55 protein-coding genes and 1 pseudogene (2 of these 56 cut by a window edge) are annotated in these 57671 nt (G+C 35.6%); 32 read left to right on the top strand and 24 right to left on the bottom strand.

Annotated elements, in window-relative coordinates; all coding sequences use genetic code 11:
- The 15 genes from rpmD to ctlX form a co-directional block, all read left to right on the top strand.
- A protein-coding gene (gene rpmD / locus G551_RS0109385; protein ID WP_027885340.1) for a 50S ribosomal protein L30 crosses the window boundary here: on the top strand, positions 1–150 show its 3' portion. The gene continues 33 nt to the left of window position 1, outside the view; the window shows 150 of its 183 coding nt (coding positions 34–183); its start codon lies off the left edge, out of view; its stop codon occupies positions 148–150.
- A gap of 9 nt (positions 151–159) precedes the next feature.
- Complete coding sequence (gene rplO / locus G551_RS0109390; RefSeq protein WP_027885341.1) at positions 160–612, top strand: 50S ribosomal protein L15; 453 nt, start codon at positions 160–162, stop codon at positions 610–612.
- 9 nt (positions 613–621) lie between these two features.
- Positions 622–1965 (top strand): preprotein translocase subunit SecY, encoded by a 1344-nt coding sequence (gene secY, locus G551_RS0109395; RefSeq protein ID WP_027885342.1) that lies wholly within the window; start codon positions 622–624, stop codon positions 1963–1965.
- 2 nt (positions 1966–1967) lie between these two features.
- Positions 1968–2183 (top strand): translation initiation factor IF-1, encoded by a 216-nt coding sequence (infA, locus tag G551_RS0109400; RefSeq protein ID WP_014031991.1) that lies wholly within the window; start codon positions 1968–1970, stop codon positions 2181–2183.
- 113 nt (positions 2184–2296) lie between these two features.
- Positions 2297–2413 carry a type B 50S ribosomal protein L36 gene (gene ykgO, locus G551_RS16415; protein ID WP_010519235.1) on the top strand — a complete coding sequence of 39 codons (117 nt, stop codon included), beginning with the start codon at positions 2297–2299 and terminating at the stop codon, positions 2411–2413.
- 2 nt (positions 2414–2415) lie between these two features.
- Positions 2416–2790, top strand: a complete 375-nt coding sequence (gene rpsM, locus G551_RS0109405) for a 30S ribosomal protein S13 (RefSeq protein WP_027885343.1) — start codon at positions 2416–2418, stop codon at positions 2788–2790.
- 9 nt (positions 2791–2799) lie between these two features.
- Positions 2800–3183, top strand: a complete 384-nt coding sequence (gene rpsK, locus G551_RS0109410; protein WP_027885344.1) for a 30S ribosomal protein S11 — start codon at positions 2800–2802, stop codon at positions 3181–3183.
- A 93-nt stretch (positions 3184–3276) separates the two neighbouring features.
- Positions 3277–3882 (top strand): 30S ribosomal protein S4, encoded by a 606-nt coding sequence (gene rpsD / locus G551_RS0109415; RefSeq protein WP_027885345.1) that lies wholly within the window; start codon positions 3277–3279, stop codon positions 3880–3882.
- A 24-nt stretch (positions 3883–3906) separates the two neighbouring features.
- Positions 3907–4899, top strand: a complete 993-nt coding sequence (locus tag G551_RS0109420; protein WP_027885346.1) for a DNA-directed RNA polymerase subunit alpha — start codon at positions 3907–3909, stop codon at positions 4897–4899.
- A gap of 64 nt (positions 4900–4963) precedes the next feature.
- Positions 4964–5464 (top strand): 50S ribosomal protein L17, encoded by a 501-nt coding sequence (gene rplQ, locus G551_RS0109425; RefSeq protein ID WP_027885347.1) that lies wholly within the window; start codon positions 4964–4966, stop codon positions 5462–5464.
- A 91-nt stretch (positions 5465–5555) separates the two neighbouring features.
- Positions 5556–6668, top strand: coding sequence for a glutamine-hydrolyzing carbamoyl-phosphate synthase small subunit (gene carA, locus G551_RS0109430; protein ID WP_027885348.1), 1113 nt, complete (start codon positions 5556–5558; stop codon positions 6666–6668).
- A gap of 159 nt (positions 6669–6827) precedes the next feature.
- On the top strand, positions 6828–8114 hold the full coding sequence (gene eno, locus G551_RS0109440; protein ID WP_027885349.1) for a phosphopyruvate hydratase: 1287 nt from the start codon (positions 6828–6830) through the stop codon (positions 8112–8114).
- Positions 8115–8328: 214 nt separating this feature from the next.
- Positions 8329–9615: a citrate synthase gene (locus tag G551_RS0109445; RefSeq protein WP_027885350.1), complete on the top strand. Its 1287-nt coding sequence runs from the start codon at positions 8329–8331 to the stop codon at positions 9613–9615.
- Between the two features lie 73 nt (positions 9616–9688).
- Positions 9689–10603, top strand: a complete 915-nt coding sequence (locus G551_RS0109450) for a dimethylarginine dimethylaminohydrolase family protein (RefSeq protein WP_027885351.1) — start codon at positions 9689–9691, stop codon at positions 10601–10603.
- A gap of 168 nt (positions 10604–10771) precedes the next feature.
- Positions 10772–11710 carry a citrulline utilization hydrolase CtlX gene (gene ctlX / locus G551_RS0109460; RefSeq protein WP_027885352.1) on the top strand — a complete coding sequence of 313 codons (939 nt, stop codon included), beginning with the start codon at positions 10772–10774 and terminating at the stop codon, positions 11708–11710.
- 154 nt (positions 11711–11864) lie between these two features.
- Here ctlX and G551_RS0109465 read toward each other — a convergent pair whose 3' ends face one another.
- The 3 genes from G551_RS0109465 to G551_RS0109475 are packed head-to-tail and all read right to left on the bottom strand — an operon-like array spanning position 11865 to position 15890.
- Positions 11865–13346: a BCCT family transporter gene (locus G551_RS0109465; protein ID WP_027885353.1), complete on the bottom strand. Its 1482-nt coding sequence runs from the start codon at positions 13344–13346 to the stop codon at positions 11865–11867.
- 12 nt (positions 13347–13358) lie between these two features.
- Positions 13359–14447, bottom strand: coding sequence for a serine hydrolase domain-containing protein (locus tag G551_RS0109470; RefSeq protein WP_027885354.1), 1089 nt, complete (start codon positions 14445–14447; stop codon positions 13359–13361).
- Between the two features lie 9 nt (positions 14448–14456).
- Positions 14457–15890 carry an SDR family oxidoreductase gene (locus G551_RS0109475; RefSeq protein WP_027885355.1) on the bottom strand — a complete coding sequence of 478 codons (1434 nt, stop codon included), beginning with the start codon at positions 15888–15890 and terminating at the stop codon, positions 14457–14459.
- A 69-nt stretch (positions 15891–15959) separates the two neighbouring features.
- Here G551_RS0109475 and G551_RS0109480 point away from each other — a divergent pair, with 69 nt between their 5' ends.
- Positions 15960–16163 carry a DUF3185 family protein gene (locus G551_RS0109480; protein WP_027885356.1) on the top strand — a complete coding sequence of 68 codons (204 nt, stop codon included), beginning with the start codon at positions 15960–15962 and terminating at the stop codon, positions 16161–16163.
- A gap of 1 nt (position 16164) precedes the next feature.
- Here the strand turns inward: G551_RS0109480 and G551_RS0109485 are convergent, their stop codons facing one another.
- From G551_RS0109485 to G551_RS15635, 3 genes are all read right to left on the bottom strand, one after another.
- The gene (locus tag G551_RS0109485; protein ID WP_027885357.1) at positions 16165–16797 is read right to left on the bottom strand and encodes a MarC family protein; all 633 of its coding nucleotides are present in this window, start codon (positions 16795–16797) and stop codon (positions 16165–16167) included.
- Between the two features lie 197 nt (positions 16798–16994).
- Positions 16995–17417, bottom strand: a complete 423-nt coding sequence (locus tag G551_RS0109490) for a hypothetical protein (RefSeq protein WP_027885358.1) — start codon at positions 17415–17417, stop codon at positions 16995–16997.
- Positions 17418–17425: 8 nt separating this feature from the next.
- On the bottom strand, positions 17426–17875 hold the full coding sequence (locus G551_RS15635; protein WP_051191350.1) for a thioredoxin family protein: 450 nt from the start codon (positions 17873–17875) through the stop codon (positions 17426–17428).
- 143 nt (positions 17876–18018) lie between these two features.
- Between G551_RS15635 and argS the strand changes: the two genes are divergently transcribed.
- Complete coding sequence (argS, locus tag G551_RS0109500; RefSeq protein WP_027885359.1) at positions 18019–19794, top strand: arginine--tRNA ligase; 1776 nt, start codon at positions 18019–18021, stop codon at positions 19792–19794.
- A gap of 7 nt (positions 19795–19801) precedes the next feature.
- Here argS and G551_RS0109505 read toward each other — a convergent pair whose 3' ends face one another.
- From G551_RS0109505 to G551_RS0109515, 3 genes are read right to left on the bottom strand one after another with little or no spacing between them, the layout of a single operon-like run.
- Positions 19802–22108 (bottom strand): TonB-dependent receptor plug domain-containing protein, encoded by a 2307-nt coding sequence (locus G551_RS0109505; protein ID WP_027885360.1) that lies wholly within the window; start codon positions 22106–22108, stop codon positions 19802–19804.
- On the bottom strand, positions 22101–23000 hold the full coding sequence (locus G551_RS0109510) for a FecR family protein (RefSeq protein ID WP_027885361.1): 900 nt from the start codon (positions 22998–23000) through the stop codon (positions 22101–22103). Before G551_RS0109510 ends, G551_RS0109505 begins: the two co-directional genes overlap by 8 nt.
- A 54-nt stretch (positions 23001–23054) precedes the next feature.
- The gene (locus G551_RS0109515) at positions 23055–23570 is read right to left on the bottom strand and encodes an RNA polymerase sigma factor (RefSeq protein WP_027885362.1); all 516 of its coding nucleotides are present in this window, start codon (positions 23568–23570) and stop codon (positions 23055–23057) included.
- A gap of 224 nt (positions 23571–23794) precedes the next feature.
- Here G551_RS0109515 and G551_RS0109520 point away from each other — a divergent pair, with 224 nt between their 5' ends.
- From G551_RS0109520 to G551_RS0109535, 4 genes are all read left to right on the top strand, one after another.
- Positions 23795–25846: a DUF7619 domain-containing protein gene (locus G551_RS0109520; RefSeq protein WP_027885363.1), complete on the top strand. Its 2052-nt coding sequence runs from the start codon at positions 23795–23797 to the stop codon at positions 25844–25846.
- Between the two features lie 126 nt (positions 25847–25972).
- Positions 25973–27961, top strand: a complete 1989-nt coding sequence (locus G551_RS0109525; protein ID WP_084626394.1) for a DUF7619 domain-containing protein — start codon at positions 25973–25975, stop codon at positions 27959–27961.
- Positions 27962–28067: 106 nt separating this feature from the next.
- Complete coding sequence (gene ffh, locus G551_RS0109530) at positions 28068–29396, top strand: signal recognition particle protein (protein ID WP_027885365.1); 1329 nt, start codon at positions 28068–28070, stop codon at positions 29394–29396.
- Positions 29397–29482: 86 nt separating this feature from the next.
- Entirely contained in the window at positions 29483–30373 is an 891-nt protein-coding gene (locus G551_RS0109535; RefSeq protein ID WP_027885366.1) for a bifunctional 5,10-methylenetetrahydrofolate dehydrogenase/5,10-methenyltetrahydrofolate cyclohydrolase, read from the top strand.
- Between the two features lie 55 nt (positions 30374–30428).
- Here G551_RS0109535 and G551_RS0109540 read toward each other — a convergent pair whose 3' ends face one another.
- The 9 genes from G551_RS0109540 to G551_RS0109580 form a co-directional block, all read right to left on the bottom strand.
- Positions 30429–30827, bottom strand: coding sequence for a YkvA family protein (locus tag G551_RS0109540; RefSeq protein ID WP_036243620.1), 399 nt, complete (start codon positions 30825–30827; stop codon positions 30429–30431).
- A gap of 1 nt (position 30828) precedes the next feature.
- Positions 30829–31923 carry an AI-2E family transporter gene (locus tag G551_RS0109545; RefSeq protein WP_027885368.1) on the bottom strand — a complete coding sequence of 365 codons (1095 nt, stop codon included), beginning with the start codon at positions 31921–31923 and terminating at the stop codon, positions 30829–30831.
- Positions 31924–31926: 3 nt separating this feature from the next.
- Positions 31927–32352, bottom strand: coding sequence for a VOC family protein (locus G551_RS0109550; protein WP_027885369.1), 426 nt, complete (start codon positions 32350–32352; stop codon positions 31927–31929).
- 2 nt (positions 32353–32354) lie between these two features.
- A complete protein-coding gene (locus G551_RS0109555) occupies positions 32355–32591 on the bottom strand; it encodes a DUF7218 family protein (RefSeq protein ID WP_027885370.1) in 237 nt (78 codons plus the stop codon).
- A 50-nt stretch (positions 32592–32641) separates the two neighbouring features.
- The gene (gene rluF, locus G551_RS0109560; RefSeq protein WP_027885371.1) at positions 32642–33448 is read right to left on the bottom strand and encodes a 23S rRNA pseudouridine(2604) synthase RluF; all 807 of its coding nucleotides are present in this window, start codon (positions 33446–33448) and stop codon (positions 32642–32644) included.
- A gap of 12 nt (positions 33449–33460) precedes the next feature.
- Positions 33461–34300, bottom strand: coding sequence for an alpha/beta hydrolase (locus tag G551_RS0109565; protein WP_027885372.1), 840 nt, complete (start codon positions 34298–34300; stop codon positions 33461–33463).
- A 24-nt stretch (positions 34301–34324) separates the two neighbouring features.
- Positions 34325–34507: a hypothetical protein gene (locus G551_RS0109570; RefSeq protein ID WP_027885373.1), complete on the bottom strand. Its 183-nt coding sequence runs from the start codon at positions 34505–34507 to the stop codon at positions 34325–34327.
- A gap of 83 nt (positions 34508–34590) precedes the next feature.
- On the bottom strand, positions 34591–35244 hold the full coding sequence (locus tag G551_RS0109575; protein ID WP_051191351.1) for an inorganic diphosphatase: 654 nt from the start codon (positions 35242–35244) through the stop codon (positions 34591–34593).
- Positions 35207–35758, bottom strand: coding sequence for a hypothetical protein (locus G551_RS0109580; protein WP_027885375.1), 552 nt, complete (start codon positions 35756–35758; stop codon positions 35207–35209). Before G551_RS0109580 ends, G551_RS0109575 begins: the two co-directional genes overlap by 38 nt.
- A gap of 140 nt (positions 35759–35898) precedes the next feature.
- Here G551_RS0109580 and G551_RS0109585 point away from each other — a divergent pair, with 140 nt between their 5' ends.
- From G551_RS0109585 to G551_RS0109605, 5 genes are all read left to right on the top strand, one after another.
- The gene (locus tag G551_RS0109585; protein WP_027885376.1) at positions 35899–36531 is read left to right on the top strand and encodes a 7-carboxy-7-deazaguanine synthase QueE; all 633 of its coding nucleotides are present in this window, start codon (positions 35899–35901) and stop codon (positions 36529–36531) included.
- A gap of 218 nt (positions 36532–36749) precedes the next feature.
- Positions 36750–37085 (top strand): ArsR/SmtB family transcription factor, encoded by a 336-nt coding sequence (locus G551_RS0109590; protein WP_027885377.1) that lies wholly within the window; start codon positions 36750–36752, stop codon positions 37083–37085.
- Positions 37086–37128: 43 nt separating this feature from the next.
- A complete protein-coding gene (locus G551_RS0109595) occupies positions 37129–37650 on the top strand; it encodes a DUF6428 family protein (RefSeq protein WP_027885378.1) in 522 nt (173 codons plus the stop codon).
- 11 nt (positions 37651–37661) lie between these two features.
- The gene (gene arsB, locus G551_RS0109600; RefSeq protein ID WP_027885379.1) at positions 37662–38702 is read left to right on the top strand and encodes an ACR3 family arsenite efflux transporter; all 1041 of its coding nucleotides are present in this window, start codon (positions 37662–37664) and stop codon (positions 38700–38702) included.
- Positions 38703–38704: 2 nt separating this feature from the next.
- A complete protein-coding gene (locus G551_RS0109605; RefSeq protein ID WP_027885380.1) occupies positions 38705–39322 on the top strand; it encodes a low molecular weight phosphatase family protein in 618 nt (205 codons plus the stop codon).
- 60 nt (positions 39323–39382) lie between these two features.
- Here the strand turns inward: G551_RS0109605 and G551_RS0109610 are convergent, their stop codons facing one another.
- Positions 39383–39925, bottom strand: coding sequence for a DUF2911 domain-containing protein (locus G551_RS0109610; protein WP_027885381.1), 543 nt, complete (start codon positions 39923–39925; stop codon positions 39383–39385).
- Between the two features lie 228 nt (positions 39926–40153).
- Between G551_RS0109610 and gyrB the strand changes: the two genes are divergently transcribed.
- The 5 genes and pseudogenes from gyrB (at position 40154) to secDF (ending at position 48379) form a co-directional block, all read left to right on the top strand.
- Entirely contained in the window at positions 40154–42091 is a 1938-nt protein-coding gene (gyrB, locus tag G551_RS0109615; protein WP_027885382.1) for a DNA topoisomerase (ATP-hydrolyzing) subunit B, read from the top strand.
- 73 nt (positions 42092–42164) lie between these two features.
- Positions 42165–43169, top strand: coding sequence for a DUF6588 family protein (locus G551_RS0109620; RefSeq protein WP_156876776.1), 1005 nt, complete (start codon positions 42165–42167; stop codon positions 43167–43169).
- Positions 43170–43206: 37 nt separating this feature from the next.
- Positions 43207–44198: pseudogene (locus G551_RS15640) on the top strand (DUF6588 family protein).
- Between the two features lie 101 nt (positions 44199–44299).
- Positions 44300–45226 (top strand): malate dehydrogenase, encoded by a 927-nt coding sequence (mdh, locus tag G551_RS0109630; protein WP_027885384.1) that lies wholly within the window; start codon positions 44300–44302, stop codon positions 45224–45226.
- Between the two features lie 153 nt (positions 45227–45379).
- Positions 45380–48379, top strand: a complete 3000-nt coding sequence (secDF, locus tag G551_RS0109635; protein ID WP_027885385.1) for a protein translocase subunit SecDF — start codon at positions 45380–45382, stop codon at positions 48377–48379.
- A 302-nt stretch (positions 48380–48681) separates the two neighbouring features.
- Here the strand turns inward: secDF and G551_RS0109640 are convergent, their stop codons facing one another.
- The 5 genes from G551_RS0109640 to folE all read right to left on the bottom strand — a co-directional run bounded on the left by G551_RS0109640 (position 48682) and on the right by folE (position 52518).
- Positions 48682–49179 (bottom strand): DUF192 domain-containing protein, encoded by a 498-nt coding sequence (locus G551_RS0109640; protein WP_051191354.1) that lies wholly within the window; start codon positions 49177–49179, stop codon positions 48682–48684.
- A complete protein-coding gene (gene lgt, locus G551_RS0109645; RefSeq protein ID WP_027885387.1) occupies positions 49169–49996 on the bottom strand; it encodes a prolipoprotein diacylglyceryl transferase in 828 nt (275 codons plus the stop codon). The genes G551_RS0109640 and lgt overlap by 11 nt, the downstream gene beginning before the upstream one ends.
- A gap of 73 nt (positions 49997–50069) precedes the next feature.
- A complete protein-coding gene (gene yidD, locus G551_RS16420) occupies positions 50070–50306 on the bottom strand; it encodes a membrane protein insertion efficiency factor YidD (RefSeq protein ID WP_084626395.1) in 237 nt (78 codons plus the stop codon).
- A gap of 4 nt (positions 50307–50310) precedes the next feature.
- On the bottom strand, positions 50311–51795 hold the full coding sequence (cysS, locus tag G551_RS0109650; protein ID WP_027885388.1) for a cysteine--tRNA ligase: 1485 nt from the start codon (positions 51793–51795) through the stop codon (positions 50311–50313).
- Positions 51796–51840: 45 nt separating this feature from the next.
- The gene (folE, locus tag G551_RS0109655) at positions 51841–52518 is read right to left on the bottom strand and encodes a GTP cyclohydrolase I FolE (RefSeq protein WP_027885389.1); all 678 of its coding nucleotides are present in this window, start codon (positions 52516–52518) and stop codon (positions 51841–51843) included.
- Positions 52519–52812: 294 nt separating this feature from the next.
- Here folE and G551_RS0109660 point away from each other — a divergent pair.
- Positions 52813–57671 carry part of the coding region annotated (locus G551_RS0109660) for a choice-of-anchor L domain-containing protein (protein ID WP_156876778.1) on the top strand (this coding region is incomplete at its 3' end). The annotated region continues 3612 nt past the right edge of the window, so 4859 of the 8471 annotated nt are shown.

The raw sequence follows: 57671 nt of genomic DNA on the forward strand, positions 1-57671 counted from the left end.
GCTATCAATCGCACCAAGAACCAAAAGCTTACCTTAGAAGCTTTAGGTTTAAGAAAGATGGGGCAAACTGTCGAACACGAAGATTCGCCTAATATCCTTGGAATGATAAATAAAGTACAACATTTAGTTTCTGTTGAAGAAACAAAATAAACTTATACGATGGAATTAAATAACTTAAGACCTGCAAAGGGTTCAGTTCGAGCAAATAGTAAGCGTATAGGTAGAGGTGAAGGATCTGGTAAAGGTGGAACTTCTACACGCGGACACAAAGGAGCTAAATCTCGTTCAGGATATTCTAAGAAAATCGGATTTGAAGGTGGGCAAATGCCACTTCAAAGACGAGTTCCTAAATTTGGTTTCAATAACAGAAATCGTAAAGAATATCAAGGGGTTAATTTAGATACACTTCAAAAGTTAGTAGATAACGGTAAAATTAATGATACTGTAGATTTACAAACTTTATTAGATAATAGATTAGCAACAAAAACAGATTTAGTAAAAATCTTAGGAAGAGGAGAGCTTAAAGCTAAACTTAAAGTTTCTGCTCACAAATTCACCGCATCTGCTAAAGAAGCAATCGAAGCTGCCGGTGGTGAAGCTGTAACTTTATAAAAGTAAAGAATGAAATTTATTGAAACAATAAAGAACGTTTGGAAAATAGAAGAGCTAAAGAATCGTATTTTGATTACTTTAGGTCTTCTATTGGTTTATCGTTTTGGTACTCAAGTAGTACTTCCGGGTATAGATGCATCGCAATTGTCTAATTTAGCAAGCCAAACCGACGACGGTTTATTAGGTTTGCTTAACGCATTTACAGGTGGTGCTTTTTCTAATGCATCGATTTTTGCATTAGGGATTATGCCTTACATTTCTGCATCGATTGTGGTGCAGTTAATGGGTATTGCAGTTCCTTATCTTCAAAAACTTCAAAAAGAAGGTGAAAGTGGTAGAAAGAAAATTAACCAAATTACACGTTGGTTAACCATCGCTATTACTTTGGTACAAGGTCCTGGTTATATCTATAACTTATACGGAACTTTACCTCAAAGTGCTTTCTTGTTAGGAGATTCAATAAGTTTTGTTGTTTCTTCAGTAATTATCCTTACTACAGGCTGTATTTTTGCAATGTGGTTAGGTGAAAGAATTACAGATAAAGGTATAGGAAACGGTATTTCTTTATTAATTATGGTAGGTATCATCGCTAGACTTCCGCAGTCATTCATACAAGAATGGGTTTCTAGAGTTTCTGGAGCCGATGCAAATGGAGGTTTAATTATGATCCTTATTGAGTTGTTTATTTGGTTTGCAATCATTTTCGCATCTGTGATGTTGGTGATGGCTGTAAGGCAGATACCGGTTCAATATGCTAGGCGAAATGCGACTGGAGGTTATGAAAAAAATATCTTTGGAGGAGCAAGACAGTTTATTCCTTTAAAGTTAAATGCTTCAGGAGTAATGCCTATTATTTTTGCACAAGCAATTATGTTTATTCCTTCTGCTGTTGCAGGAATGTCAGATTCTGAAATGGCTCAAGGAATTACCGCAGAATTTAATAATATCTTCGGTTTATGGTATAACGTAGTGTTTGCATTACTAATTATCATATTCACTTATTTCTATACCGCGATTACAGTGCCAACTAATAAGATGGCAGATGATTTAAAAAGAAGTGGTGGTTTTATTCCTGGGATCAGACCGGGTACAGAAACAGCAGAATACTTAGATAGAATTATGTCTCAAATCACATTGCCAGGATCTGTTTTCTTAGCATTAATTGCAGTATTCCCTGCGGTTGTTGTTTCGATAGGTGTTCAGCAAGGTTGGGCGTTATTCTTTGGAGGTACTTCTCTTATCATTATGGTAGGTGTGGCGATCGATACAATGCAGCAGATCAATTCTTATTTATTGAATAAGCATTACGATGGTTTAATGAAATCTGGAAGAAATAGAAAAGCAGTAGCATAATTATGGCAAAGCAACCAGCAATAGAGCAAGACGGAACAATTATCGAGGCATTATCTAATGCAATGTTTAGAGTAGAGTTGGAAAACGGTCACGTGGTCACAGCTCACATCTCAGGAAAAATGAGAATGCATTACATTAAGCTTTTGCCGGGAGATAAAGTTAAATTGGAAATGAGTCCTTACGATTTAACGAAGGCTCGTATAACCTATAGATACTAATAAATCTTATAAATGTGATTAATTCAAAATTTTTTATTACTTTTGCGGTCTGAAAAATTTTGATAAGCTTCTAAAACACAGAAACTTTACATTTATCAGAAAAAACAATAGAGATGAAAGTAAGAGCATCAATAAAAAAGAGAAGTGCCGACTGCAAGATTGTACGCAGAAAAGGGCGCCTTTACGTTATTAACAAAAAGAATCCTAGATTTAAACAAAGACAAGGCTAATTATGGCGAGAATTGCAGGGGTAGATATACCTAAACAAAAGCGAGGAGTTATAGCATTAACCTATATCTTCGGAATTGGCAAGAGTAGAGCTCAAAAAATTCTTGAAACTGCCAAAGTAGATGAGAATACTAAAGTTTCAGATTGGACCGATGATGAAATCGGAAAAATTCGTGAAGCTGTAGGGCAATATACCATAGAAGGAGAATTAAGATCAGAAGTTCAGCTTAGTATTAAGCGTTTAATGGATATCGGTTGTTACCGTGGTATCCGTCACAGATCTAGCCTTCCGTTAAGAGGTCAGCGTACGAAGAATAACTCTAGAACGCGTAAAGGAAAGAGAAAAACAGTTGCGAACAAGAAAAAAGCAACTAAATAATAAGTAGTTATGGCAAAGTCAACAACTAAGAAACGTAAAGTAATCGTTGATTCTTTTGGTGAGGCGCACATTACAGCTTCTTTCAATAATATCATTGTTTCTTTAACTAACAAAAAAGGAGATGTGATCTCTTGGTCTACTGCCGGTAAAATGGGCTTTAGAGGATCTAAGAAAAACACTCCTTACGCAGCACAATTAGCAGCAGAAGATGCAGCTAAAGTAGCACACGAAGCTGGTTTAAGAAAAGTGAAAGTTTATGTGAAGGGACCTGGTAATGGTAGAGAATCTGCTATTCGTTCTATCCACAACGGAGGGATCGAAGTAACAGAGATTATCGATATCACACCAATTCCACACAACGGTTGTCGTCCACCAAAAAGACGTAGAGTTTAATTAATAGTAAATATCAACAAAGAGTATTACGATTATCGAAGGATTATATTTTCAAAGACCTTAATTCATAATCACTCTTTAAAATTTAAATAAATGGCAAGATATACTGGTCCAAAAAGTAAAATAGCAAGAAAGTTTGGTGAAGCTATTTTTGGAGATGATAAGTCTTTTGAAAAAAGAAACTATCCTCCAGGTCAACACGGTAACAACAGACGCCGTGGTAAAAAATCTGAATACGCTGTCCAGTTAATGGAGAAGCAAAAAGCAAAATATACTTACGGTATATTAGAGCGTCAATTCAGAAATATGTTTAAGAAAGCAACAGCTGCACAAGGTATTACTGGTGAGGTTCTTTTACAATTATGTGAATCTCGTTTAGATAATGTTGTTTATAGAATGGGAGTTTCTCCTTCTAGAAGAGGTGCAAGACAATTGGTTTCTCACAGACATATCACTGTAAACGGTGAAATCGTAAATATACCTTCTTACCAATTAAAAGCTGGTGATGTAGTAGGGGTAAGAGAAAAGTCTAAATCTTTAACAGCAATCCAGTCTTCATTGGAGAGCTCAAGTAATGTTTACGAATGGATTACCTGGAATTCAGAGAAGAAAGAAGGAACTTATGTTTCTGTACCTTCAAGAATTCAAATTCCAGAAAACATTAACGAACAATTTATCGTCGAATTATATTCGAAATAATCTTTAACAGACAGAACTCATAATATGGCCATACTTAATTTTCAGAAGCCCGATAAAGTTATCATGATTGATTCAACCGAGTTCGAGGGCAAGTTTGAATTTCGTCCCTTAGAACCAGGATATGGATTAACTGTAGGTAACGCTCTTAGACGAGTACTGTTGTCTTCATTAGAAGGTTTCGCAATAACCTCAGTAAGAATAGAAGGTGTAGATCATGAGTTTTCTACCATTGCTGGAGTTGTAGAAGACGTTACCGAAATTATTTTAAATTTAAAACAAGTTCGTTTTAAAAGACAAATAGAAGAAGTAGATAACGAGACAGTAACTATTTCTTTCTCGGGTAAAGATCAACTTACCGCAGGAGATTTTCAAAAATTCATTTCAGGATTTCAAGTACTAAACCCAGATTTAGTGATTTGTAATATGGAAGAGAATGTAAATCTTAATATCGAGTTAACAATCGATAAAGGTCGTGGTTATGTGCCTGCTGAAGAAAATAAAAAAGCTAACGCTCCTTTAGGAACCATCTTTACAGATTCTATCTATACGCCAATTAAAAACGTAAAGTATAGTATCGAGAACTATCGTGTAGAGCAAAAAACTGACTACGAAAAGTTAGTTTTTGAGATCTCTTCAGACGGTTCAATTCATCCAAAAGATGCTTTAACTGAAGCTGCTAAAATCTTAATCCATCACTTTATGTTATTCTCTGATGAGAGAATTACCCTTGAAGCCGATGAGATCGCTCAAACTGAAACTTACGATGAAGAATCACTTCATATGAGACAGTTATTGAAAACTAAATTGGTAGATTTAGATCTTTCAGTAAGAGCATTAAATTGTTTAAAAGCAGCAGAAGTAGATACTTTAGGAGACTTAGTATCATACAATAAAAATGATTTAATGAAGTTCCGTAACTTCGGTAAAAAATCTTTAACAGAGCTAGAAGAACTAGTAAATGTAAAAGGTCTTAACTTCGGAATGGATTTATCAAAATACAAATTAGATAAAGATTAATACGTCATATTTTGCTCCTCACAAAATGAGTTTAGAAGCAAGATGATGATTAAACCAAAAGGTCATGAGACACGGAAAAAAAGTAAACCACTTAGGTAGAAAAACTGCTCACAGAAAAGCAATGTTAGCCAATATGGCATCATCTTTAATCGAGCACAAAAGAATCAATACTACTGTTGCTAAAGCGAAAGCTTTAAAACAATTTATTGAGCCTTTAATAACTAAATCTAAAGAAGACACTACGCATAACAGACGATTAGTTTTCGCTAAACTTCGTAACAAATATGCAGTAAGTGAGCTTTTTAGAGAAGTTGCACCAAAAGTGGGAGACCGTCCAGGTGGATATACAAGAATTATCAAACTTGGTAATCGTTTAGGAGATAATGCAGATATGGCACTTATCGAGTTAGTAGATTTTAACGAAATTTACAACCCTAAAGGAGAAGGTAAGAAAAAATCTACTCGTCGTAGTAGAAGAGGTGGTAAGAAGAATGCTACAGAAACTGCAGCTTCTGAAACTACTGCTCCTAAAGCAGAAGATAAATCATCAAATGAAGAAGAGTAAAATGAATTTTATTTTTCAATAATTTCAAAAGGATAAACTTTAAGGGTTTATCCTTTTTTTTTAACTTAACCTAAATTATTATTCGATTGTAATGAAATATCACGTTCGTAAAAAAGCAATTTTATTGTTAGAAGATGGTACAATTTTCCACGGAAAAGTTGTTGGAGATAGAGATGGTACTTCGTTTGGAGAAGTATGTTTTAATACCGGAATGACAGGATATCAAGAGATTTTTACAGATCCTTCATATTACGGACAATTAATGATTACAACCAACGCCCACATTGGTAATTATGGTACTTTTTCTGAAGAAGTAGAATCTGAAGACATTAAAATTGCCGGATTAATTTGTAAGAATTTCAGCTATAACTATTCAAGAGAGCGTTCAGATCTATCTTTAGAAGACTTTTTAACAAATAACAATCTCTTAGCGATCTCAGATGTAGATACTCGTGCACTAGTTTCTTATATAAGAAAACACGGTGCGATGAATGCTGTAATTTCTACGCGTATAGATGAAGTTGAAGCGCTTAAGAAAGAATTGGCAGCGATCCCTTCGATGAAAGGTTTAGAGCTTGCTTCTAAGGTTTCAACAAAAGAAACTTATTTTGTAGGTGAAGAAGATGCTGAATTTAAAGTGGCAGCTTTAGATATCGGGATCAAGAAAAATATTCTAAGAAACTTAGCGAAGAAAGGTTGTTACATTAATGTATTCCCATACGATACTAGTTTTGAAGAAATGGAATCTTGGAATCCTGATGGCTACTTCTTATCTAATGGGCCTGGAGATCCGGAGCCGTTAACCAATGCTATAGATGTTGCTAAAAAGATCATCGAAAAAGATAAGCCGTTATTTGGTATTTGCTTAGGTCATCAAATTATTGCCTTGGCAAATGGTATCGATACCTTTAAAATGCACCACGGACATAGAGGGATTAATCACCCGATTAAAAACCTACTAACCGGTAAAGGTGAAATTACTTCGCAAAATCATGGTTTTGCCGTAAGTAAAGAATCTTTAGAAGCTAATCCAGAAGTAGAGATTACGCATATTCACTTAAACGATCAAACGGTAGCCGGTTTACAAATGAAAAATAAGAATTGTTTTTCTGTACAATATCACCCGGAAGCTGGTCCCGGACCAAACGATGCACTGTATCTTTTCGATCAATTCATTGAGAATATGAAAAAAGTAACCGCATAAAATTAAAAGCCTTGAAATTTTCAAGGCTTTTTTTGTTAACAAAAACGTTTTCGGGTTGCTAAAAATTCCAAAATCCATAATTGTTGACAATAAATTAAAAGTAAATAAGCAGCAAAATCCTTATCTTGCAGCTAAATTATTTATAATCAAACAAAAACTATGAGCTTAATAATTGAAATTCACGCTAGACAAATATTTGATTCAAGAGGTAATCCAACCGTAGAAGTAGATGTAATTACAGAAAATGGTGTTTTAGGAAGAGCTGCAGTGCCTTCTGGAGCTTCTACCGGAGAACACGAAGCCGTTGAACTTAGAGATGGTGGCGATGATTATATGGGTAAAGGCGTAACTAAAGCTGTAGAAAACGTAAATACTACCATTGCTGAAAATTTAATTGGTTTTTCTGTTTTCGAACAAGAAGCGATCGATAAAGCAATGATCGATTTAGATGGTACGCCAAATAAATCTAAATTAGGAGCTAACGCAATTTTAGGGGTTTCTCTTGCAGCTGCAAAAGCGGCAGCTAACGAGTTAAACCTTCCTTTATATAGATACGTAGGCGGTGTAAGTGCAAAAACTTTACCGGTTCCTATGATGAATATCATTAACGGAGGTTCTCACTCAGATGCACCGATCGCATTTCAAGAATTTATGGTCATGCCGGTAAAAGCCAAAAGCTTTTCTCACGCTATTAAAATGGGAACAGAAATTTTCCATAACTTAAAGAAAGTACTTCACGATAGAGGTTTAAGTACCGCTGTAGGTGACGAAGGTGGTTTTGCACCGACTTTAGAAGGTACAGAAGATGCATTAGATTCTATCAAAACAGCAGTAGAAAAAGCAGGATACAAATTTGGAGACGAAGTAATGATCGCTTTAGATTGTGCTGCTGCAGAATTTTTTGAAGACGGTAAATATAACTACAAGAAATTTGAAGGTGAAGGTGGCGAAGTAAGAACGAGCGAAGAGCAAGCTTCTTATTTAGCTGAATTAGCTTCAAAATACCCGATCATTTCTATTGAAGATGGTATGGATGAAAATGACTGGGAAGGTTGGAAAGCGTTAACCGATAAAATCGGAGATAAAGTACAATTAGTAGGAGACGATTTATATGTTACTAACGTAGAACGTCTTTCTCGCGGAATTGATGAAGGTATCGCTAATTCAATCCTAATTAAAGTTAACCAGATCGGTACATTAACAGAAACAATTGCTGCAGTAAATATGGCACACAATGCCGGTTATACTTCAGTAATGTCTCACCGTTCAGGAGAAACTGAAGATAACACGATTGCAGATTTAGCAGTTGCGTTAAATACAGGTCAAATTAAAACCGGTTCAGCTTCTCGTAGTGATCGTATGGCAAAATACAATCAGTTATTAAGAATCGAAGAAGAATTAGGTGAAGTAGCTTACTATCCGCAAGCAAATGCCTTTAAAATCTAATTTATTTATAAAGTAAATTTGAATAAGTCCTGCTTTAAAAGTGGGACTTTTTTTTGCTTAAAACTCAACAACAACTATTAATTACTAAAACCTTTTCGGTAATAAGAATTTTCTATCAAATTAATCAAAATTATAAAGGCTTCTTAACGGCTATTTAACACTAAATTTTGTAAATTAGCGACACTTTAAATTAAAAAATTCAATAATAAATAACATGTCAAAAACAGCTACGATAGAACTTGACGGGAAAAAGTACGAATTTCCTGTTACAGAAGGTACAGAAGGCGAAAAAGCGATTCAAATTAAATCTTTAAGAGGTGACACTGGAGGACTTATTACTTTAGATCCTGGTTTTAAAAATACAGGTTCTTGTGAAAGTGCCATTACATTTTTAAATGGTGAAGAAGGAATCTTAAGGTATAGAGGTTATTCTATTGAAGATTTAGCTGAAAAAGCAAGCTTTTTAGAAGTAGCATACTTATTAATTTTTGGCGAGCTTCCAACGCAGGAGCAATTAGATAAATTTTACGGAGATATTAAAGATGAATCTCACGTAGATGAAGAGATGAAGAAAATCTTAGATGGTTTTCCAAAGTCTGCTCACCCAATGGGAGTGCTTTCATCATTAACAAGTGCATTAATTGCATTTAACCCAAGCTCTGTAAACGTAGATTCTGAAGAAGATATGTACAAAGCGATCGTGAAATTATTAGCTAAATTTCCGGTATTAGTAGCTTGGACGTTAAGAAAAAGAAACAGCAAGCCATTAGACTATGGTGATAGTTCTTTAGATTATGTAGATAACATCTTAAAAATGATGTTTAAAAAGCCAAATGAAGAGTACAAGGTTAATCCTGTAGTTTCTGCTGCTTTAAATAAATTATTAATTCTTCATGCAGATCACGAACAAAACTGTTCTACCTCTACGGTAAGAATAGTTGGTTCTTCTCACGCCGGTTTATTTGCTTCTATTTCTGCAGGTATTTCTGCACTTTGGGGTCCACTTCACGGTGGTGCTAACCAAGCAGTGATCGAAATGCTGGAAGGTATTAAAGAAGACGGTGGTGATACTAAAAAATATATGGCGAAAGCTAAAGACAAAGAAGATCCGTTTAGATTAATGGGCTTCGGTCACCGTGTGTATAAAAACTTCGATCCTCGTGCTAAGATCATCAAAAAATCTGCAGACGAAGTATTAGGAGATTTAGGTGTACAAGATCCGGTATTAGATATCGCTAAAGGATTAGAAAAAGAAGCTTTAGAAGACGATTACTTCGTAAAAAGAAAGCTATACCCGAACGTAGATTTCTATTCTGGTATTATTTACAGAGCATTAGGTATCCCAACAGAAATGTTTACTGTAATGTTCGCTTTAGGTAGATTACCAGGTTGGATCGCACAGTGGAGAGAAATGAGATTGAAAAAAGAACCAATTGGTCGTCCACGTCAGGTGTATACGGGTGAAAACCTTAGAGATTTTAAAGATATCGAAAATAGATAATCATTTCATTATCAAATTTGTAAAAGCTTCATAGAAATATGGAGCTTTTTTTATATTTGCCAAAAAAATAAAAATGCTTTCACTACATATCACTAATGAGACCAATCGGCTTAAAGCCGTAGTTTTAGGTCTTGCCAGAAACATAGGTGATCAACCTAGTATCGAAGATACTTACGATCCCAAATCTTTAGAACATTTAAAAGCCGGGACCTATCCAGAAGAGCAAGATATGGTCAAAGAAATTAAAGCGGTAGAAGAGGTTTTAAAGAAATATAATGTTGAAGTTTACCGCCCAAAAGTTATCGAAAACTATAATCAGATCTTTTCAAGAGATATTGGTTTTGTGATCGAAGATAAATTTATTATCGCGAATATTTTACCCGATCGTGAACGCGAGATTGAAGCCATTCAGCATATAATCGATTTGGTGCCTAAAGAGAATGTAATTCGTTTTCCTGAAGAAGCGCACGTCGAAGGTGGCGATGTCATGCCGCACGGCGATTACATTTTTGTGGGTACGTATCGAGGTGAAGATTATCCAGATTTTATCACGGCAAGAACCAATACGCAAGCAGTAAAAGCACTTGCTGAATTATTTCCAGATAAAACTGTAAAGTCGTTTAACCTTCGAAAATCGAATACCGATGCTAAAAATAATGCGTTGCATTTAGATTGTTGTTTTCAGCCGGTTGGGAAAGACAAAGCGATCATTCATAAAAACGGATTTTTAGAGGAAGAAGAATACGAGTGGTTGGTAAATTACTTCGGAAAAGAAAACGTCTTTGAAATTACCAAAGCAGAAATGTACAATATGAACAGTAACATTTTTTCAATTTCTCCGGAAGTAGTGATTTCTGAAAAGAATTTTACACGATTAAACGCTTGGCTTCGTGAAAACGGAATCACGGTAGAAGAAGTTCCTTATGCAGAAATTGCTAAGCAAGAAGGTTTATTGCGTTGCTCTACTTTACCGTTAATTCGGGAGTAAGCGCGTCAAGGATTGAGCGGCGTGTTTGAGCTCTTTTTTGTCACCTTGAGTTTCGGAGAAATTTTTAGTGACAAAAAAAGCGAGTAGCGAAAGCCTGCCCGGACGCCCAAATAAAAAAAACATCAGTTCTAACAGAGTCAAGAACGAATTATTGCAAAAAGAAAAAGAATGAAACAGATTACAGATAGTATTTTAATGATTAGACCTGTAGCCTTCAGAATGAATGAAGAGACGGCAGTGAATAATTATTTTCAGAAAAATATTGATGGAAACGTAGACGAGATCACGCAAAAAGCACAACAAGAGTTTGACGATTTTGCTGCTAAACTTCGCAAGGTTGGTGTAAATGTAGTTGTGGTAGATGATGTTGCTGAAAACAATACGCCAGATTCTATTTTCCCGAACAACTGGGTTTCTTTTCACGAGACAGGAGATATCGCTTTGTACCCGATGTTTGCTGAAAACCGAAGAAGAGAACGTCGTGAAGATATTTTACAACGTTTAGAAGAAGAAGGTTTTGAGATCAAAAATGTGATCGATTATACCGCTGCAGAAGAGGAAAAGATTTTCTTAGAAGGAACGGGAAGTTTGCTATTAGACCGTTCGAACGAAAAAGCATATTGCGCCCTTTCTGAACGCGCCGATGAAGATTTGCTGATCGAGTTTTGTGAAGATTTTGAGTATATGCCGATAATTTTTGAAGCCAACCAAACCGTGAATGGTGAGCGTAAAGCAATTTACCATACCAACGTGATGATGTGTTTAGCTGAAGAATTCGCGGTAATTTGTCTAGATACGATCGACGATAAAAAGCAACGCAAAGCGGTGATCAATAGTTTAAAAGAAGATGGTAAAGAAATCATCACGATCACAGAAGAGCAAATGCACGAATTTGCGGGTAATATGTTGCAAGTACAAGGTGCTTTTAATAAAAAGTATTTGGTAATGAGTGAACGTGCTCACCAAAGTTTAACAGCAGGCCAAGTTGCCAAAATCGAGAAACACTGTGAGATTTTAAGCAGTAGTCTGCAAACCATCGAAACCCTTGGTGGTGGAAGCGCGCGTTGTATGCTTGCGGAAGTGTTCTTACCGAAAACCAAAAAATAAAAAGTTCCTTCCCTTTCAAGGAAAGGTGGCTTCTGTAGCTTTAGCGAAAGAAGTCGGAAGGATAAAATAACGTCATGCTGAACTTGATTCAGCATCGCATCCTGATTTTATTCTAAACCTCACAGGCTTTAAAACTTGTGAGGTTTTTTATTGGTTACTTCGAACTCCGGAAATCTTTTACTAACCGAATTCCGATTAGAACACTCAGCAATGCAAAGGGAAGTGAAGTCACAATCAAGAGTTTTTGCATTGCAGTAAGAACATTAATTTCTGGAGTAAAACTACCTAAAAGTAAAATGGCTTCCGTAAAAATAAACATGAGTATAGCCCAAATTAAGCGATGCGTTTTCTTTGGGTTTTGTTTTCCCTTATCAGTAAACATACTCAGTACATAAATTGCAGAATCTACCGAAGTAATTAAAAAGCCAATTAACAAAACAATCGTTAAAATAGAAGTTACGGTAGATAGTGGATACGCTTTTAGAAATACAAATATGGAAGTGAATACATTGTCAAATTCACCTTGATAACTGCTCATTTGTTCAATAAGCTGAAATGAGGAAGTCCCAAAAACACTAAACCAAAAGAAACTCCCAAATGACGGAATGAAAATAGCTCCTAAAATCATTTGCCGAATGCTTCTTCCTTTAGAAATTCTGGCGATGAAAATACCGGTGAATGGTGCCCAAGCTAACCAGAATGCCCAATAATAAAGCGTCCAATCGGTAAGAAATTGTTTACCGGGATTGTAATTTCCTAGAGCTAAACTTAAGGGAAGAAAATCGATGATGTATCGATACGTTGCAATTCCGAAATTTTTAAGGATTTGTAACATATCATTTTGTAGGAAAATGAAGAGTAACAACAGAAAAGTAAGTGCGATATTCCAATTTGAAATTTTCTGAATTCCTTTATGAATGCCGCGATAAGCAGAAATAAATCCGAAGAGAAAAATGATAAATGTAAACAGATAAGCAAAAGCATAATCATTTTCGGTTTCGAGTAAATAGGTGAGTCCGCCCTCGATTTGTTCGGTTCCTAAACTAATAGCGGCAACAATTCCGATCACGGTCGTTAAGATGGTTAATAGATCAGCGCCTTTTATAAGTTTACTTCCTTCAAATTGCGGAAAAGTATTGCTGAGTAACATCGATTTTTTCCGTACAAATAAATAATAACCAATTACCAGGGCGAAGAACACATAAAATGCCCAAGCGGTAAATCCCCATTGATAAAAAGTATATTCCAGCGCAACTACTTCCGCAGAAGCATTTGTCGAGATTGGCGGATGTTGTTGCATAAACACCGGTTCTTGCACGGCTCGTAATAAAATGCCGGCACCCATTCCTGCGCTATACAACATCGCAATCCAAGATAATGTGTTGTATTCGGGTTTGCTTCCGCCTAATTTTATCTTTCCGAAGGGAGTAAAAGCTAAGATCAATAGAAATAAAACACAGCCTAAGCCTAACCACAAATAAAAACTTCCGAAGAGATCTCTAATGGTGATCGAGTAAGTTTCAATAGTATTGTAAAAACTTTCCGGAGCAATAAAAATAAAGCTTGAAAAAGCTAGAATAAAAATGATAGATAGCGCTAGTAAAGCGTTGTCTTTTATGAGTCTAAAAATTTTAATAAGTAAAGTTGTTTAATTATAAATAGCTGAAATCTTTTCCCAAAGAATATTATCAAAACCTGAAGGTCCTAAAGTTGAATTTTCTGCTTCTGGTCCTAATCTTACAATGACCAAACCTTCACTGGGAACCACGTAAAGCTTTTTATCGTTGGCACCTAAACCGGCAATTAAATCGTCGGGCGCGTTAGGGATAAGTTTCCCTTGAAAAGTTGCAGTACTTTGTGGTAATTTATAAGAAGATTTTCCGTTGAGCCACCATAAAAAACCATAAGCAGGATTCAGGTTTTGCGAAGTAGTCGTCATTTCTTCAAAATAAGTTTCATCGATTAAAGCTTCATTTTCCCAACGACCCTTGTTTAAATTTAGTAACCCGAATCTTGCCATACTTCTAGCATTACTGAAATAAATATCATTGTAGGCTATCGATACCCAATTTCCGTTCATTCCTATTTTATTTTTCAAATGCTCTTCAAAATAGCCGTCAAAATTGTTAGTGGTCGCTTCTTCTAAAACGGGTTTTAAAAGTGTGTAAAAGGCATTGTGATAATACCAAAACTCACCGGGTTCATTTAAGTAAGTTAGACATTCAGGATCGTAGCACATTGTATTTTCAACGCTATAATCTCCGCCGGCAGTCATCGTAAGTTGGTTCCAAATCGTGATCGCATTTTCTTGTGCGGGAGTCATAGAGGTCCAGTTTTTACTCAAATAGGTTGAAGTAGCATCTTGAATAGTTAATAAACCGTCTTGTTGAGCTTGACCAATTAAAAATGAAATAAGGGTTTTGCCTGCCGAGTTCCAAGGATGAAGTGTATTTTGATTAGTATCTGAAAAATATTCTTCGATCACAATCTTACCGTCTTTTAGAATAATAAATGCTTCTGTGTTATTTTCTGCTAGATAAGTGATCAATGCATCTATTTCATCTTCATTCCAATTTAATTGAGCTGATGTGGTAGTTTCCCAATCATTACTGGCTATTGGCGGAAAGTACATTTCTGTTGATGGCGTTGGCTCTTCGGGAGTATTTTCATCTGAATTATCGCAGCTAATTAGAAAAGTTAGGAGGAAAGCTGTAAAAATGAATCGAGATATTTTCATAGGTATTGGTTATTTATCGGCAGATGCAATTTCATCTAACATACCTTTAAAGATAAAAAAATGAAACGGAAGCATACTATACCAATAGGCTCTTCCTGCAATTCCTCTAGGTCTAAAAGTTGCCGTTTGATGTACAATACCCTCATCATCGATACAAAACTCTAACCAAGCCTCACCAGGTACACGCATTTCTGCAAAAAGCAAGAGTCGCTTTTTTTCTTTATCGGCTAGTAAAACGCGCCAAAAATCAAGCGAATCTCCTGTATTTATTTTATTGCTGTGTGTTCTACCACGACGCAAACCTACGCCACCAAAAAGTTTATCGAGAAAACCTCTAAACTTCCAAAGCGTATCGGCATAATACCAACCGTTTTGACCACCAATACTCCAAATTTTTTCTAACGAAACTTCCGGATCTTCTGCTTTTTGTTGCTGAACATCACGCAAACATCCGTGTTTAGGAACTTGAATGTATTTGTTAAGGTCTTTTTGTTTGTATCTTCCGCTAGATTTTGAATCTTTCCAGCTAGAAACTACTTGATTTTGTTCTATTTTATCGAAAGCCATTTTGATTGCTTCTTCGTAAGAAATAGGTTCAATATTCAGCATTTCTTGCAATCTTGTATCTTTAGAAATTACTTCAACCGTCATACTATCCACCAAATTCACGGCAAGTTTATACGAAGTAGAGGTTACAAAATATAGCCAGTAAGAAGATAGTCTGGGCGTCATAAACGGGACGCCGATAATGTGAAGTTTTAAACCTCTAATTTTAGAGTATTGAAGCATCATTTTTTTGTAAGTCAATACTTCGGGACCACCAATATCAAAAGCTTCATCATAGCATTTTTCGTTCCCCAAAACACCGGTTAAATATTGCAAGACATTTCTAATGGCAATGGGTTGGGTTTTGGTATTTACCCAACGCGGCGTGATCATAAACGGCAGTTTTTCACACAGATCTCTAATAATTTCAAAAGAAGAACTCCCGGAACCTACAACGATGCCGGCTTGTAAACAGGTAAGATGAAAATTACCTTCTTGCAAAATTTTCCCAACTTTCTCGCGCGAGCTTAAATGTTTAGAGCTTTCTTTTTCGTTAACCATTCCGGTAAGAAAGATCACTTGTTTGGCATTGACGGGCTCTAAATATTTGTTGAAGTTTTCTGCGGCCTGAGCTTCTTTTTCATCAAAATCTTTGGTAGAAGTCGTCATCGAATGTATTAAATAATACGCGGCATCAATATCGGTAGGAAGTTTATTGGGTTGTACTTCTTCCAAAAAATCGATCTCTACAATTTCAATCTCTTTTTTTACCTCAGGATCTACCGAGAGGCGATCGGCACTTCTTACGGCGCAAACCACTTGATGGCCTTGTTCTAAGAGTAAAGGCAGTAAACGCATTCCAATATATCCGTTAGCACCAGTAAGAAGAATTTTCATGAGTCAATTTTTCAAGAAAATTACAATTAAATACTTAACTTTCGGTGCTTTTTAAGATGGGTTTATAAAATGAAAAATACATTAAAGATTGTTTTACTATTAGTTGGCGCTGTTTTAATTGGCTACGGGATTTACACCTTACTCTTTCCTCATATTTCTTTAGAAAACGGAACCGAAAAAGTAATTGCTGAAAGCGATAGCACTCAATCTTTTGCGATGATCTGTCTAGGAATTCTGTCTTTAGTCTGTGGAATTGCTTTTAGAAAACGATAGTTTACCTAAACGCAACTCCTAAAACCGTCATTACCGAAGAACTGATGTACTCGATCCCGATGGCAATTACAATAAAACCAATAATTCTAGAAATTGCGTTGATACCGGAAGCTCCTAACCATTTTACAATAAACGGAGCACTTCTTAACACCAAAAATGTCGCGAAACAAACGGTTAGAATAGAAAGTACAATGACGAGTTGATCTATAAAAACACTGTATTCTTCATTTAAACCAATTAAAAACGAAATAGATCCAGGGCCGGCTAACATCGGGATCGCAAGCGGAGTTAAAGCTACTCCTTCTCGTTGGTAAGCATCATTTTTTACTTTTTCACGATCCATTCCTTTGTGTTTGTTGAAGGTTCCCGTTAGTAACGCAAAACCGGAAGATACGATAATAAGTCCGCCGGCAATGCGAAGCGATTCGATACTAATTCCGAAGAAATTCAGAATATATTTTCCGGTGAAAAAAGCGATCAATAAAATCACAAAAATATTGATAGCCGTAAAAATTGAAGTGCGCGATTTCTCGGCATTGCTGTCTTCTTTGGTGAGTCCCACAAAAATAGGAACCGTTCCTAATGGATTGATTACAGAAAATAAAGCCGCAAAAACATAGATAAATAAGTCCATTCTTTTTTGCCGCAAATGTGATTTTTAAAATCTAGATGAATGTGAGCAATTCTTTAAATGAATGTTTGCTGAAAGTTAAAAGTGATTTTATAGAAAGTGAATTTATCATCCTGCAAGGTTTTAAAAACCTTGTAGGTTTAGAAGTTTTAATAATATTACCTACAAGGTCAAAGAGACCTTGCAGGAAATGCGATAGTCTAAGGATGCGAAGAAGAGCTCCAATGCTTAGCTTTAAAATCGAGTACTTTTTTCATGAAGTTGTGAGTACTTTTGCTGTCGGCTTTCACCTTTATAAAATATTGATCTCGATAAATAGAATATTCTTCAGCTTTGCCTTTATAAAGTTTGAGTTTGTAATATGGGATCACCAAAGCGTAGGTTTCTAACAATGATCTAAAAGTAACCAAAATCCCATCGGGTCGCATTTCGATATTACACGTATTGGTATATTTATCTAGAATTAACAGGTTATGAATTTCGATACTTGTTGAGGTAATAAAAAGTTTATTAGAGCCGATTCCTTTCATCTTAAAACGTTCGATGAGCGAAAAAGGTTTGCCTACTTCAGCATTAATTTTTTCGCGACGTTCGGGATTATTGTAAGAAACGTTAATGAGCATAACTAAAATTATTCAGTATAAACTTTACCTAAATTTATTAATTGTATCGGACTTTTATACCCCGAAACCTGGTTTAAAATTCTGCCGTTGCCACCATCTAGAAAAAGCAGTGTTGGGTAACTGCGAAGCCCAATACTTTTAGCAATTTTTTTGCCTTCACCTTTTTCTGCATTTAGCGCTAAGCTTACATATTCATCGTTATAAAATTGTCCGACTTTTTTGTCTTTAAGCGTATTTTTCTTTAGTGATTTACAAACGCCGCACCAATCGGCATAAAGATAAACAAATACCAGTTTCTCTTCCGTTTTCGCCTTTTGCAGAGCTTCTTCATAATTCCCGTTATAAAAATCGATTCCTTTTTTAGTGGTGTTTTCTTCCGAAGAAAATAAACCTAAATAAAAGATAATTCCACTAAAAAGAATGATTTTACTTATGAAAGTGGAAGGGAACAAATGCATTTTAAGTTTGATTTTGAATAAAGATAAGTCTTAATTTTAGGTCTAGCAAATGCTTAAAATTCAAATAAAACAGGAAAGCTACTAAGGATGTTAGTCAGCTTTAAATTTTAAATTATCTTTGCGGTTCAAAATTTTTTGAGGAGATGACAATTCAAGACACATTAGCAGAAAAAGTTAAAGAAGCCGTACAACACCTTCACGAGGTTTCATTAGAAAATGTAGAATTTCAAGCTACGCGCAAAGAGTTTGAAGGCGATATAACCGTGGTGGTTTTCCCGATGTTGCGACAAGTAAAAACCAATCCTGTGCAATTGGGTGAGAATATCGGAAAATACTTAGAAGAACATGTAGAGGAAGTTGCCGGTTTTAATGTGGTAAAAGGCTTTTTAAATATTGTTTTGAGCGATGCCTATTTCTTAAAGTTTTTCAATTTAATAAAAGACGATAAGCATTATGGTAGTGTCGCTACCAACGAGCAATCTCCAAAAATTATGGTTGAATATTCTTCGCCAAATACCAATAAACCGCTGCATTTAGGGCATATTCGAAATAACTTATTAGGTTATTCTGTTGCTGAAATATTGAAAGTTGCGGGGAATACGGTTTACAAAACCCAGATCATTAACGACCGCGGAATTCATATTTGTAAAAGTATGTTGGCGTGGCAAAAATTTGGGCAACACGAAACGCCAGATTCTACCGGATTAAAAGGTGATAAACTGGTTGGGAATTATTACGTAAAATTCGATAAAGAATATAAAACCCAAATTGCCGAATTACAAAAGCAGGGAATTTCTGAAGAACAAGCCAAAAAAGAAGCTCCGTTATTATTAGAAGCTCAAAAAATGTTGCAACAATGGGAAGCAGGAGATGAAGAGATCGTTGCACTTTGGGAAAAAATGAACCAATGGGTTTATGATGGTTTTGAAGAAACTTATGCGGCACTTGGAGTAGATTTCGATAAAAATTATTACGAAAGCAATACCTATTTATTAGGAAAAGAAGTGGTAAACGACGGACTTGAAAAAGGCGTTTTTTACCGAAAAGAAGATGGTAGCGTTTGGATAGATCTAACCGATGAAGGCTTAGATGAAAAGATCGTTTTACGTGCCGATGGTACCGCAGTTTATATGACGCAAGATATCGGGACGGCCATTCAGCGTGTAGAAGATTATGCGATCAACGGAATGGTTTATACCGTTGGTAACGAGCAAGACTATCACTTTAAAGTGTTGTTTTTGATCTTGAAAAAACTAGGTTTTGATTGGGCGAACCATTTATATCATTTAAGCTACGGAATGGTAGATTTACCTAGCGGAAAAATGAAAAGCCGTGAAGGAACCGTGGTTGATGCCGATGATTTGATTGAAGAAATGACCAAAACCGCTCAAGAAATTTCTGAAGAATTAGGGAAACTTGACGGTTATACCGAAGAAGAGAAACAAGAGCTTTACAAAACGATTGGTTTAGGAGCTTTAAAATATTACATTTTAAAAGTAGATCCGAAAAAACGAATTTTATTCAACCCTGAGGAATCGGTAGACTTTCAAGGAAATACCGGTCCGTTTATTCAATATACTTATGCGAGAATTCGTTCGATTTTAAGAAAAGCAGATTTTAATCACGCTACAGATCTTACGAATTATAAATTGCACGAGAAAGAGCGTGAATTGGTAAAATTACTTCAGCAATATCCAGAAATTATTCAGCAGGCAGCAGAGCAACACAGCCCGGCGTTAATCGCTAATTATAGCTACGATTTAGTGAAAGAATTTAATTCATTCTACCAGAACGTAAGTATTTTGGGCGCAGAAGTTGAAGAAGAAAAAGTGTTTAGAGTACAACTTTCTGAAGCCGTTGCGAATACCATTCAAAATGGTTTCAATCTATTAGGAATAGGCGTTCCAGAACGTATGTAAGATAAATTTAGAACTTAACCCTAAACACAAAGTTTGGGGTTAAGCCTAAAGCTTTTTGCTCTACCAAATAAATTTGATTGTTATCATTTTGGCGGTAATACGAATTAATAATATTCTCACGGTCTAACAAATTCCAAATTGAAAGACCCGCGTAAGCCAACAATTTCTTCTGAATTTTAAATTCCTGACTTACCGAAATATCTACCCGCATATAATCTTTTAAATTATTGCTGTTTATCGGTTCATAATCAAACTGGTTATTCGCTAAACCATTGGCAGAAATTGGCGTAAAAGGTTTTCCGGTTCGCCAAATAAGTCCGCCGGAAGCTTTAAAATTTTTATAGCTATACGAGGTCGCAAAAGTAAAAGAGTTCACGATCTCGAAGTTATTCGGAATTTCGTTAACCGAGAGATCATCGAAAAAATAATCATTATCGGTAAGTGAATAGCTTAAGCGTGCATCAAAATTTCTAAATTTTTTATTTAGAAGAATATCTAAACCCACAATTCTATAATCGCCAATAATTTGCGCGTATTCATATTGATTTTGAAATCCTTGACTTTGAGATGAAATGCCTTCTACCTTTTTTACATACGATTCAATGCTTGCCAACCAATTATTTTTTTGATAGTTAACACCGATCGAAGCCTGTCTACTTTTAGTGATCGGGAAATTTAATTGATCTGCGAGTTGCCATTTTCGATTTTCAATCCCCAGAAAATCATTCTGAAAATTTACGATCTGCGATAAATATTGACTTTTTAATTCACCCAACACTTCCACAGAAAAGTTCTTTAGAAATTGCTGATTAAAACTAAGTCTCGGTTCGGCTAAAAGAATATCAAAATCATTAAAATAGTTAATTCTAGCGCCAAGATGAACCAAGGTTTTTCGAGAAGAACTTTGGTAACGTAAACTAGAAAATAAATTATTCACGTTTAGTCGATTTTCAATAAGATCTTCGTTGGTGATTTCTTCATCGGCTTCAGCATCTCTACTGGTGGTAGAAGAAAATTCGTAACCGGAGTTGAGTTCAAAACGTTCGTTTAACTTCCATTTAGAGCTAATTTTAAAAGCCGTTTCTGCCAAATTATTTTCCTGTTCAAAAAATGTGTTGGTATTGAGAATGCGGTTGGTAGAATTTAAATGATAATTAGAATGAAATAATTGAAGTTGAGTTGAAAAGTTTTCAGTCCAATTTCTTTTGTAAAAAGCGCCCATTCCCAAACTGTTTTGCGAAAGCGTACTCTCTTTGGTTTCCATAGAATTTTGATTGAATTCTTCCGCAGTAAAACTCAATTCATTCGCAATAGAAAAATAATTTAGGCGCAATAGATCTTTTTCTGAAAGTTGATATAACCATCGAAAACTAACATCAGAAAATCTAAAGTCTTCTTCTGTATTTATTGCATTTTGATTGGTATTGGCAATTTCTGTATTTTGAAAAGCTCTGTCGTAATATTGCAAATAAGTTGGCGTAATAAAAGCGCCGTTAATGGAAGTTCTCGCTGCAATTTGTATCGACGATTTTTTATCTAAGGGCGTATCGATAAATGCATCGGCACTTAAAAAAGTGAGACCGACTTCTGCTTCAAAATCATCATTTAATTTTTTTGCTGAAGAAAGCTCGATCACACTCGAAACGCTATTACCGTGAGTAGCCGGAGTTCCGTTTTTATATAAACTCACCGTATGGTTTTGATGCGGGTTAATGGCTGAAATTAATCCGAAAAAATGCCCCGATTGGTACAGACGAATCCCGTCCCATAAAATTAAATTTTGGTCGTTGGTGCCGCCACGAATATTAATGTTCGAAACTTTCTCATTCACACTTTCAACCCCGGGAAGCGCTTGAATGGTTTGGAAAGCATCATTTTCTATAAGTCCCGGGATAATGCCAATTTCATCAAAATTAATTTTAAAACTTCCGTCTTTAATTTTAGAAACCCCTTTGGCAATAACGTTGGTGAGAATTACTTCGTCGAGTTCTTCTACCGTAATTTTTTCAGGTTTTTGTTCAACAGGAATGGGAACATCGACAATAATTTGATGTTCACCAATGAGGGTAAATTTAAAGCCGGTTTTTTCTTGTAAAAAAGCGATCGTTTCGGTCACTGAAAGCATATTGGGCGGTTCAGGAACTTCGATGTTTTTTAGATCTTCATCGGCGTAAGAAAATGTATATGCAGAATGACTTTCGAGTATTTGTAATAATTCTGTGAGCGAAAAAGTGTTCTGGCTTTCTTCTTGTGAAAAAAGCTGATGGCAAAAAGCAATAAGAAATATAAAAATGAAGTAGCTTTTTTTACTCACGCTCTACAATGCTTACAGAACTGCCTTCGATTTTGTACGTTAAGTGAAAAGGAATCGTGATTGCCTTCAACGCTTGATCTAAATTGTCATGTACAAAACTTCCGGTAAAGGTTCGATGAGCATCAAAAGTAAGGTTTTTTGCTTGAATTTGAATGTCGTATTGGCGCTCTAATTCATTTAACACCTCTTTTAGCGGAGTACTGGTAAAACTGCTTTTTCCTTGCGTCCAAGAAGGAGTAGTGGCAGAAATATTTTCAACTAAACTTTGATTGTTTATTTGTCTAAATTCTTTACCTGCCGGGAGTAAAACCGTTTCTTTTTCAGTTTTAACTTCCACTAAACCTTCGTAGCAAGTTACTACAAATAAATTGTCGCGTTGTTTTACATTAAACTGAGTTCCTTTAACGCTTACAGAACCTAAAGCAGTTTCTACGGTAAATTTTTCACCTTTTGCTACTTTAAAAAAGGCTTCGCCGTCTAAAGCAATAAAACGATGATCTTCCCAAGCATCTTCGTTGAACGATAAATGTGAACCTGCGTTGAGGTTGATTAATGAATTGTCTGGAAGTGTAATTTTTTCTGTTGAAGCAATTTCTGTCGTAAACTCTTGGGTAGAGTTAGTGAAAAACATCGTGTAACTTAAAAAAGCCATTATTAAAATTGCGGCTATTTTACCAACTACACTCAGCCAATTAATAGCTTGATGTTTTTGTTGTGCTTCTTTAATTTTCTCATAAGTGGCGTTAGCGTCAAAAGTTGGCGCTTTAAAATAGGTAGAAGCTTCAGCGATTTTTTGATAATCTTTAAAGGCATCTAATTGCTCAAGCTCTCGTTGCTCTTCTGCAGAAAGCTCGCCATCTAACCATTTTTGTATGAGTTTTTCTTCTTTCATCTTCGTGTGCTCTACCTTTAAAACAAGTAAGGCTAATTTATTCCTACCTTAAAATCAAATTTCTTTTAAATCTTCGCGTAATTTTTTTAACGCGGAATAAATTCTCTTTTCAACTGCCTTTCGTGAGATGCCCAAAATCTCTGCAATTTCTTTGTGTTTCTTACCTTCAGTACGATTCATCATAAAAGCGACGCGCTGCGCTTCGGTAAGTTTTGCCAAAGCATTCTGAAATTTTTCGAGGTATTCTTTTTCTTCAACTAAAAACTGCGGGTCTTGATGATTAACTTTTTTAGTTTGCTTTTGCTGATACTTTAAAACCACTTTTTGATGGTTATACTCATTCAGCATTAAATTATTGGCAACCGTAAATAAAAACGACTTGGCTTTTTTGGGTGGTACGTCTTTGCATTTTTTCCAAAGTTTTACAAAAGCTTCTTGTACTTTGTCTTGTGGTTGTAGTTGATCGCCAAATTTGTAATAAAGAAAATTAAACAGGTGAGTAGCATGCTCGTTGTAGAGCTTACTAAAAAGACGCTCTTCACAAACATTATCTTTTAAAGATTTGGCCATTTTTTAATTTTCCGAGGCGATAAATGTAGAAAATTTTAAATGAAAGTAGGAATTTTTATGAATTGCTTGTTCTAAAATAAAGATTTAATATTCTAAGCGGTTAAAATTTTTAAAATAAACTGCTAGTATTAATTTCTTTGTTGTTTTTGTTTAGGGGGAAGACGGCCGTTGCTTTAACGGCCATTTTCTTTAATTTTCTTTTGTTAAACCAATTCTAATTTATTATGAGATCAATTTTACTTTTTAGTTTATTTTTTTTAAGTTTTTTAGGAGGTATTCAAGCACAGACTTTGAGTTTTCCTGATGCTAACCTCAAAGCCTCACTCTTATATCACCAGCCTCCTATAGATTTAAATGCAGATAATGAGATACAGCTTAGTGAGGCCCAGTCTTTTACGGGAGATTTAATGCTTTCTAGTAAAGAAATTTCAGATATTTCTGGTCTCGAAAATTTTGTTAATGTAACCGTATTAAACTTGAATTTTAATAATATTTCAAATTTTACCTCAATAGCACTCAATAACCTTACCTACTTAAGTTTAAGCTATAATAACTTAACATCGATAGATCTATCGTCGCTTGTAAATTTAGAAGAATTGGTGCTAAATGATAATAACCTTAGTGCTATAGATGTTTCAGAAAATGTTGCGTTAACTTATCTTAATATTAGAGGTAATCCTTTACTTAGCTTAGATGTATCTAACAATCCTGCTTTAACAGAAATTACGTTATTAGAGTTACCTCAATTAACATATTTAAATCTTAAAAATGGGAATAATGAAAATATGTCTTCTGTAGAGCCTTTTTATGATATGGGTAATGTAGAATTTGTTTGTGTAGATAACGTTGATATTTTTTTTGAAAACTTTTATATCCAAGAATGGATGGGCGAGCCTTGGTTTGCTGTAAGCACTCATTGCGATTTTACAGAAAATCAAACAAATTTAATTACAGGTACGGTTAAATATGATGTTGGTGAAGGGTGTAACGATGAGTCTGCGGTAGCAGTCCCTAATACGTTAGTAGTTTCTGAGGTAAATGGTTTTGAATATGGAACCTTAGCAGATGAAGACGGAAATTATATTTTATATACAGGAGAAGGCATAAATACTGTAGGAGTGAATAGCTTTAGTGAAAATTTTGGCTTTACTCCTGCCTCACAAGAAGTAAACTTTACAGGTTATGGTAATCAAGCAACTGTAAACTTTTGTGCACAGACCTTAGTTGAGTATAACGATTTATCTATAGTGATGTTGCCCTTAGGCAGTGCAATACCGGGGTTAAATACTACTTATAAAATATCTTATACCAACCAAGGATCTACTGTGTTAAATGGTAATGTAGTTTTAACCTACGACCATACCTTGCAAAATTTTATAAGCGCTTCTGAAACAGAAATAAATTCGACAGAAAATACATTAAGCTTTGAGGTTTTAAACTTAGCACCTTTTCAAACACAACATATTGAAGTTGAATTTGCAAATGCACAACCCCCAACTTTAAATGCCGGAGATGAATTAAATTTTATTGCTGAAATAATAACTTTTACGTCAGACGATGATGTTACTAATAATAGTTATATTTTAAATTTTAATGTCGTTAACTCTTACGATCCTAACGATAAACGAGTATTAGAAGGCAGTCAAGTTCATATTGATGACGCTGAAAAGTATTTAAATTATATAATACGCTTTCAGAACACAGGAACGGCAAACGCTCAAAAAGTAGCAATACGAGATACCTTAAGTGCAAATTTAGATTGGAGTACTTTAAAAATAATTTCTGCTAGTAATGATTATCATGTAAACATCGTAAATGGTAATGCTATAGAATTTGTTTTTAATAATATAGATTTACCCTACAAAGATGCCGATGAAGAAGGTAGTCAAGGTTATATTGCTTATAAAATAAAGCCAAAATCAGATATTGCTGTTGGAGATGTAGTATCTGGAGATGCAGCAATCTATTTCGATTTTAATGAGCCAATTATTACCAATGAAGTTTCTACAGAATTCATTGAAAACCTATCAGTAGCTTCTCCAGATTTTTTAGCGGAAGTGAATTTATATCCTAACCCGACAAGTGGAGTAGTAAGTATTCAAAATAATTCAGCATTACAAATAGAAAATGTAGAAGTTTATTCCATCACCGGTCAAAAAGTGCTGACTTCAACTTCCGTGAAAATCGATCTATCAGCCTTGAGTAGTGGCATTTATTTTGTGAAGTTAATTGCAGCAGAAGGAACTTCGATCACTAAAAAAGTGGTGAAAGAATAAAAATTTCAACACTATAAAAAAAGCAAGCTTATTTTTAGGCTTGCTTTTTTTATTTGGTTATTTAATAAGTTTCAGGGGGATTTTTTTATGTGAAACTGTTATATTTATGAAACTAACATTATTCTTATGAAAAAAATTACTCTCTTTTTGTTTTGTATAATTTGTTTGCAAAACCTGTATTCTCAAAACATCGACTTTCCTGATGAAAATTTAAAAAATGCTTTATTAGAATATGAACCTATTATCGATACAAACGATGATGGAGAAATACAGATTTCTGAAGCCTTAGCCGTAACAGAATTACAATTAAATTTTTATTACACCAATTATAATATAACCGATCCAACAGGTTTAGAGAATTTTGAAAACTTAACTGATTTAGATTTGTATGGTAATTCTATTACTAGTATTGAGGTAAGCTCATTAATAAACTTAGAATATCTATACCTTGGAAACAATTCTATAACCGGTATAGATGTAAGTAATAATGTTGCCTTGCTATATTTTGATATTTATGATAACTTAATAACAGAGTTAGATGTTTCCCAAAACCCTAACATAATAGGGCTTAGTTTTTTTGATAATACAGAATTAACTTATTTAAATTTGAAAAATGGTAATTCGTCTAATATTAGTCTTGGTGAAGGGTTTTATGAAACTCCTAACTTAGAACTAGTATGCGTAGATGAGATTGATATATTTAATCCTTGGGAATATCAACAATTACAGGAAATTAATGCTTCAATAACAACAAATTGTAATTTTGGTGATGATGAACTTAATTTGGTTAGTGGCTTTGTGAAGTACGATATTGGCTTAGGCTGCGATGATGTTTCTGCTGCAACGGTTGCAAATACTTTCGTTTTTGCAAATGTAGGTGGATATGATTATGCAACACTAACCCAAGCAAATGGATATTACGCATTATATACTACTGAAGGAAATAATACACTAACGGCTTTTTCTGCTAACTCGAATTTTACATTCACACCTGCTTCAGAGCAAGTAGATTTTACAGGTTATGGTAATCAAGCTACCGTAAATTTTTGTGCGGAAGCGAATGCAGAAGTTAATGATGCTTCAATTGTATTATTACCAATTGGTGGTGCGGTTCCGGGTTTTTCAAGCAATTATCAAATCGTTATCACTAACCAAGGAACAACAGATTTAGATGGAGAGATCCTACTTACCTATAATGAGAATTTACAAACTTTTATTGAGGCTTCACCTTCAGAAAGCACCGCCACAAACAATACCTTAAGTTTTAGTTTTACAGATATAGCTCCTTTTCAAAGTGATTATATAAACGTTGAATTTTTAAACGCGCAACCTCCAACTCTAACTAGTGGTGATATATTAGATTTTAATGTTGAAGTAATACCTTCTGTTACAGATGATAATTTAGAAAATAATGAATTTATTCTAAATCAAGAAGTGGTTAACTCTTACGACCCTAACGATAAACGAGTGTTAGAAGGCAGTCAAGTGCATATTGATGACGCTGGAAAGTATTTGAATTATATTATTCGTTTTCAGAATACGGGAACAGCAAATGCTCAAAGAGTAGCAATTCGAGATACATTAAGCGCAAATTTAGATTGGAATTCCCTTCAAATGATATCTTCTAGTGATAGTTATCAAGTAAATATAAAAAATGGTAATGCCGTAGAATTTGTTTTTGATGGTATAAATTTACCTTACGAAGATGCCGATGTAGAGGGAAGTCAAGGTTATATCGCTTATAAGATAAAGCCGAAGTCAGGTATTGCTGTAGGAGATATAATTGCCGGAGATGCAGCGATCTATTTCGATTTTAATGAGCCAATTATTACGAATGAAGTTTCTACAGAATTTGTAGAAGAGTTATCAGTAGCTTCTTCAGATTTTTCAGCGGAAGTAAACTTATATCCTAACCCGACAAGTGGGGTGGTAAGTATTCAGAATAATTCAGCATTGCCAATAGAAAATGTAGAATTTTATTCCATCACCGGTCAAAAAGTGTTGACTTCAACTTCCACACAAATCGATCTTTCAGCCTTGAATAGTGGCGTTTATTTTGTGAAACTAATTGCTGCAGAAGGAACTGCGATCACTAAAAAAGTGGTCAAACAATAAAAATTTCAACATCTATAAAAAAGCAAGCTTATTTTTAGGCTTGCTTTTTTTATTGTTATGCATCAAATCGTTAACTTTGCAAATCTCAAAAATTGACTGAAAGATTATGTTTGATAATTTAAGTGATAAGTTAGATAAGGCATTACACGTATTAAAAGGGCACGGCCAAATTACCGAAGTTAATGTTGCAGAAACCTTAAAAGAGGTAAGAAGAGCATTGGTAGATGCCGATGTAAATTTTAAAACGGCTAAAAACTTTACCAATGAGGTAAAAGAAAAAGCATTAGGGCAAAATGTACTTACGGCCTTAAAGCCGGGAGAACTTATGGTGAAGCTTGTAAAAGACGAGCTTACCGAACTTATGGGAGGCGATGCAGAAGGAATTAACCTTTCAGGCAATCCTAGCGTAATTTTAATGTCTGGTTTACAGGGTAGTGGTAAAACAACTTTCTCTGGTAAACTTGCCAATTACCTTAAAACTAAAAAAACAAAGAATCCTTTACTGGTAGCTTGTGATGTTTACCGTCCGGCGGCGATCGATCAGTTACACGTAGTAGGAGATCAAATTGGGGTTGAAGTATTTTCAGATCGAGAAGAAAAAAATCCGGTAGCTATTTCTCAAAAAGCGATCGCTTACGCTAAAGAAAACGGTCATAATGTGGTAATTATCGATACCGCAGGTCGTTTAGCTGTAGATGAAGCGATGATGAATGAAATTTCAGATATTCATAAAGCGATCGAGCCACAAGAAACCTTATTTGTTGTCGATTCGATGACAGGGCAAGATGCGGTAAATACAGCAAAAGCCTTTAACGATACGCTAAACTTTGACGGTGTTATTCTTACCAAATTAGATGGTGATACTCGTGGTGGTGCGGCCATCTCTATTAAATCTGTGGTTAATAAACCTATCAAGTTTATTGGTACCGGTGAGAAGATGGAAGCGATCGATGTCTTCTATCCTTCACGTATGGCAGATCGTATCTTGGGAATGGGAGATGTGGTTTCTTTAGTAGAAAGAGCTCAAGAACAATACGACGAAGAAGAAGCGAGAAAACTTCAGAAGAAAATTGCTAAAAACCAGTTTGGGTTTGACGATTTCTTAAATCAAATTCAGCAGGTGAAGAAAATGGGTAACATGAAAGACCTTATTGGTATGATACCCGGAGCAGGAAAAGCAATGAAAGATATCGATATTGATGATGATGCTTTTAAACATATTGAAGCGATCATTCATTCAATGACACCTGAAGAGCGTTCTACACCATCATTGATCAATGCGAGTAGAAAACGCAGAATCGGCAAAGGTTCCGGTACATCGGTAACGCAAGTAAATCAATTATTGAAGCAGTTTGACCAAATGAGTAAAATGATGAAGATGATGCAAGGCGGCGGCGGAAAGAAAATGATGCAAATGATGCGCGGAATGAAATAAAACATCAAGGCTGGGAGCAAAATACCCGGCCTTTTTTTATAATAAGAATTTAGAACTTAGTATTACCCAGATTCAAATTAAATAAAATGATCCTTTTAAACGGTAAGAAAATTAGTAACGACATTAAAAATGAAATCACGGCAGAGGTTGAAAAAATGAAAAGCCGTGAAGAAAAAGTGCCGCATTTAGCTGCAATTATTGTAGGGAACGATGGTGCGAGTATGACCTATGTAAACAGTAAGGTAAAAGCTTGTGAGCGCGTTGGTTTTGAATCTACTTTAGTAAGAATGTCTGGGACAACCAGTGAGATGGAATTGCTTGATAAAATTGAAGAATTAAACCAAGATGATGATATCGATGGGTTTATTGTTCAGTTGCCGTTACCACCGCAAATCGATACGCAAAAAGTATTAATGGCAGTAGATCCAGATAAAGATGTAGATGGTTTTCACCCTACCAATTTTGGGAAAATGTCGTTAGATATGACCTCTTTTATTCCGGCAACTCCGTTTGGGATCTTAGAATTATTAGAGCGTTACGATATTCCTACCAAAGGAAAGCACACCGTAGTAATTGGTCGTAGTCATATTGTAGGAAGGCCGATGAGTATTTTAATGGGAAGAAGCGGTTTCCCGGGGAATTCAACAGTTACGTTAACACATAAATACACAAAAAATATTACCCAGATCACTTCGCAAGCAGATATTATTATCATTGCGGTGGGAATACCTCATTTCTTAAAAGCTGAAATGATTAAAGACGACGCTGTAGTGATCGATGTGGGGATTACTAGAGTTTCAGATGAATCTACGCAGAAAGGTTATAAGATTGTAGGTGATGTAGATTTTGATAATGTGAAGAAAAAAGCCTCTTACTTAACTCCGGTTCCCGGTGGAGTAGGACCAATGACGATCGCGATGTTGCTGAAGAATACTTTACTTGCAAGAGAACGTCACAGAAAAAGAGAAAAATTATAGTCGATAAAATTCTATTGAATAAAAAAGGAAACCGATTTGGTTTCCTTTTTTTGTTTTAATCTTGTTCGAGTTTCCAGTCTAAGTATTTGTGTAGATCACTTTCAATAAAGCGTAACGCAAGTGCCAAAACACTAGCATCATCAACATAACCAAACCCGGGAATAAAATCTGGGATAATATCTAACGGATTCAAAACATATAACAGCGCAAATACGATAGAAGCAATAGTAAACCAAGGGATATCTCTATAAACTCCCAGTTTATAATCTTTCAGCATATTCACCATTAGTTTGCCTAGTTCTGTGTATTTTTTTAAAACACCTGCGGTAGACATTTTTCTATCAATTTCTTCTTGATTATCTAAGGTTTCTGTGATATCTTCAGGTCTAGATTTGTTAGCCTCTTTTCTAACGTAATCTTCATTAATTTTATCTTTTATCTTATCGAATATCATATTATAATTTTTTAGCGTTACTTTCTTCTTTCAATTCTTTATTATTTACTTCTTCCGTAATATTCTCTTCGGAAGATTTAATTTTAGACTTTTCTTTTCCGTATTCTTTTTTGTAGATCATTACGATCAATAAAAATAAAGATACTAAAAGCGGACCAAAAATTAAGCCTATAAAACCGAATAACGGCACTCCAACGACTACTCCAATTAAAGTAATTAGTGGATGAACATCAGACAAACGTTTTAACACGTATAAGCGAATAATATTATCTGAAGAACCGACCACAACAATACCATAAATTAATACCGCAATTGCCTGCCAGTTTTCTCCTTGGGTAAACATTAAAATGGTTACTGGTACAATACCAATAGCTGTACCTACAAACGGAATTATCGAGCCAATCGTTGTAATTACAAACCAAAAAAACGGGTTAGGGACACCAAAAATTAAAAAACCGATTAAGGCAACAATTCCTTGAACGATCGCAACCAAAGGAATACCAATTGCGTTTGCTTTTACCATATTACTACTTTCTTTACCTATGAGTAGCAAATTCTCGTGATTGATAGGTAAATATTCATCTAAAGAAGCTCTAATTTTATCTTGAAAGGTGAGCATATAGTAGAGAATAAAATACATAATACCAATGGCGATAAAAGCATTAAATGTACCGCCGGCAAGACTTTGTAAATTGGTAGAAACCCAACTGGTAATTTCTGAAGTATTTATTTGATCACTAATATTATAGTTTAATGAATGTTCCCAAGTATCAACCTGGTTTTTTATAGCAGTGACCACACGTTCAGAATTATTAACTGCTTTTCCTATTTTAGAAGTCAGCATTAAGATGATTCCGGTAATAGGTACTAAAATTCCTATAAAAGAACCCACCATTAATAAGGCGGCAGCTAAATCTTTATGCCAACCTTTATTCACAAGCTTTTGCATCCAGCCTTTCAACAAAAAATATAAAGTGATTGCTCCTAAAATACCGGAGAGGTAAGGCGTTAACTCCTTAAAAATTAAAAAACCTAAAAATAAAATGAGCAACAAGATAAAAAGTTGTCTCACTAAGGCGGGTTGTAGTTGTTTCATAAATTATTTTGCAAATAACTGTTGTTGATCTTTAAAAGCTTTAAATTCTAAAGCATTTCCGCAGGGATCATAAAAAAACATTGTGGCTTGTTCACCGGGTTTGTCTTTAAATCGAATGTAAGGTTCGATTTCAAAAGTGATATTTTTCTGCTGAAGTTTTTCTGAAAAACTATGAAAATCTTCCCATGTTAGCACAACTCCAAAATGCGGAATAGGCACCGCTTTTCCATCAACAGGATTGGTAGCTTTTTTAGAAATAGCTTCTTTCTCTTTGTAATGAATCACTAACTGATGTCCAAAAAAATCGAAATCTACCCAATGCTCATCGCTTCTACCTTCTTGAAGTTCTAAGGTGTCACGATAAAAAGTTCTTGCAGCTTCGAGATCATCAACAGGAATAGCTAAATGAAAAGGTTGAATTTTACTCATGATTAATTATTTCTAAGTGCGTGAATTAATTCATCTTTAGACATCGTAGAGCGTCCTTCAATCCCTACGTTTTTTGCCTGCTCGTATAATTCTTCTTTGGTGCGATTTTCATATTTTTCTGCTTTTCCGCCTTTCTTACCAGAATTTGGGGAGTTCGCAATGCGTGCAGATTTCTCTTTGCTGTAACCTTGATCGCGTAAAGCCTCGTATTGGTCTTCGTTCTTAATTTGTTTAGCCATTTTTGTTTTAAAAATAGCAAGAATTAAAAAGCTTTACCCTTAAAAATATGTTACTTTTTACGCTTAACTCGTGGGCGCTTCGTATTTTGGTTTTCTTTTTTACTTTCTGTAGAAAGTTGAGAAGCTTCTTCGGTTTTGCTAGAATTACCAATAAGCTCGTTGAGGTTTTTAAATTCTTCAGCAGTAAGTTCACGGTATTTACCAACCGGTAAATCTAATTCGATATTCATAATACGAATGCGTTTAAGCTTCGTAACCTCATAGCCTAAATATTCACACATTCTTCTAATCTGTCGGTTTAAACCTTGGGTAAGAATAATTCTAAATTCGTGACTGCCAACTTTAGAAACCTTACATTTTCGGGTAACAGTATCTAAAATAGGAACGCCATTACTCATTTTATTTAAAAAGTCGTTGTTAATAGGCTTGTCAACCGTTACCAAATATTCTTTTTCGTGATTGTTTCTGGCGCGTAAAATTTTATTGACGATATCACCATCATCGGTTAATAAAATTAAACCTTCACTGGGTTTATCTAATCGACCGATCGGGAAAATTCGTTTTGAGTAATTTATATAATCAATGATATTGTCTTTCTCTACACGCGTGTCGGTGGTGCAAACAATACCAATGGGTTTATTAAAAGCGAGGTAAACATTTTTTTCTTTTTTAGCTGAAATTAATTCGCCATTTACGCGAACTTCATCATCTTCAGAAATTTTTGTTCCCATTTCAGGAACTGCGCCATTTATCGTAACGCGACCTTGATCGATAAGTTGATCGGCTTTACGACGTGAACAATAACCTACTTCACTTAAAAACTTATTAATTCGTTTTAATTTCTTCTCTTCTGCCACAACTAGGTGTTTTTATTGTTCTAGAAACTTAATAATTGCTGAATAAATATCTTCATTGTTTAAAGAATGGCCGGCACCTTCAGTTTCAATAAATTCTGAATGTTGAAGGTTCTGATGAATGCTTTTTGAAGCTTCAACCGGAGCAATTTTATCATATTTATCGTGAATAACCAGCGTAGGTTGTTGCACTTCTTTTGCAAATTTAGCGATCGAAAATTCTGCAAATCTATAGCCCAACTTGGTTTGGAAGCGTTTTTCTAAACCTTTCATTACCCGAGGTTTTAAATTTAGAATTTCTTGATAATTGCTCATAATTGCAGAAAGCTCTGATGGCGGACCTAAAAGCACCAATTTCTGAATAGCTTTATTCGGGAATTCGTGCTGATGAAATACCGTTGTCATTCCGCCGATGCTATGCCCGATGATAACTTCAGGAGAAAATTCTTGTACCATTTTTTCAACACATTTTGTGTAAAGAGGTACGTGAATGTAATTTCCTGAAGAAAACCCGTGAGCCGGAGCATCGAAGGCATAAATATTATAATTTTTAGCTTGTAGCTTTTCAATTAGCGCTTTCCATCGATGTGTGTTACTTTCCCAACCGTGAACTAATAAAATGTTCTTACCTGAACCCTTCCAATGATAGGTTTGTAGTTGAATCTCTTCAGCAATAACAGTTTTAGCTTTTGCCTGCGCAAGAAACTCTTCTTGTTCTGGTTTAACTCGACCACGACGAGGAGTGCAAAATAAGTAGAAGGCTTTTTTTACCGCTTTTTGGGGTTTAACTAGATGCAAGGTATTTAACCTTACGCCGATAATTTTTGGTAAATATTTATTAATCGTTTTTTTCATATTTAATTAAACCCGATGTTGAGGTTAAACTTCGTCGGTATCTTTTTTTCGCTTTACAATTCCGATGCCCGATAGAAAGAAAATAAGTCCTACAATGGCAAATGCCCAAGGGCTAACTACATTTAAGCTTCCAAAAATACCGAAAACTCCTAAAACTAAACTTATCATTCCGCCAACAACTAATACAATACCTAAAATCTTTATCATTTCTATTTTTTTTGGTTAGAAAATTAAAGATACTAGGTTGTTGTTTGCTTGTGTTAACGATTAACATTTTGTAAACAAAAGGCTTATGGTAAGCTTTGCCATTTGGATATTTCTTTTTTTGCAGCTTCTTCTCCCGTCCACCTTAAAATTTGAACTTCGTCGTTAAGGTCATAGTTTTCAAACCAAGTCCCGATCATTTTTCTAATTTCAGGATATTTAGTTGAAAAGTCGTCAAAATTGGCAGCTTTAATGATTCGGTTTTTCTCTTCCGCCGGAATCGCTATAATTTTATTGTCAGATTCTTCATCGTCACTTAATTCTAAAAGAGCGATCGGTATAATTTCAACAACGCTTCCTGTCGCTAAGTTTTCTCCTAAAATAAGCACATCAAGCGCATCGCCGTCACCACCTTTTTCAGGATCAGAATAGGTTGAAGGAATAAAACCGTAATTACCTAAATACGGTAAAAAATCGATTATTCTGGCTTTTCCTTCCGTAGAATCGATCACAAACTTCCTCGAAATTTTGTCGTATTCAATTTTATGATTTGTACCTGCAGGTATTTCAACAACCGCCTGAACATTTTTAGATTTACTATAAGTAGGTAAATGATAGTAATCTTTGTCCGCTTCATTTTCTTTACAAGAAAAAAGTAGCAGAAAACTCAGAAAAAAAATAATAAATGGGGTAGTTTTCATCTTATTCCCAACCAATCCAAAAACGTTTAATTTCAGCATCATCAGGAATTTGATTTGGCTCTACAGGAATATCGGTGTTGTATTTAGCATCACCAGAAATATGCTTTTTATCGATAGCGATGTACGCATTAATTTCATCTAAGAAAATAATCACATTACTTAAAGTATTCTCTATACGAGAAATTTTATAATTGGTAGTGATGTCTTTAAAGGTGCTTTTTGCAGTCAAACCTTTTTCGGTTTTAAAACGCGCATCTTTCACCTGAATTGTAGCTACCGTACTAGTGCTGTCAAATTTTTGAACCGGAGTAAGTAACAAAAGTTCATTACCTTTCTTATCGAAAACCGAAATTTGATGACCACTTCTAAACTGATTTTTTCCCTGCTTTACAATAGAATCTTGTGCGTATAATGAGTCTAGATCTTTAATCTGTACGTCTTGCGTAAGTAATCCAACTTGGTTTTTAGCAATTAAAAACGGATCTTTTTTTTCTTCTTGTTCGCAAGAAATTAGAGCGATGGCTAATATAAAAAGCGTAAAAATTTTTTTCATAACAGGTATCATTTTGAAGCCGTAAAAATAGGAATACTTATTTGCTCTTAGAAATATTTTCAGATGAATTCTATGAACAATTTAAGATAACCTAGAGAAATAAGAATAGTTCAGTTCGTATTGATTATCTTTGCGCCGCAATGAAAAAAGAACAGATAGAGCAGTTGGTGAATGAAGGAAAAATGCTTCCGCTTATGGAAGAATTTTATACCATTCAAGGCGAAGGTTACCACAAAGGTACGGCGGCATATTTTATAAGAATAGGCGGTTGCGATGTTGGTTGCCATTGGTGTGATGTAAAAGAGAGTTGGGATGCAGAAAAGCATCCGCCAACCGTGACCGAAAAGATCGTAGATAATGCTACTAAATATAGCGATACGGTTGTAATTACAGGTGGCGAACCGCTAACTTGGGATATGACCGAGCTTACCACGCAACTTAAAGCCAAGGGAGCTAAACTGCATATTGAAACTTCAGGAGCTTATCAGTTAAGCGGAGTTTGGGACTGGATTTGCCTATCTCCAAAAAAGCTAAAATTGCCTACGCAAGAAGTTTACGATAAAGCCAACGAATTAAAAGTGATCGTTTTTAATAAACACGATTTAAAGTTTGCCGAAGAGCAAGCCGCAAAAGTTAACAAAGATTGTATTTTGTATTTACAACCGGAGTGGAGCGTTCGAAATAAGATCATTCCATTAATTGTCGATTATGTAATGCAAAACCCAAAGTGGAAAGTTTCCTTGCAGACTCATAAATACCTAAATATCCCTTAGTAGAAATATTCTGGGCGCAACCCTAGCGGGTCGGGCTGTACGTTATATCTTTTTTGCTTGTCACTTCGAGCGGAGTCGAGAAGTCGTTTATAAAGCAAAAAAGGATGCCACTTCCATCCCTTGCGCAAAAAATAGCAAAAGCCTTACTTCATTTAAATGAGGCTTTTTTTTGGTAGAAAATTTTATTCATCGTAATATTGCAATATATAATTAAAGCAATGGGATTAACAAAATCAGACATTTTTACAGAAGAACAAAACCACTTGGCACAAATGGCTAAAGTATTAGCGCATCCCGCACGTGTAGCGATTCTTCAATATCTTATAAAAGTTAATCAATGCATTTGTGGCGATTTGGTAAATGAGATTGGTTTGGCGCAAGCAACGATAAGTCAGCATTTACGAGAATTAAAATCGGCCGGAATCATTAAAGGGAATATCGAAGGAACCAGCGTTTGCTATTGTATAGATCCTAAAGTCTGGAAAGATATTCAGCAACTGTTTGATGGTTTTTTCAATGCGAATCCACAATGTCAAAGCGACGATTGTTGTTAAAAAAATTTTATCTTATTCATCGTAATATTGCAATAAAACAATTATGAAAACAAAAGAATTTTTAGAAGTACTAAAAGCGTATAAAGATTTACCGGTATATTTTGAATATCAACCCGGAAGCTTTGTAAGAACAGATTATCATCTTACCGAGATCAAGAATGTAGATTTTGATACAATAGATTGTGGTGGTGTACAAAATAAATGGCAAGAGGTTCACGTGCAGTTATGGGAAAATGAAGTGCCGGAACCTAATCATCAACTAACGGCATCGAAGATCTTATCGATTTTTGAAGTAGTAAATAAAGTAAGAACTACACTGGAAGATGTTGAGGTTTTCTTCGAATATCAAAACCACAACTTCCATAAAGCTACACTTCCTGTGGCTGCTTACGAAGTGAAGAACGATTTATTAATCGTTCGTTTAGGTGAAGGTTTCACTACTTGTAAAGCAAAAGACCGTGCAACTACAGAAGAAGAGAAAGCACAAGCTTGTTGTGGTTCTCCAATAGAGGTTGAGGTGAAAGTAGAAGCTAATCAATGCGCGCCGGGGAGCGGTTGTTGCTAAATTAAAATAAGATGAAAAAATTAGGTTTTTTAGATCGTTTTCTTACGCTTTGGATTTTTTTAGCGATGTTAATAGGCGTAGCGATTGGTTATTTTTACCCAAGTAGTTCAGAAGTGATCAATAGTTTTCAAATCGGTTCGACTAATATTCTTATTGCGATCGGATTAATTTTAATGATGTTCCCGCCTTTAGCAAAAGTGAATTACGCCCTTTTGCCTAAAGTTTTTAAAAACACGAAAGTACTTACGCTTTCGCTAGTGCTTAACTGGATTATTGGGCCTTTGTTAATGTTTTTCTTAGCGATCACCTTTCTGCGTGATTATCCTGAATATATGATTGGACTAATTTTAATTGGTCTCGCGCGTTGTATTGCGATGGTTCTTGTTTGGAACGACCTTGCAGAAGGTAGTCCGGAATACGGAGCAGGTCTCGTCGCGCTGAACAGCATTTTTCAGGTATTTGCTTACAGTTTTTATGCGTGGTTGTTTATCACTAAGCTTCCGCCATTATTTGGTTTTGAAGGAGCTTTGGTCGATATTTCTATCACTACGATCGCAGAAAGTGTAGCGATTTATTTAGGAATTCCGTTTTTGTTAGGAATTGTAACTCGATATATCGGAGTGAAAGCGAAAGGAGAAAAATGGTATAATGAAAAATTTATTCCGAAGATCTCTCCGCTAACCTTAATCTCATTGTTATTTACGATTGTTTTAATGTTCAGTTTAAAAGGAGAATTGATTGTTGAAATTCCGCAAGACGTTTTAATTATTGCGGTTCCATTACTTATTTATTTTGTAGCGATGTTTTTAGTCGCTTTTTTTACCGGTAAAGGTTTAGGCGCGTCTTATAAAGTAAATACTTCGGTAGCGTTTACTGCGAGCGGAAATAATTTTGAACTAGCGATCGCTGTGGCGATTGCAGTTTTCGGATTGAATAGCGGACAAGCATTTGCAGGAGTTATTGGTCCGTTAGTAGAAGTTCCTGCGCTTATTTTATTAGTAAAAGTAGCATTTTGGTTACGAAAGAAATATTATAAAACTCAACCGGCTTAATTATGAAATTTTATCCTCAACTTCAGCAATTAGTTCAAGAATTAGAACAAGATTTTACTTCAATTTCAGAAGAAAGAAAAACCGATTTAAATCTTTTTGCTGAAAAAATTAAAGAAAGCATTCAGCAATTCGATAAAGCTAAAGTCATCGTAATTTGTACACATAATTCCAGAAGGAGTCATTTAGGGCAAGTTTGGTTAAGATTGGCGGCAGAGAAATATAATTTACCTATTGAAACCTTTTCTGGGGGAACTGAAGCTACCGTATTTCATCCTAATATGATCGAAGCTTTAAAAGCAGCAGGTTTTCAAGTTGAAAAGATGGAAGATGGTGAAAACCCACGCTACCAGATAAATATTTCAGAAGAAGACAAGAATCAGGAACAGCTTTTTTCTAAAGTTTATTCAGATGAATACAATCCGCAGGAAAATTTCATTGCTGTGATGGTTTGTACGGAAGCCGACGGTGGTTGCCCGTTTGTAGCGGGAAGTGTGGCAAGAATTTCGTTGCCTTATCAAGACCCAAAATATGCCGATGGGACTTCAGAAGAAAAAGAAGCTTATCAAAAAAACTTAAAAGAAATAGGTCGAGAAATGCTGTATGCAGCTGCTCAAGTTTAATTCAATAAAAAGCCTTTCAATATCTGAAAGGCTTCTTTATTATTGTTTAGAGCAATTTATTTATTCTCCCACATTTTTCAAAGGAACTTCTACATAGGTATTTGCCCAGCCCATTAATAAATTGGTGCCATTTTCGATTGGCTGAAAAGCGATCGAAAAATCTTCAATAGGTGCTGCCGCTTTTCTTGCCGGAGCTTTAATTCTTAACAAATCTTTGTCGGCGTCGTATTCGTAAGCTCCCCATTGCTTTTGGGCTTTGTTTAAAATAATAGTCCATTCTGTTTTTTCAGGAATGGTATATAAAGTGTAGGTCCCTGCAGGGATGGTTTGGCCGCCAATAGTCATATCTTGATATAAACGCAACTCGGTAGCTTCGTTAGCACCCGTTCTCCAAACATCGCCGTAAGGCACTAATTCTCCAAAAATTTCACGACCTCTCATTTTTGGTCTGCTGTAAATTACTCTTGCCATTGGTGAGTTGTCTTCGTTTCTAATAATACTCACATCCATCGGACTTTTGTCTAGATCTGAAAAATCTTGTGCTTGAGCATCAAAACAAAAAAGACTAAAGACCATTACTAAACTTAAAACTGCTTTCATCATTGTATTTTTGATTTTGTTGAAATATAACTTAAACGCAGAAGTATTATTGTTAAGGTTTTATATATCTTCTGTTAAAATTAAGGGTGCGGTATCTTTTTAAACTTATCGTCGCTTAGAATGGCTATTTTTAATTAATTGTTAATAACTTCAAGGTTTGCAGGCTTTTCAAACTTCAAAAACAAGCTTGCTTTTTCTATATTTGTTTTCTAAGTATGTTAAAATTTGAATATGAGCGAAGAAGTTAAAAAAGATTATTCTGCAGATAGTATACAGGCCCTTGAAGGGATGGAGCACGTACGTATGCGTCCGTCGATGTATATTGGTGATGTTGGCGTTAGAGGTTTGCACCATTTAGTTTATGAGGTGGTAGATAACTCTATCGATGAGGCAATGGCCGGTTATTGTGATGCTATCGATGTGGTAATAAATGAAGATAACTCGATCTCTGTAAAAGATAATGGTCGTGGTATTCCTATCGACATTCATAAAAAAGAAGGAGTTTCTGCGCTTGAGGTAGTAATGACCAAAATTGGAGCTGGAGGTAAATTCGACAAAGATTCTTATAAAGTTTCCGGTGGTCTTCACGGTGTTGGGGTAAGTTGTGTGAACGCACTTTCTATACACCTACACGCTAAAGTTTACAAAAAAGGTCAGATTTGGGAGCAAGAATATGAAAAAGGAAAGCCTTTATATCCTGTAAAAAGTACCGGAGAAACCGACGATAATGGTACTGCAGTAACTTTTAAGCCGGATCCAGAAATATTTAAAGAAGTTACCATATTTAATTACGATACGTTAGCAAAACGTCTTCGTGAATTAGCTTTCTTGAATAAAGGAATCAAGATCTCTTTAATCGATAAGCGAAATACAGATGAAAAAGGAGAATACATTTCAGATCATTTTCATTCTGAAGAAGGTCTTAAGGAATTTATTCGCTTCTTAGATGAAACTCGTGAGCCGATTATTGCCGATGTTGTTTCGATGGAAGGTGAGAAAAACGGTATTCCTGTAGAAGTGGCGATGATTTATAATAATTCTTATAATGAAAATCTTCACTCTTACGTAAATAATATTAATACACACGAAGGTGGTACGCATCTTTCAGGATTTAGAAGAGGTTTAACAACGACCTTAAAGAAGTATGCAGATGCTTCAGGAATGTTAGATAAACTGAAGTTTGAAATTTCTGGAGACGATTTTCGTGAAGGTTTAACGGCTATTGTTTCTGTGAAAGTTGCAGAACCACAATTTGAAGGGCAAACCAAAACCAAGTTAGGTAACCGCGAGGTGACTTCAGCAGTTTCTCAGGCAGTTTCAGATATGTTGGAGGCTTACTTAGAAGAAAATCCTAACGATGCGAAAACTATTGTTCAAAAAGTAATTTTAGCTGCACAAGCACGTCACGCTGCAAAGAAGGCGCGTGAGATGGTACAACGTAAAACCGTAATGAGCGGTGGAGGTTTACCGGGTAAACTTTCAGATTGTTCTGAGCAAGATCCAGAACAATGCGAAGTATTCTTAGTAGAGGGTGACTCGGCAGGTGGAACGGCAAAACAAGGTCGTGACCGTAACTTTCAAGCAATTTTGCCTTTGCGTGGTAAGATCTTGAATGTTGAAAAAGCGATGCAGCATAAAGTTTTTGAAAATGAAGAAATTCGAAATATTTACACAGCTTTAGGGGTTACCATCGGTACAGAAGAAGATAGTAAAGCATTAAATCTTTCTAAGTTAAGATATCATAAAATTGTAATTATGTGTGATGCCGACGTTGATGGTAGTCACATTGCAACTTTAATTTTAACTTTCTTCTTTAGATATATGCGTGAACTTATTGAAGCAGGTCATATCTATATCGCAACGCCTCCTTTATATTTAATTAAGAAAGGAAATAGAAAACGTTACGCTTGGAATGAAAAAGAACGTGACGAAATTACAAATGAATATGCTGGTGGAGTAGCAGTACAACGTTACAAAGGTCTTGGTGAGATGAATGCCGAGCAGCTTTGGGATACGACCATGAATCCAGATTTTAGAACGCTACGCCAAGTTACTATAGATAATGGTGGTGAGGCAGATCGTATCTTCTCGATGTTAATGGGAGATGAGGTGCCACCACGTAGAGAGTTTATCGAGAAAAACGCAGTTTACGCGAATATCGATGCATAATTTTAAATAAAGTTTTATATTTCAAACCCACGACAAAATCGTGGGTTTTTTTATTCATTTTAATTTCTAGTATTTGAAACATCTTTACACGTTATTACTAATATTTTGTATTTCGGGCTTGAGTTTTTCGCAAACTAATTTTGCAGAATTAATTCCTCAAGTAGTTCCAGACATCGAAAAATTTGGGAATGCCTATATCGAAGCTGCTTCAGAAGCAGCGATGTTTAATGTAAATAGCGGCTGGTATACTTCAGCAGAAGCTAAAACTTTTCCTCAGTTTGAAATTAGTGTTTTATCGAATGTAACTTACGTGCCTAATAGTGGAGGTGATTTTGAATTAGATCCTTCAGCATATAATTCGGTTCGTTTTGAAGATGGCTATCAGTCAAAAAATGTAGCGAGTATTTTTGGAAGCGATAAAAACCTGTCGGTTTTTATAAATTATGAAACCGATGAAGGTTTGCAAAGTTTAGAAATAGAACTTCCGCCGGGTGTCGATAATGGAGATGTAAATGTTTTACCAACTTTCTTTGTTCAGGGTAGTTTGGGATTAATAAAAGGAACCGAAGTTAAATTTAGGTATTCGCCAGAGTTGGCAATAGGTGATATTTCAACAGAAATTGTGGGCGTTGCTCTTCAGCATGAAATCACTAGTTGGCTAAAACAAGAAGATTTTTTTGTAAATTTATCAGGATTGGTCGCTTATAGTAGTTTTAAAGGAACTTATCACATCGAAGATGAAGAACCCAATAACGAAGCTTCTATTGTGAGTGATATGGATGCTTGGTCATTTTCACTCATCGCTTCAAAAAACTTGGCAAAATTTACCTTTTTTGGAGGCCTAGATTATTCTATGGCAACATCGGTTTCCCATTTTCAGGGGGTTTATACTATGCCGGAACAAGGCGAGCAATTTCAGGATGTTTTAAATCAAATAGAAATTGAAAATAAAGATTATGGCTTTTCCGGCTCATTAGGATTAAATTATCAAATTAACCATATAAAAACTCAATTAATGCTTAACCTGCAAAAATACAGCAATATCTCGATCGGAGTGGGATATTGTTTTGGTGAATAATTAAAGATTTAAAATTGAAATTATGAAGAAAAAATTGATGTTAGGTTTAGCGGTTCTTGGTTCTTTTTCATTGCAAGCGCAAGATGAAATTCAAACAATTTTGAGAGCCGGGGTTGAAGATGCTACACGATTTAGTGAAAGTTATATAGCGCCGGCCGCAGAAGCTACCATTTATAGCTTAGCTAATGGTTGGTATAACTCCGGTGAGGCAAAGAAACATTACATTTTGAAGTTTCTGTCGTAGCAAATGTGGCTTTGGTGAGTGACGACAAGCAAAACTTCAACTTAAATGTAAATGATTACAATTACATAAGTTTTCCCGATGGCTCACAAAGCAAAAGTGTGGCGACCGTTTTTGGTGAAAATAACCCCGATCAAATGATTGTTGTTGAATATGAAACCGATAATGGCACAGAAACAACACAATTTACTTTACCGCAAGGCTTAGGCGGTAGCAACATTAATTTTGTGCCTACAGCTTATTTACAGGGAAGTTTAGGTCTAGTGAAAGGTTTTGAAGTTAAAGCTCGCTTTTTACCGGAAGTAGATTACGATGGAGCGAAAACTAAGTTTTACGGCGCGGCACTTCAGCACGAATTTACCAGTTGGTTAACAGGAGAAAAATTATTACCCATAGCAATTTCCGGATTAGTTGGTTATAATCGTATCGAAGCTTCTTACGATCTAGATTCAACTCCGGTGCAAGGAAGTAATCAAACTATAAATACAGAAATGAATAGTTGGATGTTCTCTGCGATCGCTTCAACCAAATTACCGGTCATTAATTTTTACGCTGGTTTGGGGTATGTTTCAGGAAATGCAAAAACATATTTAGACGGTTCGTATACGATCGACGAAGGTCCGCTAGCAGGGCAAACTTTAGTGAATCCATATTCTGTTACTACCGATGTGAGTGGCGTTAATGCAACTTTAGGCTTCAAATTAAAATTAGCTTTCTTTAGATTAAATGCTTCTTATAGCTTTCAAGAATACCAGAATGTTAATCTAGGGATAAATTTTGGCTATTAATTCATTTTTAAGCGCTTAAAAATTCCCCTAAGCGAAATCAATTTCGTATTTTAGCAATCGTTTAAAAATTCAATAAATATTATCACTAAAAATTTAAAATAATGAAAGTTACAGTAGTAGGAGCAGGCGCCGTTGGAGCGAGTTGTGCTGAGTATATCGCTATTAAAAATTTTGCTTCAGAAGTAGTCATCTTAGATATTAAAGAAAACTTTGCTGAAGGTAAAGCGATGGATTTAATGCAAACTGCTTCTTTAAATGGTTTCGATACTAAAATTACAGGAAGTACTAACGATTATACAAAAACTGCAGGGAGTGACATTGCAGTAATTACCAGTGGTATTCCGCGTAAACCGGGTATGACAAGAGAAGAACTTATAGGTATTAATGCCGGTATTGTAAAAGAAGTTTCTTCAAACTTGATCAAGCATTCTCCAGATGTAACGATTATTGTAGTAAGTAACCCTATGGATACGATGACGTATTTAGTGCATAAAACCACAGGATTACCTAAAAACAGAATTATAGGAATGGGTGGTGCTTTAGATAGCGCTCGTTTTAAATACAGATTATCTGAAGCTTTAGAAGCTCCTGCTTCTGATGTTGACGGGATGGTAATTGGTGGTCACAGCGACACCGGGATGGTGCCATTAACAAGATTGGCTACTAGAAATAGTGTTCCTGTTTCAGAATTTATTTCAGAAGAAAGATTAAATCAAGTAGCAGAAGATACTAAAGTTGGTGGAGCCACTTTAACTAAAATGTTAGGAACAAGTGCTTGGTATGCTCCGGGAGCTGCAGTTTCTGGTTTAGTACAGGCAATCGCTTGTGATCAAAAGAAAATTTTCCCTTGTTCTACTTTACTTTCTGGGGAGTATGGTTTAGACGATTTATGTATCGGTGTGCCGGTAGTTTTAGGTAAAGACGGTATCGAAAAAATTGTTGAAATCGAATTGAACGATGCAGAGAAAACAAAACTTAAAGAAAGTGCTGAAGGTGTTAAGAAAACCAATGGTTTGCTAGAGCTGTAAGTATTTAAGCTATAAAAAGTAAAGCCTGCTGAATGTGAAAATTCAACAGGCTTTTTTTGTGAAATTTATCTTAAAAAAATAATTGTCATTTCATGTTTGAAACCCTATATTTGTCCGTTTTTAAAAATAGATTAATCAATAACTTAAAGAATAATGCAGAATAAGGGAATAATTAAGCTATTCGCAATTTTATTCGGATTGGTAAGTATTTATCAATTATCGTTTACGTTTATCGCAAATAAGGTAGAAGATGAAGCACAAGCCTATGCGAACCAAAAAATTAGTGAGGATAGAGAAGATTATGCTACGTTAAGAGATCTTGAAGAGCGTAGATATTTAGACTCTATCGGAAGCGAAGAAGTTTTTGCAGGAATTACTTACAATTCCGCAAAAGCTAAAGAGCTTAATAAAGGTTTAGATTTAAAAGGAGGTATTAACGTAATTCTTCAGATTTCAGTAAAAGATATCTTAAGAGAGCTTGCAAATGGTTCTCAAGATCCTGCTTTTACTCAAGCTTTAGAAAGAGCAGATGTATTACAAAGAAACGGTTCTGGAGATTATTTAGAATTGTTTTTTCAAGCTTTTGAAGAAAATGAAGACGCTAAATTAGCTTCTCCAGATATTTTTGCTAACCAAGCTTTAAGTGAAGAGATTAATTTTGATACACCAAACGCGCAAGTAAAAAGTGTAATTACTAGAAAAGTAGACGAGAGTATTACTTCTGCTTTTGAAGTACTTCGTAAGCGTATCGATAAATTTGGAGTTACTCAGCCAAACATTCAGCGTTTAGGAAACTCAGGAAGAATCTTAGTAGAGCTTCCTGGAGCAAAAGATGTAGAGCGTGTTAAAGGTCTTTTACAAAGTACAGCTCAATTAGAATTTTGGGATGTGTATAAAGGGCAAGAGTTATTTCCTTTCTTAGGTCAAGCTAACGAGAAATTAAAAACCTTAGTAGGTGAAGAAAAAGCAGAAGCTCAAACCGATTCTACAGAAGTTTCTGATGACGATAGTATCGATGATCTTTTAGAAAATGCTGAAGAAGAAGAAACCGCAGAACAAGGGGAAAATCCTATTTTCGATCTAATCCAAGCAACAGGACAGCAAGGAGGTCCGGTAATTGCTAGTTTTCAAATTAAAGATACTGCAACTGTAGGTAAATATTTAAGAATGCCTCAAGTTAAGGCGTTGCTTCCTGCAGAGCAACGTTACGCTAAATTTGTTTGGGGTAAACCAATGAGAGATAGCGAACTGGTAGATCTTTATGCTTTAAAAGGAAATAAAGCTGGTGAGCCAGATTTAAGCGGAAGTGTAATTACAGACGCAACACAAACTTACGATCAATTAGGTAGAATCGTAGTTTCAATGAATATGAACGGTAAGGGAGCTAAGAAGTGGGAAGAAATGACTACCAAAGCTTACCAGCAAGGTTCTCAAATTGCAATCGTTCTTGATGATGTAGTGTATTCTGCACCTGGATTAAGCAGCGGACCTATTTCTGGAGGAAGAAGCCAAATCTCAGGAGATTTTACGGTTGCTGAAGGTAAAGATTTAGCAAACGTATTAAGAGCCGGTAAATTGCCAGCATCTGCAGATATCGTACAAAGTGAAATCGTTGGACCATCATTAGGTCAAGAAGCGATCGATAGTGGTATTAATTCATTCTTAATCGCTTTACTATTTGTATTAGCATGGATGATCTTTTATTACGGTAAAGCCGGTCTTTTTGCAGACGTTGCTTTAGCGGTAAACATTTTATTCATCTTTGGTATTTTAGCTGGTTTAGGAGCGGTATTAACTTTACCTGGTATTGCCGGTATTGTATTAACCATTGGTATGTCGGTCGATGCGAACGTACTTATTTTCGAGCGTATTAAAGAAGAATTAGGTAAAGGGAAAGCGCAGTTCGAAGCTATTAAAGATGGTTTTGGTAACGCACTTTCTTCAATTTTAGATGCAAACATCACTACTGGTTTAACCGGGGTAATTTTATTAATTTTTGGTACAGGACCAATTAAAGGTTTTGCTACTACTTTATTAATAGGTATTGGTACTTCATTATTTACAGCAATTTTTATTACTCGTGTATTTATCGATGGTTATGGTAAAAATGGTAAGTCTTTAGCTTTCTCTACAGGAGCTACTAAAAACTTATTTAAGAATGTAAGTATCAAGTTTATTGCGAAGCGTAAAGTAGCTTATGTAATTTCAGGAATTGCAATTGTAGCAAGTTTAGGTTCGTTATTAAGTGTTGGGTTAAATCAAGGTGTAGATTTTGTTGGAGGTAGAACGTATACGGTAAGATTTGACCAAGCTGTGAATCCAACTGAAATTGAAAATGACTTAGTAGCAGAATTTGGTAGTGCAGAAGCAAAAACTTTTGGAGCAGACAACCAATTAAAAATTACTACAAAGTATAAAGTTGAAGAAGAAGGAACTGAAGTTGATAACGAGATTTCAGAAAAACTTTACGGAGTATTACAAGACTATTTACCGGCAGGAACTTCTTATGATGATTTCGCAGTAGCTAATGAAGATAGCGAAGTAGGAGTAATGTCTTCTATGAAGGTAGGTCCTACCATTGCAGACGATATTAAAGAAGCTTCATATTGGGCAGTAATCGGTTCGTTGATCGTAGTGTTCCTTTATATCTTATTTAGATTTAGAAAATGGCAATTTAGTTTAGGGGCCGTTGCTGCAGTATTCCACGATGTATTGATCATCTTAGGAGTATTCTCTGCAACATATAGCTTTATGCCTTTCAATATGGAAATCAATCAAGCGTTTATCGCTGCGATCTTAACCGTTGTAGGTTACTCGCTGAATGATACCGTGGTTGTATTCGATAGAATTAGAGAGTACTTTAATGAATACACAGATTGGCCATTTAACAAGACAATTAATTCTGCATTAAATAGTACAATTAGTCGTACGGTAAACACCTCGTTAACCACGTTAATCGTATTATTAGCGATCTTCATCTTTGGTGGTGAAAGTATTCGAGGCTTTATGTTTGCTTTAATTATTGGTGTGATTGTAGGTACATATTCATCGTTATTTATTGCAACACCAATTATGTACGATACTGCTAAAAAGAAAAGTGAAGATCTTTTAAAGCGTAAGGAAGAAGAAAAAGAAGAAGAGGAGTTAGTGTAATTCTAAATCTCTTTTAGAAATATAAAAGCCATCTGTTTCAGGTGGCTTTTTTATGGAATGAAATTAAGCCTAACTAATTTGGTTGAAATTTTTTTAAGAGTCCAGTTTGTTTCAGTTTTGCTGTTATTGACTTGTAGTTTTCGTACATCATTTAAAACGTAGCTATAATAGAATATTTTGAATCTATTCAGTGCGCTTAAATGAAGAGAAGTGAGGCTTTTATGTGATAGATGGATTAAAACAAAATCATCCTGTGGAAGTAATGGGAGAATGATTACTGCTGTTGAATAATTTAAAGGAAATTACTCTTCTAAATGCATAATTAATGAATCATTAAGCTGAAGTCCCCATTCAGAAACTTTGCCGCCGTTTACTTCTAAAACAAATTGCGAGGGAATGTTATTCGGAAGGGTTTCTTTACTTAGCGGAGTAGCATTTTCGTTGAACTCTACAATTTTATTTTCTCCATTTACATAGATCAAATCCAACGGAATAAACGTGTTTTTCATATAGAAGTATCGCGGCCGTTCTGTGAAATAAACAAAGATCATCCCTCTGTTTTCTTTCATCGTTCTGCGAAACATTAATCCGGTGGCTTGTTCTTGAGCTGTTTTGGCAACTTCAACCTCAAGATGTTTTAAGGTGTCTTTTTCAGTATTTACAATATAAATCTGACCTTCTTTGGTAAAAGAATGTTTGTCGAATTCAGTTTCTGGAGGTTTGTTTTCTTCATTGCAAGCGCAAAAAAGTAAAATCCCACTCAAGAGAATTCCGGTGAATTGTAAACGCTTATTTTTCAATAGGAGTAGTTTTTTTCGGTCTTAAAATAAAATACAAACCAAGTAAAATAAACGGGATACTTAATAACTGCCCGGTGTTTAAAGCCCAAGCATCGCGACCAACAACTTGCGCCTCTTTTACAACCTCAATTAATAATCTAACTGTCCACAACATCACTAAAAATAAGCCGAAAATAAAGCCTGTCTTTTCCTTTTTGTCGGTTTTCCAATACGTAAACCAAAGAATGATAAAAACGATAATATAACAGCCTGCTTCATATAATTGCGCCGGATGTCGCGGAAAGGTTTCTCCTAATTGTTTAAAGATAACTCCGTAATCGCTATTAGTAGGTTTACCTATAATTTCAGAATTAATAAAATTTCCTATTCTAATAAAAACACCACCAATCGCAACAGGAATCACGATTCGATCTAGGATAAAAAGAATGTTTTTCTTTAAATGTTTTTTGCTGTAAAAATACATTGCGGTGATAATCCCAATTGCCGCTCCGTGACTTGCTAAACCTTGAAAACCGGTAAATTCAAATCCATTTTTAAAGCTGAAAGGCAAAAACACCGAAAGCGGATCTTCCCATAAAAGTTCTGTTTGGTAGAAAAAAACGTGTCCTAATCTTGCGCCGATCAAAGTCCCTAAAACCGCATAAATAAATAAAGGGTCAAGTTTCTCTTCACTTATATTTTCATTTTTGAAGAATTTTTTCATAATGTACCAGCCTAATACAAAGGCAACTAAATACATCATGCTGTAATAGCGAATCATGAAAAAACCTAAATCTATTCCTTTTGAAGGATCCCAAACAATAGCTGAAAATAGCATAGTAGAATTTTAATATTTCGAAATGTAAATATAGGGATTTGAAGTTTTTTAAGGCATCACATCTATAAAACTTCTAATCTTCTTTTGGTGGTACGGGGTCGTAACCGGAATCTCCCCAAGGGTGACATCTGCGAATTCTGTTGAAAGCTAGTTTACTGCCTTTCCAAAGTCCGTGGATTTTTAAAGCTTCAGCCGTGTAATGTGAACACGTAGGTTGAAATCTGCAAGTGGCGGGAGTAAGCGGAGAAATAAAATATTGATAGCCCTTAATAAGCAATAAAAAAGGAGCTATCAATATCTTTTTCAACATAAATTTATAAGCTGAAGGTTGTCCCTTCTTTACTATCTTTTAATTGAATGCCATTGGCAGCGAGTTCGTCTCTAATCTTATCGCCCGTAGCGAAATCTCGATTAGCTCTAGCTTTAGCTCTTAATTGAATTAATAATTCGACCACATTGGCTAAACGCTCGCTGTCTTGATTATTTTCTAGAGCTGTAGCAGCTTCTAAACCTAACACATCAAATATAAATGCGTGTAAAGTTTCTTCTAGTTCTTTAGCATCTGCTGAAGTAATACTTGCTTTACCGGCTTCAACCGCATTGATCATTTTTACCGCTTCAAAAAGGTTGGCGATTAAAACAGGACTATTAAAATCGTCGTTCATCGCATCGTAACATTTTTGCTTCCATTCAGCAATATTTACAGAAGAAGAACTTTCTGTATTCAGCTTCGGAATTAACGCTACGGCATCCATCAATTTATGGAAACCTTTCTCGGCAGCTGTTAAGGCTTCATCAGAAAAATCTAAAATGCTACGGTAATTTGCCTGAAGCATAAAGAAACGAGCGATACTTGGCGAATAAGCTTTGGAAAGCACATCGTTATTTCCTGAGAAAAGATCGTTTGGTAAAATGTTATTTCCGGTACTTTTTGCCATTTTCTTACCGTTTAACGTAAGCATATTGGCATGCATCCAGTAATTTACCGGATTTTTACCGTTGGCAGCTTGACCTTGAGCAATCTCACATTCGTGGTGAGGGAATTTTAAATCCATTCCGCCGCCATGAATATCAAATTCGTTGCCTAAGTATTTTGAGCTCATTACGGTACATTCTAGATGCCAACCCGGGAAACCGTCGCTCCAAGGTGAAGGCCAGCGCATAATGTGTTGCGGTTCGGCTTTTTTCCAAAGGGCAAAATCTTGCGGATTCCTCTTATCATCTTGTGCGGTAAGTTCTCGCGTATTCGCGATCATATCTTCTAACTTTCTTCCGCTTAAAATTCCGTAGTGATTACACTCATTATATTTTAAAACATCAAAATAAACCGAACCATTGGCTTCGTAACCAAAGCCATTATCGATAATTTCTTTAATGATTTCAATTTGTTCAACAATATGTCCGGTAGCTGTTGGCTCAATACTCGGTGGTAAGTTGTTGAATTTATTAAGGATGTTATGAAAATCTACCGTATATTTTTGAACCACTTCCATCGGTTCAATTTCTTCTAAACGTGCTTTTTTTGCGATACGATCTTCTCCGGTTTCAGCATCATTTTCTAAATGGCCGGCATCGGTAATATTTCGAACGTAACGAACTTTATAGCCTAAATGCTTTAAATAACGAAAAACAAGATCAAAAGAAATAAAAGTACGACAATTACCTAAGTGAACATTGCTGTAAACCGTGGGTCCACAAACGTACATACCAACGTAACCGTCGGTTAAAGATTTAAAGGTTTCTTTTTCTCCGCTAAGGGAATTATAGATTTTTAATTCTTGATTTTCGTATAAGGGCATTTTGAATTTTTTAAAATTCTAAGAATAAAGTTGAATGACTTCAGTTTAAAATTCGGTATCTAATTTTATGTAGTCTAAGAACTCGCGACGTGTTGCTGCTTCTTTAAATTTACCACCAAATTCGCTGGTTACTGTGCTACTTTCTATGTCTCGAATACCGCGACTGTTCACACATAAATGCTTTGCGTCGATTACACAAGCTACATCTTCTGTACCTAAAACCTCTTGAAGTTCTTTTACAATCTGCATCGTCATTCGCTCTTGCACTTGTGGTCGCTTGGCGAAATAATCTACGATTCGATTCATTTTAGAAAGACCAACTACCGTTCCGTTAGAAATATAAGCCACATGAGCGCGACCTACGATGGGTAGTAAGTGGTGTTCACAGGTAGAATACACCGTGATGTTTTTTTCTACCAGCATTTCTCCGTATTTGTATTTGTTGTCGAATACAGAAGCTTTTGGTTTTTTATCGGGATGAAGACCTCCAAACGTCTCGTTCACGAACATTTTAGCTACCCGAAGTGGTGTGCCTTTTAAACTATCGTCGGTAAGATCCATTCCTAAAGTTTCAAGAATGTGCTTTACGTCTTCTTTAATAAGGTCTATTTTTTCAAGATCACTTAAATTAAAGGCATCTTTACGAATAGGATTGTCTGTGCTAGTGGCAACGTGGTTGTCACCAATTTCTTCAATATCGTCCAATATCTTGTCAATTTTCATAACTCTTTTCAACTATCTGCTAAAAGTGCAAAGATATAGAAATTAGAATTGTATTGTAGCATAGAGACTAAAATCATAAAATGCTTCTATATTTTAACATTATTTTCACTTATTTTTTTTACTTTTCGAGTTTAAACCCAAGCCCTATACCCTAAACGTTCTTAAATACATGAAAATTCTCTTAAATTTACAGGGGGATTTTTAGAGTTTAGTTGTTTAATAGGTGGAGTCTTGCGATTTTTAAGATTGCAAGCAAGGTTAACCCAATGATATTATTAACGACTAGAATTACTTATGAAAAGAAGACTACCCTTAATTCTCGCCTTTCTATTTAGTATTACCTCAGTTTTATCACAAGATATTTTGATTCAAGACGAATCAATAGATCAATGTGCAGGAGTTTTTTATGATTCAGGAGGGGCTAGTGGCGATCATGCTACGGAAACAACTTATACCTTTACAATTTGTCCCGATACAGATGGACAATATGTAGGTTTAGAGTTTGATGATTTTGATTTAGGAGATGGAAGTACGATGACAATTTATAATGGAGATACTGTTGATGCTTCTCAAGAATTTGGTCAATTTACCGGAACAGATTCTCCAGATGAAATTAAAGCAACTACAGAAAGTGCTACTGGTTGTTTGACAATCGTTTTTGAAGCCGGTGATGAAGCTGCAGCAGGATGGTCGGCAGAAATTACTTGTAATGATCCAGATATTTGGGTGAATGATTATCAAACCACAGGAGTCTATAATCAATGTTCAGGTAATTTTTATGATTCTGGTGGTCCAAATGGTCTTTATACACAAGAACCAGATACACCGCAGGTATATACGGTATGTTCTTCAGATCCTGATTTAGTGATCGAAGTGCAGTTTACCTTATTTTCAGTGGCTGTAGCAAGTGATGACGTGTTGTTAATTTATGATGGAGATTCTACAAATGCTCCTTTAATAGGAGAATATTCTTCTAACCCTGGTACAATTATGGCTTCAGGAAGTAACGCTTCTGGTTGTTTAACTTTTGAGTGGGTTCCAGATGGTATAACTTCTCCGGCTCCGGGATGGGTTGCAGAGATAACTTGTAGAGAACCTTGCCAATCTTTTGATTTTGTTGATTTGGAGCTAGACCCTTCTCAACCGGGAACAAATGGCGCAAATTATGATGTAGCTGTAGGTGAAGATATTAATTTTGAAGCTTTTATTGATTTTGGGGAATCTGGTGAAAATGCCACCTATACTTGGAACTTTGATGATGGTACAGTTATCGATGATGATGCAACCGTAAGTCATGCGTTTTCAAATACAGGTTTTTATGATGTGGTTTTAACCGTAGAAGATACCGAAGGTTGTGAGTACGAATTAGAATTTCAAGTAAACGTAAGATTTTATGCGGTTGAAGTAGATACGAGTTATACAGTGCCAGAATTAGTAGAAGATGTATTGATTAATAACGATTGTGCGCAAATCTCTAATATTACGTGGCGTTCAGGAAATGCTATAGAAACAGATGCTGGTATTGGTTACTTTAACGGCAATAATTCTTCATTTCCAATGGAGGAAGGAGTGGTTTTATATTCAGGGAATGTTAATGAAGTGCCAGGACCGGAAACAGGTAGTCAAAATTCTGGAGGTTGGTCAGGTGATCCCGATTTAGATGATTTGATTGATCAGATTGAAGGGCCTGGAAGTTCATCTTCTAATGATGCTACATTAATCGAATTCGATTTTTTAACATTTGCTGATCAGATAAGTTTTAATTTCTTGTTATCTTCTGATGAATATGGAGGTTTTCAGTGTAGCTATTCAGATCCTTTTGGTTTCTTTTTAACAGGAGAAGATAATGTTACTCAAAATATAGCTTTAGTTCCGGGAACTACAACTCCGGTAGCTGTAACAACAGTAAGAGATAATGCTCATAATGGTGGTTGTAATTCGGTAAATCCACAATTTTTTGATAAATTTTTTGGCTCGACAGGCTTGCCTCCCGCTACAGCGCCTATAGATTCACAAGGTTTTACAAGAACTATGACTGCGCAGGCAGCAGTAACGCCAGGAGAAACCTATCATATCAAATTAGTGGTAGGAGATCGAGGCGATAGTATGTTGAATTCTGCTGTATTTTTAGAAGCGGGAAGTTTTAATATAGGAGATATAGATTTAGGTGGTGATATTACGCAAACCACTCCAGAAGCTACTTGTTTAGGTGATTTTGTAACCTTAGATTTAGAGTTAACAATTATAGAAGGCGTTGAGATTCAATGGTATCAAGATGGTACTGTTATTCCTGGTGAAACAGGTACGACTTTAGATGTAACCGAGCCCGGAAATTATATGGCAGAATTTACATTTGATCCAGATGGTACCGGCACAAGCGGTTGTTCTAGTTCAGACACGGTTTTAGTTGAATTTTTACCGACTCCAGTAGTAGATGGTCAAGCTCCAGATGATTTATTTGCATGTAGTACAGAAGGTGAATCCGAGATTTTCAATCTTTTAGACCAAAATGAACAAGTTTTAAATGGTCAAGATCCAGATGAATTTCAAATTACCTATTATGAAGTACAACAGATGGCTGAAGCAGGAATTAACCCTATTCAAGATCCTGAAAATTACGAAGTAGCTCCAGATCCAGATTGTACAACTTTATTCGTAAGAATTGAAGGTATAGTAGAAGGACAAGTAACAGATTGTTTTTCTGTGTATCAATTCCAAATTTGTGTAGGAGATATTAATGTAAGTGAAGATATTATCGATCTATTTGAAGGAGATCCAAATGCTGATGAAGTTGCAGTATTTGATTTAACAGAAAATACCACTTTAGCATTAGGAGAACTTTTAGAAGAAGACTATACAGTTACTTACTTCGAAACCCAAGAAGATGCAGTAGATAATACAAATGTGATTGATAATCCGGAGGAATATGAAAATGTAAATAATAATCCTCAAGAAATTTTTGTAAGAATTGAAAGTGTAGATAATGAGGAGTGTTTAGCTACTAATGGTAGTTTCTTTGTAGAAGCATTACCTTGTGTAGCTAATGCAGTTGAGAATTTAGCGCAATGTGGTAATGGTGTAGATGAAGTTTCGTTTGATTTAACTCAAAATACAGCGATGGCTCTTGGTACTCAAGATGAAGATGATTATACCGTTAATTATTTTGAAACTGAACAAGATGCTATTGATAATGTAAATGAAATCACAAACCTTACTAATTATGAATTAGTTTCTGGAGAACAAGAAATTTTCTTAAGAGTTGATAACGATCTTGTAGATGAATGTTACAATACCATCAGTTTTACAGTTACCGTCAACACCATTCACATCGGCGATTTAACAGCAGAAGTGATCGAGGAGTGTGATGAAGATAGTAATGGCAGTGCAAGTTTTGATCTTACCGAGCTCAATGGAGCTGCTTTAGACGGGCAGGATGCTACCGCTTATACGGTAAGCTATTACGAAAGTCAGGCCGATGCCGATACCGGAATGGCAGCAGCGATTACAAATCCTAACGCTTATGTGAACCAATCAGCTAACCCACAAACGATCTTTGTACGTGTAGAAAACAATAACGACCCTTCTTGTTATGAGACGAGCAGCTTTTTAATTCAAAGCTTCCTAAGTGGAATCGCTAATACGCCAAACCCCCTTTACATCTGTGATAATGGTCAAAGCACCAATGTGATCGATCTAACCCAAAACACCCCGATCGTATTGGGAGCACAGTCCTTAGCTGATTTTAATATCACCTATTACGAAACCCAAGCAGCAGCCGATGCTAATGAAGTAGGTATTACAGACCCTTCCAACTATACCTATTTAGAAGAAGACCAGGAGATCTTCGTACGTATCGAAAATATAGAACGAGAAGAATGCTACAACCTAACAAGCTTTGAGTTGAATGTAACTACGGTGGTGATCGGAGCTGTTGATCTTCAACAAGAATGTGATAACGGAACCCCGGGTACGGCCTTTTTCGATCTAACGGAGAACAACATAGCCGCTTTAGCGGGTCAGAGTCCTTCTAATTATACGGTAGATTACTATGCGAGTCAGGATGATCTGGATAATGATGTGGTTATTGCTGATTATACGAACTATGAAAATACCAGTAATCCACAAACGGTTTATGTTAAGGTAAGCTCATACAATCCACAAGATTGCTTTTTAACCACGAGTTTTGATATCGAAGCGACCCCATCGGCAGCGATCTTCGATCCAAGTCCTTTAATGGCTTGTGATAGTGATAACGATGGCTTTTATACCTTGTTCGATCTAAGTTCAAAAGATCAAGAGATTACGGGAGGTAATGATGATGTAAGTGTGAGCTATCACTTAACCTTAAGTGATGCCGAAAATAATGTAGATGCACTCAATAGTCCTTATTCAAACATTTCTGCCTTTAACCAAACGGTTTATGTGCGCGCTTTAGATGAGCTTAACGGCTGTGTGCAGACCACTACTTTAGAACTTCAGGTATACGATCGTCCGATGATCGAGACCCCTGCCGATCTAGAGGCTTGTGATGATGCAACCGCTGATGGTCAGACGTATTTTGATCTTACTTCTGTTGAAGAAGAAGTTTTAGACGGCTTGAACCCTGCTGATTATGAGATCACTTACCATAACAATGAAGCCGATGCTATTGCAGGAGGAAATGCTATTAGCGGTCCGGGAGGTTACTTCAGCCAAGCGCCAACTCAACAAGTATGGATCCGAGTAGAAGACATCGTAACTCCGGCAGGATGTTATAGTGTAGAGCCGTTAACCTTGATCGTTCACCCATTACCGGAGCCGGTACAACCTACAGCGCTTGAGTCTTGCGATGATCTAACAAGTGGTAGTGATACCGACGAACTAGTGGTTTTTGATCTGACCGAGAAAGAAGGAGAGATCACCGGTGGAGATACTTCTCTTAGTGTTATTTGGTATGCTACTCCGGCAGATTTTAGTAATGGTGTATCTATAGCCGATCCTCAAAACTATACCAATGACCTAGATAATGCACAAACCATTATCGCCGAGGTTACCGATGAGCAAGGTTGTAGTGCAACGACGACCTTAACCTTGATCGTGAACCCATTACCATCACCAACTCCAACCGACGAGTTGGAGGCTTATGTGATCTGTGATGATGATAACGATGGTTT

The organism is Mesonia mobilis DSM 19841 (assembly GCF_000423405.1).
GTDB lineage: Bacteria > Bacteroidota > Bacteroidia > Flavobacteriales > Flavobacteriaceae > Mesonia > Mesonia mobilis.

Bases quoted from the DNA above. Each gene is read 5' to 3' on its own strand.
- rplQ (WP_027885347.1), top strand. From the start codon at position 4,964: ATGAGACACGGAAAAAAAGTAAACCACTTAGGTAGAAAAACTGCTCAC.
- arsB (WP_027885379.1), top strand. From the start codon at position 37,662: ATGAAAAAATTAGGTTTTTTAGATCGTTTTCTTACGCTTTGGATTTTT.
- G551_RS0109545 (WP_027885368.1), bottom strand. From the start codon at position 31,923: ATGAAACAACTACAACCCGCCTTAGTGAGACAACTTTTTATCTTGTTG.
- G551_RS15635 (WP_051191350.1), bottom strand. From the start codon at position 17,875: ATGCATTTGTTCCCTTCCACTTTCATAAGTAAAATCATTCTTTTTAGT.
- G551_RS0109585 (WP_027885376.1), top strand. From the start codon at position 35,899: ATGAAAAAAGAACAGATAGAGCAGTTGGTGAATGAAGGAAAAATGCTT.
- G551_RS0109450 (WP_027885351.1), top strand. From the start codon at position 9,689: ATGCTTTCACTACATATCACTAATGAGACCAATCGGCTTAAAGCCGTA.
- G551_RS0109510 (WP_027885361.1), bottom strand. From the start codon at position 23,000: ATGAAAGAAGAAAAACTCATACAAAAATGGTTAGATGGCGAGCTTTCT.
- G551_RS0109480 (WP_027885356.1), top strand. From the start codon at position 15,960: ATGAAAAATACATTAAAGATTGTTTTACTATTAGTTGGCGCTGTTTTA.
- G551_RS0109535 (WP_027885366.1), top strand. From the start codon at position 29,483: ATGATCCTTTTAAACGGTAAGAAAATTAGTAACGACATTAAAAATGAA.
- ffh (WP_027885365.1), top strand. From the start codon at position 28,068: ATGTTTGATAATTTAAGTGATAAGTTAGATAAGGCATTACACGTATTA.
- rpsD (WP_027885345.1), top strand. From the start codon at position 3,277: ATGGCAAGATATACTGGTCCAAAAAGTAAAATAGCAAGAAAGTTTGGT.
- G551_RS0109470 (WP_027885354.1), bottom strand. From the start codon at position 14,447: ATGAAAATATCTCGATTCATTTTTACAGCTTTCCTCCTAACTTTTCTA.
- G551_RS0109550 (WP_027885369.1), bottom strand. From the start codon at position 32,352: ATGAGTAAAATTCAACCTTTTCATTTAGCTATTCCTGTTGATGATCTC.
- mdh (WP_027885384.1), top strand. From the start codon at position 44,300: ATGAAAGTTACAGTAGTAGGAGCAGGCGCCGTTGGAGCGAGTTGTGCT.
- G551_RS0109490 (WP_027885358.1), bottom strand. From the start codon at position 17,417: ATGCTCATTAACGTTTCTTACAATAATCCCGAACGTCGCGAAAAAATT.
- secDF (WP_027885385.1), top strand. From the start codon at position 45,380: ATGCAGAATAAGGGAATAATTAAGCTATTCGCAATTTTATTCGGATTG.
- rpsK (WP_027885344.1), top strand. From the start codon at position 2,800: ATGGCAAAGTCAACAACTAAGAAACGTAAAGTAATCGTTGATTCTTTT.
- G551_RS0109590 (WP_027885377.1), top strand. From the start codon at position 36,750: ATGGGATTAACAAAATCAGACATTTTTACAGAAGAACAAAACCACTTG.
- G551_RS0109445 (WP_027885350.1), top strand. From the start codon at position 8,329: ATGTCAAAAACAGCTACGATAGAACTTGACGGGAAAAAGTACGAATTT.
- G551_RS0109595 (WP_027885378.1), top strand. From the start codon at position 37,129: ATGAAAACAAAAGAATTTTTAGAAGTACTAAAAGCGTATAAAGATTTA.
- G551_RS0109515 (WP_027885362.1), bottom strand. From the start codon at position 23,570: ATGGCCAAATCTTTAAAAGATAATGTTTGTGAAGAGCGTCTTTTTAGT.
- yidD (WP_084626395.1), bottom strand. From the start codon at position 50,306: ATGTTGAAAAAGATATTGATAGCTCCTTTTTTATTGCTTATTAAGGGC.
- G551_RS0109420 (WP_027885346.1), top strand. From the start codon at position 3,907: ATGGCCATACTTAATTTTCAGAAGCCCGATAAAGTTATCATGATTGAT.
- cysS (WP_027885388.1), bottom strand. From the start codon at position 51,795: ATGCCCTTATACGAAAATCAAGAATTAAAAATCTATAATTCCCTTAGC.
- G551_RS0109605 (WP_027885380.1), top strand. From the start codon at position 38,705: ATGAAATTTTATCCTCAACTTCAGCAATTAGTTCAAGAATTAGAACAA.
- rplO (WP_027885341.1), top strand. From the start codon at position 160: ATGGAATTAAATAACTTAAGACCTGCAAAGGGTTCAGTTCGAGCAAAT.
- folE (WP_027885389.1), bottom strand. From the start codon at position 52,518: ATGAAAATTGACAAGATATTGGACGATATTGAAGAAATTGGTGACAAC.
- secY (WP_027885342.1), top strand. From the start codon at position 622: ATGAAATTTATTGAAACAATAAAGAACGTTTGGAAAATAGAAGAGCTA.
- rpsM (WP_027885343.1), top strand. From the start codon at position 2,416: ATGGCGAGAATTGCAGGGGTAGATATACCTAAACAAAAGCGAGGAGTT.
- G551_RS0109575 (WP_051191351.1), bottom strand. From the start codon at position 35,244: ATGCTGAAATTAAACGTTTTTGGATTGGTTGGGAATAAGATGAAAACT.
- ykgO (WP_010519235.1), top strand. From the start codon at position 2,297: ATGAAAGTAAGAGCATCAATAAAAAAGAGAAGTGCCGACTGCAAGATT.
- G551_RS0109475 (WP_027885355.1), bottom strand. From the start codon at position 15,890: ATGAAAATTCTTCTTACTGGTGCTAACGGATATATTGGAATGCGTTTA.
- eno (WP_027885349.1), top strand. From the start codon at position 6,828: ATGAGCTTAATAATTGAAATTCACGCTAGACAAATATTTGATTCAAGA.
- G551_RS0109610 (WP_027885381.1), bottom strand. From the start codon at position 39,925: ATGATGAAAGCAGTTTTAAGTTTAGTAATGGTCTTTAGTCTTTTTTGT.
- argS (WP_027885359.1), top strand. From the start codon at position 18,019: ATGACAATTCAAGACACATTAGCAGAAAAAGTTAAAGAAGCCGTACAA.
- G551_RS0109565 (WP_027885372.1), bottom strand. From the start codon at position 34,300: ATGAAAAAAACGATTAATAAATATTTACCAAAAATTATCGGCGTAAGG.
- G551_RS0109485 (WP_027885357.1), bottom strand. From the start codon at position 16,797: ATGGACTTATTTATCTATGTTTTTGCGGCTTTATTTTCTGTAATCAAT.
- G551_RS0109520 (WP_027885363.1), top strand. From the start codon at position 23,795: ATGAGATCAATTTTACTTTTTAGTTTATTTTTTTTAAGTTTTTTAGGA.
- G551_RS0109555 (WP_027885370.1), bottom strand. From the start codon at position 32,591: ATGGCTAAACAAATTAAGAACGAAGACCAATACGAGGCTTTACGCGAT.
- G551_RS0109580 (WP_027885375.1), bottom strand. From the start codon at position 35,758: ATGAAAAAAATTTTTACGCTTTTTATATTAGCCATCGCTCTAATTTCT.
- carA (WP_027885348.1), top strand. From the start codon at position 5,556: ATGAAATATCACGTTCGTAAAAAAGCAATTTTATTGTTAGAAGATGGT.
- G551_RS0109570 (WP_027885373.1), bottom strand. From the start codon at position 34,507: ATGATAAAGATTTTAGGTATTGTATTAGTTGTTGGCGGAATGATAAGT.
- G551_RS0109540 (WP_036243620.1), bottom strand. From the start codon at position 30,827: ATGATATTCGATAAGATAAAAGATAAAATTAATGAAGATTACGTTAGA.
- infA (WP_014031991.1), top strand. From the start codon at position 1,968: ATGGCAAAGCAACCAGCAATAGAGCAAGACGGAACAATTATCGAGGCA.
- G551_RS0109525 (WP_084626394.1), top strand. From the start codon at position 25,973: ATGAAAAAAATTACTCTCTTTTTGTTTTGTATAATTTGTTTGCAAAAC.
- lgt (WP_027885387.1), bottom strand. From the start codon at position 49,996: ATGCTATTTTCAGCTATTGTTTGGGATCCTTCAAAAGGAATAGATTTA.
- gyrB (WP_027885382.1), top strand. From the start codon at position 40,154: ATGAGCGAAGAAGTTAAAAAAGATTATTCTGCAGATAGTATACAGGCC.
- ctlX (WP_027885352.1), top strand. From the start codon at position 10,772: ATGAAACAGATTACAGATAGTATTTTAATGATTAGACCTGTAGCCTTC.